This is a genomic window from Streptomyces sp. Wb2n-11 (assembly GCF_001049855.1).
GTDB classification, from domain to species: domain Bacteria; phylum Actinomycetota; class Actinomycetes; order Streptomycetales; family Streptomycetaceae; genus Streptomyces; species Streptomyces altiplanensis.
Map to the genome: position 1 here is coordinate 7478076 of NZ_CVPB01000001.1, position 57671 is coordinate 7535746.

Sequence of the window (57671 nt, forward strand, 5' to 3'; positions counted from 1 at the left end):
GGTCAGCTGTCCGGCGGCCAGCGGCAGCGGGTGGGTATTGCCCGCGCGCTGGCCGGTGACCGCGCCGTGCTCCTGGCGGACGAGCCGACAGGAGCGCTGGATTCGGCCGCTACGAGGGAGATGTTCACACTGCTGCGGAAGTTGTGCGACGAGGGGGTGCTGGCAGTGGTCTGCTCCCATGACACCCGCTGCCGGGAGTTCGCCGACTCGGTTTATGAGGTTGTCGACGGCCGCCTGGAACACCGCTGATGGCGCGGCAGCCGAAGCAGGCCGACAAGGGCAATTCGGTCCTGCCGCAGCCACGGCTCGCGGCACGGCTGGCATGGCGGCTGGGCCGGCGCCAGGGCCAATGGGTCGGTGCCTCTTCAACGGTGTTCGTGGCGGGTCTGTTCACGATGGCCATGTTCATCGCGTTGTCGACGTTGTCACTCTCAGGTGCTCAGGAGGCCGATCGCGGCTTGGGCCGTTTCGACGCTCTCGCGAGCGCTGAGATGACGCTTCCCCCCGGCAGTGAGACGCCGGCCCCGGCCATGGCCGGGGCGGCGCAGCAGGCCGGCGCGCACGAGTCCGCAGCCTTCCTCACCGCGCTCGACGTGCAGCTCGCCGTCACTCCGGCACGGAACGTGACCCTGCTGGAGGGACAGTGGAAGCCCAACCCATACCCAGATGTGTACGAGTTGACGGCCGGGCGCTGGCCGCAACAGCCGGGCGAGATCGTTGTGACCGACCCAGGGGACCTCAGAGCCGCGGCCGGTCAGACGCTCACCGTGCTCGGTGACGTTCGGCTGCGCGTGGTGGGCGTTGCGGACAACCACTACGCGAAAACCTCGGCCCTGCTCGCCGCGCCAGGCACGTGGAGCGGTCTGGACCCGAAAGTCGCTGAGGGCTACCCCTCCCTGGCCGCACAGCCGTACCTGCTGTGGACCGGGGGTCCAGAACAAGCCGTCATGGATGCGGTGACGAAGACGCTCACGTCGTACAGCGATGGCTCCAGCTCACAGGAGGCCAAGGGCGGACCGGAATTTCTGCCCGGCCCGCCGACCCTTCGGGCACAGATGGAGACCAAAGCAGCCGATTACTGGATCGAGAAGTCCCCCGCCGGATACGCCATCCCCGCCGTTCTGGTCCCCATGGGCGCCGTGCTGCTGATGTTCGGGCTCGTCGACCGACGCCTGCGGCGCACCACGGAGACCATGGTCTCCTTGGGCCTGCGACCCGCCACCACGGTAGCGGCCGTGAGCTTCGCCTGCGTGGCATGGTGCCTGGCGGCAGCTACCGCCGGTGCCGCTACCGGAGTCGCCACCGGCTGGGCCCTACGACCTCTCCTGGCGTACCTGCAAGACCGGCCGGTGGGAGATGTCGAAGGAATCACAGACGCTGCTACGCAGCTCCTCGCTCTGGTCGCGGCGACCGGAGTGCTGACCGGCGCGGGACTGCTCCTGGCCCGCCGGACCCGCAGCGAGCAGCCTCACCCCACCACCACGTCACCTGCACACCAGCCGCAGGCGAAGAATCTCCGCAAGAAGAGCGCTGCCACGGTTGTCCGCGATGTCCGCCAGCTGGCCGCGCTGGGTGTCTGGTGCGTCTGCATGGTCTACACGGCGACACGCCTCGACACCCCGTCCGAGGGCATGTTCCTGACCGCCCTGATCACGGCCGCGGTGGTGCTGACGTTGCCGGAGTTCTTCGGACTCGCGACCCGTCTGCTCACGGAACGTGACGCCCGCCGCAGGCTGGCCCGCCGTCAACTGCAGGCCGACCGACGGCGGGCACAGGCCGCCCTCGCCGTCCTCACTGTGATCATCGGCGCCAGCCTGGGCATGCTCGCCCTTCTCGACACCCTGATCCGCAGCAGCGAGAACACCGTGCAACCGGAGGTCCTGCCCGGCCAGGTACTACTGGCGCACCGGGCCAGCAGCGCCTTCGCACCACCCGAGCGGACGCTCACCGTGCTCAAGGAGAGCAAAGTTCTCGAAGGCCTTCCCCAGGTGGAACTCCACCGCCTCTCGAAGGAGTCCGTGGACGAAACCGGCCCCGTCCCCAGCACAACTCGCCAAGGCAACAACGGCGGCATCCTAGCCGTCGACTCACCCGACGACGTCCCCGTCCTGACCGGCCGCCCCCTTACCGCCGACCAGCGCGCGCTGCTCAACCGCGGCGGCCTCCTCGTCTGGGCGGACCGCGACAACGCCCCACCCCCGAAGGACAGCCGACCCGACTTGTGGTGGCTGAGGACGACCGCATCCTCACCGAAACCCCTCCCCTGCCCTCCAAACCACTGGGACTCGCACGCACGGGCTGGCGCGCCGGCACGGACGGAATCCTTCTCGTCGACACCGCCCGCCGCCTCGACCTCCCCATCGCCGTGCGGGGCCCGATCATGGTCGCCGACGCCGACGACGGCCAGGACAAGCGCGTGCAACAGATCCTCCAGGACCACGCGATCGACGCGCGCGCCGCCTACATCTACGTCGAGCCAGAACCACCGGTCCCGGATACAGCGCTCTACGTCTCCGCCGCGGCCTTGGCCCTGCTTGCACTCACCACCGTCCTCACCGCGCTCCGCGGCCAGACCCGAGCACTGAAGACCTACATCGACAGCCTCATCGCGCTCGGCATCCCGCCGTCCTGGGGCCGCCACATCATCCTCTGGCAGTACGCCCTGCTTCTGGGAACCGCCACTCTCCTCGGGCTCTTCATCGCCATCGTCCCGACCGTGGCTCTGGCCACCCGAATCCCCGACTTCCAGCTCAGCATTCCCTGGGGACAGATGAGCCTGCTCCTCGCCACTCTCGCCCTGGCCTCCGTACTCGCCGCAACCCGATCGACGCTCGCTCTACGCCGGTAGGGGCAGCGCCGTCCACCATGGATCGTTCTCAGGGTGAGCGAAGCGACCACCGGCCCGGCGCACCCATGCGGTGGTCACAGCAGTAGCCGGTGCCGCGCCGACGCGGGCCCGGGGCAGCTCGTCCCCCGTGGAACCGTCGCCCTGGTGCGATAGCGCACCAGGACGATCGGGACTGCTGCAGGGTTGGGCGACACCTGACCTGGCTTGCTGAGAGGCGGTCAGGAAAGCAGAAAATTGCTCTGACGAGCAAGAATGGGGATTGCCGAGGTCCTTGTTCCTGCCATCGTCGGAGGCACTTCCCAGGTGAAGAACTCTATCGGGTCCTATCCCCGTGTCCGTGTTCAGGACGATGGCCGCCAGGTCGTGTCCCAGGCCGGGTCGGTTCTCCTCGTCAAAACGGCCTGCAAGACCGGTCTCGACCAGGCGATATCCCGGGCTCTGGCTCCATGGCGCAAGCCGCGGGCCGTCCACGATCCCGGCAAGATCCTCCTGGATGTCGCCCTGGCGGTCGCGCTGGGCGGGGACTGCCCCGCGGACGTCGCGATGCTGCGGGCCGAGCCGGCCGTCTTCGGCCCGGTCGCCTCCGACCCGACCGTCTCCCGCCTGATCGACACCCTCGCCGCCTCCGGCGAGAAGGCCCTGCAGGCCGTCCGGTCCGCACGGGCCGAAGTCCGCAACCGGGTCTGGTCGTTGGCCGGCAGAAACGCCCCGGACACCGACGGCCAGGTCACCGTCGACCTCGACGGCGTTCTTGTGATCGCCCACTCGGACAAGGAGGACGCGGCAGCGACCTGGAAGAAGACCTACGGCCATCACCCGTTCACCGCCTTCGTCGACCACGGCCCGGGCGGAACCGGAGAACCGGTCGCCGCGCTCCTCAGGCCGGGGAACGCAGGCTCGAACACGGCCGCCGACCACATCACCACCGCCCGGCTGGCCCTCGCCCAGCTGCCGAAGCACTACCGGCGAGGGCGGCAGACGCTGATCCGCACGGACTCCGCCGGCGGCACCCGGGAGTTCGTGTCCTGGCTCGCCCGGCGAGGACGGTGGCTGTCCTACTCGGTCGGCATGACGGTCACCGGGCAGGTCCACGAACACGTTCTGAAGACCCCCGCCCAAGCGTGGACCCCGGCCGTCGGGACCGACGGCTCGGTCCGTGACGCTGCCTGGGTCGCCGAACTCACCGGCGGGCTCCTGGACGGCCGGCCGAAAGGCATGCGGCTGATCGTCCGCAAGGAACGGCCTCATCCCGGAACCCAGTTGCGGATCACCGACGCGGACGGCATGCGGATCACCTGCTTCGCGACCCACACCCCCGACCGGCCGATCGCCGACCTCGAACTCCGTCACCGGCTGTGTGCCCGCGCCGAGGATCGCATCCGCGCCGCCCGGGCCACCGGCCTGCGCAACCTGCCCCTGCACTCCACAGCCCAGAACAAGGTCTGGCTGGAGATCGTGCAGACCGCCCTCGATCTCCTGGCCTGGATGCCGATGCTCGCCCTGACCGGCAGGGCCAGACTCTGGGAACCCCGCCGCCTGCGCTTCCGGCTGTTCACCGCGGCCGGACAACTCGTGACCACCGGCCGCCGACGGATCCTCCGCCTCGCCCGGCACTGGCCCTGGACCAGCGAGATCACCGCAGCCCTCGAACGGCTCGCGCTCCTGCCGAACCCCGGCTGACCAGCAGATACCCCGCCCCTACGACGACAGCCCGATACCGGAGCAGTGGAACCCGGCGCCACCCCGAGACGACACTCGGGCCCTCAACCTGCCCGGCCTTCCCCACCCGCAACGAGACGGTCCGCCGACGGAGTCGGCGGACCATCAAGAAAGATCGAGGCTAGTGGGCCAGTCTGGCCAACCGTGTGCTCACCTCGGGAAGAGCGTGGTCGTGGTCGGTGCCGTGACGCCGCATGGCTCCTTCACCGCCTGTCAGCGGCGCGCGGCTGGCATCTCAGGCGATGCCGCTCTGTGGCCACAGCTTCTCGAACTCGGCGACCTGTTCGGAGGTGAACCGGCTGGGGCCCAGGACCCTCACCGGAGTGGTGTCCCAGGGGCGGTTTCCGCTGTGGTTCGGGGTGAGCATCACGCCGACGCCGCACAGCGACTCCGGCCGGCCGGTGCGTTCGCCGACCTGGTGGTGGCGCAGCATGACGTAGCTGCCGAACGACGCTTCCACGTACTTGTCGAACCGTGTCGCGCAGACGAAGAGCATCCGCCGGGCACTGGCCGCCTCTTGGTGGAGCTGGCGGCGTGAGCGCCACATGAGGTGGCCGTCAGGAGCTTGCTCGACGTCGTCGAGCATGTCGAGGAGCAATTGGCCCCATTCCTCGCGCATGCCGACCGGGAGGCGGCCGAGGCCGGCAAGCACTGTGAGCCGGTCGCTCTCGGAGATCGCGTCGCGCAGCATGCCGGTGGCTACGTCTTCGAGCACGTGCCGGATGACCAGATGGGCATTGGTCTGTCCGGCCCCTGCCGGGACCTGGGGAAGCAGAGGCGTGGAGAACCGGCGGCCGCCCGGTCCGACGAGTTCGGTGTCGATGTCCACAGGCGGTGCGGCGGCGTCGGCCGCCGCGAGTTCGTAGTACCGCACCGGCTCGTCGCCAAGCGCGATGGGCGGCTCTCCGGCCGCCCGGAACAGGTAGTCCAGTACCGCGGTGGTGGAGCGTAGCTGGTCGAAGAGGAAGTCCCAGTCCCGGCGGGTCAGGGTCAACGCGGGCATGCCGATCGGCTCGAACGTGGGCACCATCGCGTCCGGGATCTGGCCGTGGTCGAGTAGGGACACGGCCATCCACTCGTACGCGTCCCCCGCCACGGACAGGGTGGTACCCCGTCCGTTGACCATCTCGGCGGCCTGGAGGCGCAGCATGCGCACGGTCCCCTTGGCCTGGCTCATCGCCTTCCTGGTCACCTTCTGGATCCAGGCCCGCTCCGCCACGGCTGGTCTGCTGTGAATTGATGGATCGCTGCGGTGTCGCGGGAGTGGGCCGGAGCCGGCCCGCCGAGGTCTATGGTGATCGGCCCTGCCTCCGGCTGTGCGTATGGATGCAGATCTGGGCACTCACGGGACGGGACATGCTGCGGGCAGCGTCAGCGCTGACGTCGCGTTGTTGCCAACTTCGGCACCGAGAAGGAGGGCGCAGAGGGTTTCGGTGGCGGAGGGCTGGGACTGGGCGGTTGGCTCGAACCAGCCGGGCATGGCGGTCGACGAATGCTGCCTGTCTGTCGGCGTCGTTCGACCTGTGGGCTGCGTGCAGTGCGAGCCAAGTGGTGAGCGCGAGGTCTCGGAGCCACGCTTATGGGCGGGCCTGTGTTTCCGGGGCATCGGACTCGGCCAGGTCCTGGCCGATCACCTCTCGGGCCGCGACACGCTGAGTGTGGGGGCGTCTCATCGGCGGCCGAGAGGGTTTGGCGGTCTGGTGGTACTTCTTCTCAGGTCAGGAAACGCGGTGCCAGAGCCGTGAGGTGGGCATAGGACCGTCACTCCTGCTGTGAATCGTACTGTTCTCGCCATCTGTCGATCAGCGCGGCCATCTCACGCTGCATGAAACCGTAGAAATCCTGCATCTCGTCGAGGCGGCGGCCGACGGCGGATTCCTTGCCGGCGATCTTGATGCCTCCGGCGGCGGCGTCCCACATGCTGGCGAGGAGGGTGTTCTGGTTTCCCATAAGGGTGGCCCAGGCGTGTTCGCGAAAGCGGTAGTGGTCACGGCGGCTGCCGGGAGCCGGTGCACGTTCGATCATGCCGGTGGGGATGAGTTGGTTGACGGCGCCCGAGACGGCGCCCGAGCTGATCTGCAGGGCGTCGCACAGATCGCCCGCGGTCATGGTTTCCTGCCGGCTGAAGAGCAGGGCCGTCATCACGCGGGCCGTGGTCTTCTGCATGCCGCCCTGAGACAGGGTCAGGGCCAGCCTCTCCGCTTGGTCGCGCAGTTGTGCGTCAGTGTCCTCCGGGTCGCCCACGTCTGGCCTCCTCGATGCGGCAGGTCTCCATCATACATATAAACCTTAACGCTCAGAATGTTTATAGATCTCTGAAACTAGGCTATGTTCCGGGCATGGAGAATGTGATTGAGCTCCGGGAGCTCACCAAGACGTACGGCAGCCGCCGCGGCCTGACGGGCCTCAGCCTCGATGTGGTTCAGGGGGAGGTGTTCGGCTTCCTCGGTCCCAACGGTGCGGGCAAGTCCACCACGATCCGCTTGCTCCTCGATCTCATCCGCCCCACCGGGGGCAGCGCCTCCGTTCTGGGGCTCGACCCGAGGAGCGAGGGGGTCGAGCTGAGGCGTCGCGTCGGATACCTGGCGGGCGACTTCGTGTGCGACGGTCGCCAGAACGTTCGTAGTTACCTCCGTTTCCTGGCGCAGCTGCGCGGGGGAGTTCCCCAGGCGCGGATCGATGACCTGGCCGATCGGCTCGGTCTGGATCAGAGCGCGAAGATCAAAAAGCTTTCGAAGGGAAACAGGCAGAAGGTCGGCCTCGTGCAGGCGTTCATGCACGCGCCGGAACTCCTCGTCCTCGACGAGCCCAGTTCCGGTCTCGACCCCCTGGTTCAGCAGACCTTCCTCGACATGGTCGGGGAGGCGGCCGCAGGCGGCCAGACGGTTTTCATGTCGAGCCACATCATGAGCGAAGTGGAGGCCGTCGCGGACCGGGTCGGCATCATTCGGGACGGGCACCTCGTGGCCCTCGACGCCGTGGCGAACCTCCGTACCGGCGTCGTCTGTGACATTCAGGTGACCTTCGGGACGAGCGTTCCGGCGAAGGCGTTCGAGGGCGTGCCAGGCGGCGAACGCCTTCGGCTGGACGAGTCGGGTACGAAGGTCACGGGCCAGGTTTCGGGCAGCCCCGATGCCCTCATCAAGGCGCTCGCCCGCTACACGGTCACCAGTCTGCGCGCGTCGGAGCCCGCTCTCGACGAGCTCTTCCATTCGTACTACGAGGGTGCCGAAGCGGCACCGCGCACCGAGTCTGCGCCCATCGCCTGACCATGCATCAGAACGACGTTGCACTTCGGTATGGAAGGAACCACCCATGAGCACCGCGATCCTCACCAAAACACTGTCGGACAGCCGCCGAGCGCTGATCGGCTGGGCCGTCGGCACGGCCCTGGTCGGCATGGTGTACGCCAGCACCTACCCGACGCAGCGCGAGAACACCGAGACCATTCCCGAGGCTCTCCGCCAGAGCCTCAACGTCGACGGGACTGCGGCCGGCTATCTGCAGGCCACGGTGTTCGGGGTCATCGTCCCCCTGCTTGTGATGATCTACGGCATCACGATGGGAGCCCGCGCCGTGGCCGGCGACGAGGAGTCCGGACAGCTCGACCTGCTGCTCGCCCACCCGATCACCCGGACCCAGCTCGCCCTCCAGCGCTTCGGTGCACTCGTGGCAGGCGCCTTCGGTATTTCGGCCCTGGTCTGGCTCGCTGTCCTCGCTGTCCGCGACAGTGCGGAGCTGACCAGTGTCACACCGGTCGACTTCCTGGCCCAGTGCCTGAACCTGGCACTCCTCGCGATCACCTTCGGGGCGTTGGCCCTCGGTATCGGCGCGGCTGTGGGCCGGCGCGCAGTCGTTCTCGTGGTCGCCGCTGTCGTGGGGGTCCTCGCCTACACGGCCAACACCTTCGCCGTCCAGCTCGGTGCCGAGTGGCTCGTTCGCCTCTCGCCTTTCCACTACTACATCGGCGGCGAACCGCTGAGGAACGGCTTCCAGTGGGGCGACGCGGCCGTTATGGCCGTTGCCTCGCTCGTCTTCGTCGGAGCCGGACTCCTCCGCTTCAACAACCGCGACGTGAACAGCTGACCCACCGAGACACAGGCCGTCCGGCCGTGTTGCTGGGGTCGAGTCTGGGGCAGACCCGGGTGTATCTCCGGACAGGCAGCAGTCAAGCTGCCCATGACGTGCCCGACTCCTCAGGCGAGAAAGGTGATGGGGTGTCCACCATCGACAGCGAGATAGCTCCGCAGCCTAAGGCCTGTCCCGTAACTGCTGGTCACGGGTGAGATGATCTTGGTGTGGCTGGTGTGATCACGGCGTCGGAGCCGTCTTGGATAGCCCCGTTCACCGGGCTGAGCCCGCGCTGTTTCGGGAAGCTGGTGACCGTGCTGCGACGCGAGGGTGCGGATGCGGTCCGCAAGGGCCGGCCGTGGAGCCTTCCGCTGGAGGACCGGGCCCTGCTGGTCGCGGCGTACTGGCGCACCAACCTGACCATGCGCCAGCTCGCCCCGCTGTTCGGGGTCTCCAAGTCGGCGGCCGACCGCATCATCGACCACCTCGGGCCGATGCTCGCGCTCCAGCCCCGCAAGCGGTTCGCCAAGGACACCGTGCTGATCGTGGACGGCACTCTGGTCCCGACCCGGGACCACGCCATCGCCGCGCAGTCGAAGAACTACCGGTACTCCACCAACCATCAGGTCGTCATCGACGCCGACACCCGCCTGGTCGTCGCGGTGGGAAGACCGCTTGCCGGAAACCGCAACGACTGCAAAGCCTGGGAGGAATCCGGCGCCAAGGCGGCCGTCGGCAAGACCCTCACGATCGCCGACGGTGGCTACCCCGGCACCGGACTCGTCATGCCACACCGCCGGCGCAAAGGCGAAGAACTACCGGAGTGGAAGCAGGCGCACAACAAGTCCCACAAGCAGGTCCGCGCCCGCGTCGAGCACGTCTTCGCCCGCATGAAGACCTGGAAGATCCTCCGCGACTGCCGCCTCAAAGGCGACGGAGTCCACCACGCCATGCTCGGCATCGCCCGCCTGCACAACCTCGCTCTCGCCGGGTAGGCCAACGGACCGCACAGCGACCAGCCCTACCCAAGACGACTCGAAGATCATTTACGGGACAACCCTTAACGTGAACGACCCGGCGATCTACGACTGGTACCGCACCATGCGGGACGACCACCCGGTACATCAGGACCCGGCCACGGGCTGGTGGGTGGTGTACCGCTACTCGGACGCACGAAATGTCCTGACGAATCCGGGAACCTTCTCCTCGGAAATGCACAGGATGGGGTTCCCCGAATCGGGCCTGGAGAGCCTTCCGCAGATGGACCCGCCCCGTCACACCCGAGTCCGGAGGATCCTGGGCACCACCTTCACGCCGGGTTCGATCGCTGCCTATGAGCCGCAGATCGTACGGATCACCAACGAAATCCTGGACGGCTTCGGCGACCGGGACCGGATCGATCTCGTGGCGGACCTCGCGTACACCGTCCCTATCGCCGTCATCCTGGAGATCCTCGGTCTGCCGGCCGAGGACCGCCACCGGTTCTACGACTGGGCCCGGAAGGTCATGAGCGTCACGCCGGAGGAGATGGCGCAGGAGGGGTATCTGGAAGCTCTGGGTGAACTCCAGCAGGAAGCCATCGGCTATCTCCGTGAGAAGGTGCGCGAGCGCAAGAACAAGCCAGGCGACGACATGCTGACGCGGCTCGCCAACGCAGAGCTCGACGGCGATCGGCTCACCGAGGACGAGACGGTGAACTTCGCCAACGTGATGTTCGCCGGCGGGCATATCAGCACGACGATGACCGTCGCCAATGCGGTGGACCTGCTGGACCTGAACCCGAAGGCGCAGGCCGAGGTACGGGCCGACCGCAGCCTGATCGGGCAGGCCGTCGAAGAGGTGCTTCGCCACCGGCCACCGATCACGACGGGGCTCAGGGCTTCGACCCGCGAGGTGGAGGTGGCAGGCGTGACCATTCCCGCTAACCAGCACGTCGCCGCCAGCTTCTGTTCGGCCAACCGGGACGAGCGGCAGTTCCCCGACCCGGAGGCGTTCGACATCCACCGCAACAGCGAAGGGCGGCACTTCGGCTTCGGATTCGGCACCCACCACTGCATCGGAAACGCCCTGGGACGCCTGGAGACACGTCTCGTCCTAGGAGTGCTTTTCGACCGTTTCAAGGACATCGGCGTGGATCGCGACGGTGATCTCGCTTGGGCCATCCCCCCCAGATGGTCGGCTTCGACAAGCTTCCGGTTGCCCTGAGCCGGGTCTGACACCCACTTAGGAGTCATCTCATTTGGCTGGCTCGGTAGTCTGCTGGTCATGGTGGGGATCGTTGAGCGGCTGGTGCCGGACGAGTTGTGGGAGTTGTTCCAGCGGGTGGTGCCGGAGGCGCCGTCGCGGCCTCAGGGCGGTGGCCGGCGTCGGCACGGAGACCGGGAAGTGCTGGCCGCGATTGTCTTCGTGGCCACGTCGGGTTGTACCTGGCAGCAGCTGCCTTCGGTGTCGTTCGGCCCGTCCGGAGCGACTGCTCACCGGCGCTTCTCGGAGTGGTCGAAGGCCCGGGTGTGGGTCAAACTCCACCGCCTGGTCCTCGACGAACTCGGTGCCCGCGGCGAGCTGGACTGGTCGCGGTGCGCGATCGACTCGGTGAACATGCGGGCCCTGAAAAGGGGGACCTGACGGGTCCGAACCCTGTCGACCGGGGCAAGTACGGCTCGAAGATCCGCCTGATCACGGAACGGTCGGGTCTGCCCATATCCGTCGGCATTTCCGGAGCCAACCTGCACGACAGCCAGGCCCTGATCCCGCTCGTGAAGGACATCCCGCCGATTTGCTCGCGCCGCGGCCGGCGACGGCGAAAGCCCGGCAAACTCCACGCCGACAAGGGCTACGACTACGCCCACCTGCGGCGATGGTTACGTGAACGCGGCATCACCCACCGCATCGCCCGCAAGGGAGTGGAGTACTCGCAACGACTGGGCCGCCACCGCTGGACCATCGAACGCACCATGTCCTGACTCGCCGGTTGCCGCCGCCTCCACCGACGCTACGAACGCAAGGCCGATCACTTCCCCGCCCTCACGAGCATCGCCTGCACCCTCATCTGCTGTCACAGACTCGCCAAATGAGATGACTTCTTAAGAAATGCTTCCCGTGGCTGAACGCCTATCGACGGATTCCGTCCCGGGGCCGAAAATCGAGGTGAAGGATTCGTCGCGATTCGTTTGCGTGACGACAAATGTGCGTTAATTTCCGCGGAGGGGTCTACCCGGCCGATGCCTCCTGCCCCTATGTTTCCTCCTGTTCGTTCGTCTGCAGGCGATGAGGCCGAAATTGGTCTCCATTCAGGGGGTACGGCGAATGTGGCAGGAATGTGAGTTGCTGGAGCGAGACCGCGAGATCGAGCTGCTGCGGAAATCTCTGGAGCGGGCGAGACGTGGCGTCGGTGGCCTGGTCATGGTCGAGGGCGAGCAAGGCACTGGAAAGTCCAGCCTGTTGCAGCATGCGCGTGCCGAGGCGGATGGGCAGGCCTTTCAGGTGCTGAACGCCCGAGGTAGCGTGCTTGAGCAGGGGTTTTCGTGGGCTGTGGCGCGTCAGCTCTTCGAGCAGCAGGGCGTCGACCGTGCCGGAGAGGCGCTCGAAGAGGTGGACGCGGAAACTCCACCCCTGTCCCTCCCGTCGCAGGTCGACTCGGACGGTGCGACGACGAAAGGAGAGCGCGAAGAAGGGGGAAATGCCCTCTACTCGCTCCTGCAGGGCATGTACGGGATATGCAGAGATGCGTCTCTGAGGAGTCCACTGCTCTTACTTGTCGATGACGCTCAATGGATTGACACGGAGTCGGTAAGATTCATCAACTATCTGGTGAATCGTCTGGAGAATCACAAAATCCTCGTCGTGCTTGCCGTAACCCGCGGGGCGCACGAACCCGTGCAGGATCTGCTCATGGCCGTCTGCGGCTCTCCCGTTGCCGTCCTCACCCGCCTCGCACCGCTGAGCGAGGAGGCGGTACGGCGAAGAATCACCGGGCGTCTCGGCAGCGACGTACACGACGGTGTGCTGCGCGCCTGTTTCGACCTCACAGAAGGCAACCCACTCCATCTGGCTGAGTTGCTGGACCAAATGATCGGCCTGGGGTTGACACCCGACGAGTCTTCGTTACCGGAAATTCTTCTTCTCACCCCCGCGCGCATTTCTTGGCACATGCGCAGCCGCCTCAGGGAGTTGCCACCCGCAGCGGAGGTGCTGGCCAGTGCCATAGCGGTGCTGAACGGTCACGCGGAGCCCCAGCACTGCGCCCAGGTCTCAGGTCTCGACGAGGCCGAAATGTTCGACGCGGCGGGATGTCTCCGGGATGCGGACGTGCTCCGGCCCGGAATGCCGTACCGGTTTCGGCGCGCAGCGATGAGGCAGGTGGTGTACAGCCACATGTCGCCACGGGACCGCGGCAGCGCCCATCGGAGGTCCGCACGGTCGCTCCAGACCGCAGGGGCACAGGTGAGCGAGGTGGCCGAACACCTGGTTCGCACCGACCCGGCGGGCGATCCCTGGGCCGTGACCGTGCTGCGTTCGGCCTCCCGCGGTGCGATGCTCGGAGGTGATCCGCGTGCGGCGATCCGCTATCTCCGGCACGCTCTCGCCGAACCACTCTCCGAGCAGCCGCAGCCGGCGATTCTGGCGCAACTCGGCTCCGCCGAGCTACGAGCGCACAGGCCGTCGGCGGTGGACCGATTGGTGGAAGCTCAGTGCAAGGCCGAGGAGTGGGAGTCCGGGAGTGCGGTCCGGGCCGACCTGGGGGTGGCGCTGGCCGCCTCCGCCCGCTACGAGGAGGCACTGGCCGTCCTTTGCCAGGACCAGAACAGTGCTTCCGGGCAGGTGCGCTCCCTCGCCTCGGTACTTTCCAGACTGATACCGGGGGAGTTGCGGCGGCGGGACACACCTGCGGTTGTGCCGGGCACCAGAACCCTGCGCTCGCACGCCGCTGCCGAGGCCCTGTCCCGAGGATTGCACGTACGGCGTGTCCGTGGGCTGGCCGCTGCGGCATTGGCGGACGGCGACCTTGCAACGGATCACGACACCGAGCTGACCTCGGCCTCCATCGCAGCCTGGACTTTGGCGCAGTGTGACGACCTGGGTGCTGCGGAGCAGGCTCTGGACGAGCACACGCGCCGAGCCGCCGCATGCGGCCAACTGCTGACCGTGGACACCGCCCAGAGCCTGCGGGCGCGTGTTCTGTACGACACCGGTCGCCTCGGAGAAGCGGAACGGACGGCGCGCGTCGTACTCAGGCACCAGAGCGCGACGTCGCTGCGCCCCGCGTGCGTGCCGTTGGCGGCGGCCGTGCTCGTCCACTGCCTCATCGATACGGGGCGGCCGGAGGAGGCGGCGGATTTCCTGGACCGAACCGGACTGGCAGGACAACTGCCCGAGGCCGCCATGTTCGTGCCGCTCAGGGTGGCCCGGGGGCGGCTGTCGATTCGGCTCGCACGCTTCGGCGCAGGACTGGCGGAGATTAGCGACTGCCGGGATCTAGCAGCCCGGCAGGGATGGTGGTACCCGTCCGCGATCGGTGAATATCTCTCGGACGCCGTCCGTGCGTTGGTCCGGTCCGGCGAGTCCGCCGCGGCAGCCGAACTCGCCCTCGGTGAACTGGAGCGGGCTCGTGCCTTCGGCGCGGCACGTCCACTGGCCGTGGCTCTGCGCACCTACGGGGAACTCAAGGGTGGTGCCGAAGGGCTCGTTCTGGTGGAAGAAGCGCACAGGCTGCTCGACGGGCTGCCGGACGCGGTGGAGCGGGCCCGCACTCTGGTGGCGCTGGGATCGATGCTGCGGCGAGCGGGACAACGGAGCGCGGCACGCCGGAGGCTCGACGCCGGCCGGGAGTTGGCCCAGAAGATCGGAGCGGCCGCGCTGGAGGCGGAGGCCCGGTCGGAGCTCCGCCTCGCCGGGGCGCGTCCGACACGATCGGGGAGCTCTGCTGCGGTGCCGCTGACCCCGGCCGAGGAACGTGTGGCGAAGAAAGCGGCGACGGGTCTCAGCAACCGGGAGATCGCGCAGGCGCTGTTCGTCACCGTGAAGACCGTCGAATGGCACCTGAGCCAGACCTACGCCAAGCTCGGAATCGGCAAACGCTCCGAGTTGTCCGACGCACTGAGCGGCGGTATCTGCATCGAGGATTCCCCGCGGAGGGCCTGAGCGCCTTCCCCTCGAGGGGACTGGGGTTTCTGCTGGGGGTTCTCCTGGGGCGGGCGCCCACCCTTCTCGGCCAAGCTTGCTGCTAGTTCACCGGGGTGGCCGCTCGTCGGATCACTCCGGATACCTCTTCCCTCAACGGAAAGGTGGGATCAGTGAGCATTTCCGCCGATAAGCGGTACGACACCCTGACCGGGGCTGAGCGGTCCTTCGTGGACGGGGTGGCGCGGCACTACCACGAAGCACATGGCGTGACGTGGGAGAAGGGGCGCGTGATGGCTTGGATGATCATCAGCGACCCCATCGAGCAGACGCTGCCCCAGATCTCCGCAGCGGTCGACGCGACCGTCGACCAGATCGAGCAGCTGATCGAACAGCTCGTGCTGGCCGGCCTGTACCAGCGAATCGAAACGCAGGGTATGGAGACCCGCTACCGGCTTGTCGATGACGGGTACCCGAAAGCCGTGTCCGACACGTTCGCGAGCTGGCCGGAGTACCGCCGCATCTTTCAGTACGGACTGGAAGCGCTGGCGGACGCGAGCGACGAGCGTCGGCGGCGTATCGCCGAGATCGAGGAGCTTTTCGGGTACATCGTCGGCGATCTCGCCGACATGTCGAAGCGCTGGGACGAGTACAGCCGGAACGTTTCCGCTTGATCCCCTTTTCCGTCGATCCGCGCACTGAGGAGAAGAAGCCATGGCCACCGAGATCTTCCCCATCACTCTGACGGAGGGGGAGCGAACCTTCGTGGAGAAGGTCGCTCAGTACTACTTCGAGAACGACGGCATGCCTCATGAACGGGGTCGCGTCGTCGGCTACATGATGATCTGTGAGCCGGCCGTCCAGACCGCCGACGACATCGCGAAGGATCTCGGCGTGCCCCGTGCGGCGATCGACCGCATCGTGGACCAGCTCACGCCCGAGAACGACCCGGTGAGTGTCTTCGAGCGCAGTGGCGCCCTCAGCGAGAACTACACGCTGCAGCTGCGGGAGAACAGCTGGGCACCGAAGGTGCGCGGCATCTTCTCCGAGTTCCCCGACTTCCACCGCATCGCTGCGGCCGGACTGGCGGCGCTCCAAGCCGACGGCGCCTCCGAAGAGCGGCTGCGCCGCCTCGCGAACATGGAGCGTTTCCTCGGCTTCGTCAGCGCCGAGATGCCCGCCATCCTGGAGCGCTACGAGAAGCGCACGGGCGCAACAGCCGGTTGACCTGCTCCACATCCGTCCGTCGAAGGCGAGGAGACAAGGGTGACCGTGGGGGCCGGACATGTCGATGAGACCCGTGCCGGGCTGCCGTTCATCGCTCCGGAGGCGCTGGGCAGCGCGGACTTCACCGCCGACCACAACGTGCGTTACGCCTATGTGGCCGGCTCCATGTACAAGGCGGTCGCATCGGAGGACATGGTCGTCCGGATGGGCCGGGCGGGGCTCCTGTCGTACTTCGGCGCAGGAGGGCTGAGCCCCGACCGGATCGTCGCGGCGATCGACCGCTTCCGTCGAGAGCTCGGGGACGGTCCGTACGGGCTCAATCTCCTCGCGAGCCTGGAGAATCCGGCGAAGGAGAAGGAACAGGTCGACCTGCTTCTCCAGCATCGAGTACGCCGGGTGGAGGCGGCGTCCTTTCTCCGCCCGACACCGAGCCTGGTGCGGTACCGGCTGAGCGGTCTGCGCGTGGGCCGCGACGGCGCCGTGGTCATTCCCAACCGGGTCATGGCCAAGGTGTCCCGCCCCGAAGTCGCGGAGTGCTTCCTTCGGCCCGCACCGCGCGTCCTCGTGGACGCCCTCGTGGACGCGGGACGGATCACGCCGGAGGAAGCCGCTCTCGCCGACCGCGTGCCGTTGGCAGACGATCTTGTAGCGGAGGCAGATTCGGGCGGTCACACCGACCAGCGGCAACTCGTGATCCTTCTTCCGGAGATCATCCGCCAGAGGGACCGGGTCGCCCGCGACGTTCCCGCCGCCGCCAGGATCCGGGTCGGAGCGGCAGGGGCATCGGTGTTCCGGAGGCGGCGGCGGCCGCGTTCGTGCTGGGCGCGGACTTCGTCCTGACCGGAAGCATCAACCAGTGCACGGTGGAATGCGGCACCAGCGAGCGCGTCAAGGACATGTTGCAGGAGGCAGAGGCGCATGATATGGCGATCGTGCCCGCCGGCGACATGCTGGAGACCGGGGCGCGCGCCCAGGTCCTGCGGCGCGGCCTGTTCTACCCGGCCCGCGCGAACAAGCTGTACGAGCTCTACCGCCGCCACGGCTCACTGGAGGAACTGGACCGGCGCACTGCCGACCAGCTGCAGCGGCGCTACTTCAGGCGGAGCTTCGAGGACGTCTGGGAGGAGACGCGCGCCTACTACCGGCGAGCGAACCCGGAAGCCCTCGCACTGGCCGAGAGCGATCCCAAACACAAGATGCTGCTGGTGTTCAAGGCCTACTTCGTGCAGTCCATCCGCCTCGCTATGAGTGGTTCGGAGGAGCACCAGGTCGACTACCAGATCAACTGCGGACCGGCTCTCGGTGCCTTCAACTCATTCGTGCGGGGAACGGAGCGCGAGAGCTGGCGCAATCGCCACGTCGACGACATAGGAGAGATGATCATGCGGGGAGCCGCCGACATTCTGACCGACCGGTTCGGTGTTATGGCGGCGTCATCGCGCCGGAGCAGGGAGGCGCGGCCGTGACGCTCGTCCACCTCTTCGCCGGCCAAGGCTCCCAGCGCGTGGGGATGGGCCGGGAACTGTTCCGGACCTATCCCAACCTGGTTCGTCAGGCGGACTCCCTGCTCGGATACTCGGTGGCCGAACTCTGTCTCGACGGCCCGGCGGACCGCCTTGCCGACACCCGCTACACCCAGTGTGCCGTCTATGTGGTGGACGCCCTCGCCTACGTCGATTCCGTGCGGACCAGTGGGCGGATACCCGAGGTCATGGCTGGCCACAGCCTCGGCGAGTACGCCGCGCTCTTCGCGGCGGGAGTCTTCGACTTTCGGACCGGGCTGGAGATCGTGGCCAAGCGCGCCGCGCTGATGGCCGATACGGAGCCCGGTGCGATGTCCGCTGTGATCGGACTCGACGAGGAAAGGGTCCGCTCCCTGCTCGACACTTCCGGGCTTCCGGTCGACGTAGCCAACCTCAACGCACCGGACCAGATCGTCATCTCCGGCCCGGTAGCAGCGGTCGAGACGGTGTCGTCTCTCATTCGCGAACACTCCCAGGCCGTGGTGCCACTCAAGGTGAGCGGTGCGTTCCACTCCCGCTGCATGGAGCCCGCCGCCCGGAAGTTCGATCGGTTCCTCAGCGGCTATGTGCTGGCACGCCCGAAGATTCCTGTCATCGCGAACACCACGGGCCGCGTCTATGGCGAGGACATCGCCGGCACCCTGTGTCGGCAGTTGACCTCGTCCGTCCGCTGGACCGAGACGGTTGTTCATCTGCTGGGTCTGCCCGAACCGGATCTCCGGGAGATTGGCCCCGGAAGCACACTGACCGGCCTGACCAAGCACATCCAGGCGTCCCTGCGCGAAGCGGCGGTCGGGGCGTAGGGCCCTCGTCCGGATCAGGCCGGCTCAGGGTGCCGGACCTCGCGAGCCCTGCACGGTCCTGACGAAAGGCCCAGGTGTCCCACCGATCAAGCCGGGCCCGCCGGGCCGGGCACCCCACCTCGCGGCACTGCGGAGAGGAACAACGGCGAAAATGGATCCCAAGTCCGCTACTGGCAGTCTGCATGTCACCCACGACGAGGTTCTCAGCTTCGCCGAGGCCACTGGGGACGCCAGCCCGCTGCACGTGGACGCGTCGTACGCGCGGTGCACTCCTTTCGGTGAACCCGTTGCACACGGACTGCTCTGCCTGCTGAAGGTGCTCGCGGAGGCCCCGCCGTTGACCGGGAGAACGCTGGCCGCCCTGCGGGCCCGTTTCGTGGGACCGGTGCTTCCGGGGCAGAGCTACGTCTGGGAGGTCGAGACGGCGGCCCCGGAGGGCGAGGACGGTGCTATCGGCCTGAGCATCCGGGTGGTCGACGGACGCAGGACCCTCATCGAGGGCGAGGCCGACTTCGTCCGTGGAGAGCTTCGGGCCGCCCCCCCGAAAGCCGCACGCCCCAAGGCAGCGACCGAGTCCGCGGTGACTCCGTTCGAAGAGCTCGCGGTGGGCGCGGTCCACGGCGGCGCCTACCGGCCCGACTGGCAGGCACTCCGCTCGTTGGGGGCGGAGCTGTGCCTCCCCGATCACGGTGTCGGAGTGGAGCACCTTGCCGTACTGGGCTGGTCCAGTCATCTCGCCGGGATGGAGGCGCCCGGACGCGCCGCGATGATCAGCGGCTACGAGATGACCTGCGACGACGCTGCCGGTCGCAAGGGCTTCACGGGCCGGGCGGAGATCACGGACGTCGACGAACGTTTCCGTACGGTCCGGCTGGCGGGAGAAGTCCTCGTCGGCAGGCTCGAGGCGCACGTGAGGCTCCGAACCGTCGTGCGCCGTGAGGCTGTCCCCCGTCCACCGGCGAACTGAGATCGCTGCTGGCAGACGTGGTGACCGGCCGGCAGCTCTCGGGACGTTCGGCCTTCGTCACCGGCGGTAGCCGCGGTCTCGGGGCGGCCCTGGTCCAGGCGCTGGCCATCGCCGGCTGCACGGTGCACGCGGCCTTCCACCACAGCAGGGCCGAGGCCGAGGCTCTGGTCGCAGCCCTGGGGCGGGACGGCAGCAGGGTCCGCCTTCATCGGGGCGATGTGGCCGATGAGCGTTGGTGCGCCGAGACACGGAAGGCCATCGAGGCCGAGTACGGCCCGGTGGACCTGCTCTTTTTGAACGCGGGGCCCGCGGCGCAGGCATGGGACCTCCATACGGCCGCTGTGCCCAGGGCTGTCGACCATGTCCGCCGTGCGGTGCAGCTGGCCCAGGCTCCGCTCGCCGCTTTCGCGGACGGCCTTGCGGCCCGCGGCGGACGTGTGGTGGCCATCTCCTCCGCGTACGTTACGGTGCCGCACCGTGGCCTGTCGCACTACATCGCCGCGAAGCACGCGGTGGAGGGCCTGGTGCGGGCGAGCGCGGTGGAGTACCCGGGCACGGCTGTGTCCATCGTCAGACCAGCCCGGCTGGCCACCACTTTTGCGGACAGCGTCGCCAGCGCGCACGATGCTCTGCCCGTCGAGCCGGTGGCGGCGGCGATCGTGCGCCATGCCGCGCAGAGCGAACCGGGTTCCGTGGAGGTACTGGAGGACTTCGCCGCAACGGGTCGCCGCCCGGCGGAGGATCCCGCCGGGGCAACCGGTGCGATGACGCCGTTAGGTGTGCTGGCAGTGGCCGGAACTTTCACCACCGACCCACTGCGCGCGGTACTTGCTCACTGGAGCGACCGGTTGGGGCTGGACCTCGATGTTCGTCTCACTCCTTACAACCAGGTATTCCAGGAGCTCCTCGACCCGACGAGTACCTTCGCCTCCAACCGGCGCGGCTGCAACCTCGCCCTGGTGCGTCTGGAGGACTGGCCGTCCGGCCCGGACAGGCGCCGCACCCTGGACGATTTCGTGACGGCCGCCGTCGAGGCGGCCGGGCGGGGTTCGGTGCCTCTGGTGGTCGCGCTGTGCCCGGCCTCTCCCGCTGCCCAGGCGCGAAGTGGTCCGGAACTCGAGGCGGCCGAAAGCCACTTGCGTGCCGCCCTCGAAGGGACGACAGGGCTTCACGTCTTGGGGAGCGCGGACTGGAGCGGCGTGTACCCCGTTCCGAAGCACCATGACGCCGCACGTGAGGAGCATGCGCACATCCCCTACACGCCGACTGCCTGTGCAGCGTTGGGCACGGCCGTGATGCGCAAGATCCACTCTCTGCTCGCTCCCCCTTTCAAAGTGCTGGTACTGGACTGCGACAACACGCTCTGGAGCGGAGTGTGCGGCGAGGAGGGCCCTCTGGGCGTCGGTATGGGCCCGGGGCGCCGACGGCTCCAGGAGTGGGCGGTGGAGCTGCACGACCGGGGCGTGCTGCTCTGCCTGGCGAGCAAGAACGAGGAGGAGGATGTCGACGCGGTGTTCCGGCAGCGGCCCGATATGCCGCTGAAACCGGAGCATGTCGCCGCACGTCGGGTGAACTGGGATCCCAAGCCCAAGAATCTCGTGGCCCTCGCCCAGGAACTCGGGCTCGGCCTCGGCAGCATGGTCTTCCTGGACGACAATCCCGTGGAGACAGCTGCAGTCCGGGCCGCCCATCCAGAGGTGCTCGCCCTGACACTGCCGCAGAACGAGGCGGACCTCCCGAACTTCCTGGACCGGGTCTGGGCCTTCGACCGCGACGACGTCACCGCCGAGGACCGGCAGCGCACCGCCATGTACCGGCTGGGACGCAGACGTGAGGCGCTGCGCCACTCGTCGGGGACGCTGGCGGAGTTCGTCGCCGGACTGGATCTGCGGATCGACACGCACGAGGTACGTGAGGACGAACTCGCGCGGGTCGCTCAGCTCACCCAGCGCACGAACCAGTTCAACCTCAACACGGTCCGCCGGTCCGAACCCGAACTGCGGGCGCTGCTGAAGGAGGGGGCCCGCTGCTGGGTGGCCGAGGTCAGCGACCGGTTCGGGGACTACGGGCTCGTCGGCGCGGCTGTCACCCGAGTGGACACGGAGGCTGTGGTCCTCGACTCCTTCCTGATGAGCTGCCGCGTACTCGGGCGCGGTGTCGAGCACGCCTTCCTCGCCGCCGTCGCGACCGCGGAATCCGGTGAAGGCGCTCCCGTGACGATGGAGGCCGTGCAGCGGCCGACAGCCAAGAACCGTCCCGCCCGTCTCTTCTTCGACAGCGCGATGGGACCGGGCACACGCCACCCGGAGTCCGGAGACGGAGCGGTCATCCACCGGACGCCCCTGGAAGAGCTCGCGCGGCTGGTATTCCGCCCCGACGGTGGTGAGGGAAGCGGCGACGGCCACGACGCCACCGACCCCGGTTCGGCGGATCCGATGCGGGCGGAGTCCCCACTGCAGCTCGGCGCTCCGGAGCGCGTCGCGGCCCTGACTGCGCTCGCCACCGACCTCACGGATGCCCAGGAACTGCACCGAGCCGTCAACGGAGTCCCCGTTTCCGCTGGGCCGACAAAGGCGGGTGACGGCGGCTCGACGCTCGACGTCGTACGCGACGTGCTCGCCGGACTGCTTGCGGTGCCGAACTCCGAGTTGCGCCACGACACCACCCTCGACTCACTGCGGCTGGAGTCGTTGCAGATCGTCGACGCCACCGTGGCTCTGGAGGAGAGGTACGGCCGACTGCCGAGGACCCTCTTCTTCGAGCACCGGACCCTGGGTTCCCTCGCCGCCGCCGTCAAGCCCGCACCTTCGGACGCTGTCCCCGCCCTGTCACCCGTGCGGGCCGACATGCCCGTCGACAGGCCCGCACCGCAGACGCCGGCGGAGACTCGTCCTGATGACGACAGCGTCGCCGTGGTCGGGATCGCGGGACGCTACCCCGGCGCGGAGGACATCACTCAGCTCTGGCGCAACCTCGTGGAGGGCGCCGAATCGGTGGGAGACGTGTCCGAGCGCTGGGACCGGACGGACGTGACCGATCCGAACGGCGGGCCCGACAGGACCTACTCGTCCGCGGGCGGGCTCATCGAGGGTGTCGACGAGTTCGACTCCCTGTTCTTCAACATCGCGCCCAGCGAGGCGGAGACGATGGACCCGCAGCAGCGGATCTTCCTCCAAGTCGCCTACCACGCCCTGGAGGACGCCGGGCACACCGCGGCGAGCCTCGGGCCTGACGTCGGGGTCTACGTCGCCTCCATGGGGCCCGACTACGCCGTGCTCAGCGCCAACGCCGCGCTCGCCGGTCTCAGCCGGTACCCGAACACCGACCTGTACCAGATCGCCAACCGGGTGTCCTACTTCCTCGATCTCACGGGACCTAGCATCGCGGTCGACACGGCTTGTTCCGGCTCCGGCGTCGCGCTGACGCTCGCGTGCGACGCGCTACGCTCCGGCAGTGCGACCGCCGCGATCGCCGGTGGAGTCAACCTGATCCTGCACCCCGCACGCCGCATCCAGTACGCGCAGCTGGGCATGGTCTCCCGCTCAGGCCGATGCCGGCCCTTCGGAGCAGGCGCCGACGGTATGGTCACCAGCGAGGGTGTCGGCGCGGTGGTCCTGCGCCCACTGCGAGCGGCGCTGGCCGACGGCGATCACATCTACGGCGTCATCAGGTCCGTGGGAACCAACAGCGGCGGCCGGACGAACGGGTTCACCGTTCCCAGCCCGGAAGCCCAGGCGTCCCTCATCACCGACACCCTCCGGCGGGCGGACATCGATCCCGCGACGGTCGGATATGTCGAGGCACACGGAACGGGCACGCCGCTCGGCGACCCCATCGAGATCCGCGGTCTCACCAAGGGGTTCGGAGCGAACCTGCCGAGCATGGCCACCCCGATCGGAAGCATCAAGGGAAACATCGGCCACACGGAGGCCACGGCAGCCGTAGCCGGGCTCACCAAGGTGCTGCTGCAACTGAAGCACCGCACACTCGTGCCGTCCCTCCACGCTGCCGAGCTCAATCCCGACATCGACTTCGCCGACACGCCGTTCCTGGTGCAGCAGACCGCGGCCGAGTGGAAGGCCGGACCGCACGCCGGACCGCGCCGCGCGGCGCTCAGCTCCTTCGGCGCCGGTGGAGTGAACGTCCACATGGTCGTGGAGGAGGCACCGTCACCCGACCGTACCGGCGTCGCGTCCGAGGCCGGCAACGAACTTTTGGTGCTTTCCGCACACGACGACGAGCAGCTTCGCCTGATGACCGGTCGCCTGGCCTCCTGGCTGCGAGGCCCCGGCGAGCACGTGCCGCTCGCGAATGTCGCCCACACCCTGCGTCTGGGCCGTGCCGAGTTGAGCATGCGCCTCGCGATGACGACCGGCGACCGGCAGACGCTGCTGACCACTCTCGACCGTCTCGCGGAGCCGGGCCGCCCGCTCGCCGATGCAGCGCGGGACGTCGGCGTGAGCCATGGCCGCGTCGGCGCTGACGGGGGCCTCGCGGACGTCTTCGATGGCACCAGCCGCATGGCGGAGGTGCTGCGGACCATGGGAGGACGCGGTGACCTCGCCCGGCTCGGCCGACTGTGGTGCGAGGGGGCAGCCGTCGACTGGAAGGACGCCCTGCCCGAAAGCGGACGGCGTCGGGTCCCGCTGCCCGGCTACCCGTTCCGGCGAACACGCCACTGGTTGCGAACGCCGCCGACGACGGCGAGCTCGGACCCGGCCTCACCGGACATCACCGGGTCAGTGACGTACCACGTCCCGGAGTGGGTAACGGAACCCGCTGTCCCGCCCTCCACCCCGGAGGGTGTCGCGGTGGTGGTCATCGGCGGCGACCCGGCGTGGGGCGAGGCAGCCGACCGGATGGTGGCCGATGTTGCGGATGTCCCCGCGATCCAGGACGACGGCCGGCACCTGGTCGTCGTGGACCGGCGGGGCGTCGATGTCCCACGTCCTTCGAACGAACGAGGAGCGGCACGCGAGACCGAGGCTCTGCGCACCTTGGTCCGGCTGGCCGACGACGGACGCCGGGTGACCTGCGTCCAGGTGTCCCGTGCCAGCGAGCAGGACCCGCTCGGCGCTGTCGTCCCCGGCTTCGGAAGGGCACTGGCCCAGGAGGTACCGGGCTTCAGAGCGGTGCGGGTCGAGATCGTCGAAGGTACGGAGGAGCCGGAGCCGGCCCGCGTGCTCGCCGAGGTCGCGCACGGATCGACCGAGGTGCGTTTCCACGGTGCGCACCGGCAGGTACGGCGGTGGGAGCCGGTGCCCGTTCAGCTCGGGGGCCGCTCCGTCTTCGTGCGGGGCGGCCACTACCTCATCACCGGAGGGAGCGGCGGCATCGCCGCTCTGCTGACCGCCCATCTCGCCGAACGGCATGGAGCATCGGTGACCCTGGTGGGGCGCTCGGCTCCGACGACAGGCACGGAGCAGTTGCGTGACCGGGTACGTGCATGCGGCGGAGATCTCCTGTACCTGCGGGCCGACGTCACCGACGCTTCCGAGGTGGTGAAGGCGCTCGACTCCGCCCGTGAGCACCACGGGCCCCTCCGCGGGGTGATCCATGCGGCGGGCGTCCTGCTCGATGGGCCCGCGCGCGGTAGGACGGACGCGGAGACAGCGGCCGTACTCGCTCCCAAGGTCACGGGCACGACCGTGCTCGACGCGGCGACCGCTGACGACGAGCTGGACTTCTTCCTGGCCATGTCCTCGTTCGTCGGCACCTTCGGCAACGCGGGGCAGGCCGCCTACTGCGCGGGCAACCGGTTCCTCGACGCGTTCGCCGAACACCGCACGGAGCGTGTGGAAAGAGGCGAACGGCACGGCCGTTCGATCTCGGCCGTGTGGCCACTGTGGGAGGAGGGCGGCATGGAGATGCCGCCCGCAGTCCGTCGGCTGACCGCCACGACGGTCGGTCTGACCGCGATCGCCACACCGGCGGCCCTGCGAGCCCTCGAGGACGCCCTGCGCCTGGGCCGCCCCACGGTGCTGATCGGCTGTGGTGACCAGCAGCGCATCGGTTCCGCGCTCAAGGCGCTGGAGCCGACCGCTGCCGCCGTCGGCCGGAGCACCGGCCCCGTCCTGGAAGCGAAGGACCCCGGCGCGGACGTGCGCGCCCGGCTGTGTGACCGGCTCCGCCGCGAAGCGGCCGACCTGGCGGGGATCCCGTACGCACAGGTGGACACGGCATCCGAGTTCGGTGACTACGGCTTCAACTCCATGCTGTTCACCGACTTCACGAACCGGCTCAACGAGCAGTTCCAGTTGACTCTCACGCCCGTGGTCTTCTATCAGGCGCCCACGATCGATGCGCTGGTGACGGAACTGCTCAGCCGTTACCGGGACCGGGTGGCGGAGTCCGTGCCCCTGAGCGGAGCGCCCGCAGGGAGCCGCGCGACCAACGGCAGCACACGGTCCCTGCTCCGGCACGGCAGGTCGGAAGCCGACGGGGTGCGGTCCTCGGCGGTCGCGGTGATCGGGATGTCCGGCCGGTTCCCGGGCGCCGCGGACCTCGACAGCTACTGGGCCCAGCTCATGGCCGGTCGTGACCTGGTCTCCAAGGCCTCTCCGGGGCGGTTCGGCGACCTGCGCCCCATGGGCGGGTTTCTTGACGACGTCCTGGCCTTCGACGCCGGGTTCTTCGGCATCTCCCCACGCGAAGCGCGGTTGATGGACCCCCAGCAGCGCTTGTTCCTGGAGGAGGCGTGGCACGCCCTGGAGGACGCGGGCTACGCCCCCCGCGCCCTGGCGGGCAGCAGAACCGGTGTGTTCGTGGGAGCGACCCTCTCCGACTACACGGAGCTGCTGTCCCGGCACGCCGAGCCCGTGGCGGCCCACAGTGTCACCGGGCACGTCCAGAGCATCATCGCCAACCGCCTTTCCCATGTGCTGGATCTCCATGGCCCCAGTGAGGTGCTCGACACAGCGTGTTCCAGCTCGCTGACCGCGCTTCACCGGGCGCTGAGCGCACTCCGAGCCGGGGAGTGCGAGCTCGCGGTGGCCGGCGGAGTCAACGTGCTGTTCTCTCCTCAGTGGTTCGCGTCGCTCGAAGCGGCGGGCATGCTCTCGGCCAGCGGCCGCTGCTGGACCTTCGACGAAAGGGCCGACGGGTTCGTCCGCGGTGAGGGCGTAGGCGTCGTGGTCCTCAAACCGCTGGACATGGCGCTCCGGGACGGGGACGACATCCGCGCGGTCATCAGAGGCAGTGCCGTCAACCACGGTGGCAGGGCGCATTCTCTGACCGCCCCCAATCCGGAGGCCCAGGCCGACGTGATCGCCACGGCCTTGGACCGGTCGGGCGTCACCCCCCGATCCGTGTCGTACATCGAGACCCACGGCACAGGCACGAAACTCGGCGACCCGATCGAGGTCGCCGGGCTGACCAAGGCGTTCGCCGGGCTCGACGCTGTCCCCGACGCTCCCTGGTGCCATCTGGGAGCGGTGAAGGGGAACGTGGGCCACCTGGAGTCCGCCGCCGGCATGGCAGGTCTCCTCAAGGTTCTCCTGGCATTGCGCCACCGCACTCTCCCTCCGAACGCGGTGGGGGAGCGGCCCAACCACCATCTGGACCTCGCGGGCGGACCGTTCCGGGTGCTCACGGAAGCCCACGCATGGCGTCCGGTGGACGACACGGGGGCCCAGCTGCCGCTCCGGGCCGGAGTGAGCGCCTTCGGGTTCGGTGGGGCCAACGCGCACGTGGTCGTCGAGGAGCCGCCTTCGCGCCCGCATCCCGAGGCCGACGCCGGCCCCCACGACCAAGACGGTGCCGAGCACCTGATCGTGCTCTCCGCTACCGATACCGACCGTCTCGGCGAGTACGTACGGCGACTGCGATCCTCCGTCGCACGTACCGGTCACTCCCTGGCCGATCTCGCCCACACCTCCCGGACGGCCCGCGGCGCGTTGCCGGTCCGGCTCGCCGCCGTGGCTTCCGACCGGCATCAGCTGCTGGGACAACTGGACGCCTATCTCGCGGGGGACACGGCGCACGGCCTGTACACCGGCAGTGACGGGAAGCGGAGTGCTCCGGGAACCTGCGCGGTACATCGGGACGCGCTGGCCTGGGTGGCCGGCGGGCTCGTCGGCGCCGCGGCCGATCCGGCCCGGCGCCGGGTTGCCTTCCCGGTCTACCCCTTCGACCACTCGACCACGTACGGACCGGCGCCGGACGGAGAGGACGACATGACGCCCGCGACGGCTTCGTCAGCGGACCGGGCGGCGTACGTGCCCCGCCTGATGGCCCGGCAGTGGATGTCGGCACCCGCCACCCCCGCGCCGCTCGACGGGCGCCCTCTCTGTCTGCTTCTGGTCGGCCACGAGGCTGGAGTCTCCTTCACCGAGGACCTCGCCGGCTTCGATCATGTGCGATGGGTGGTCGTCCGCGAACCTTCCGTGCTACCGCCCCTGGTACCTCACCAGTACGAGATGGAGTTCGGGGAGTACGAGGCGGGTCTTCGGATCGCGGACGACATCCTGTCGTGCCACGGTCCACTGCACAGCGTGATCGACCTGGCCGACGTGTCAGGTGCGGCTCTGCCGAACCGTGAGAACGGACGCGTCGGGCTGCTCCAGAGACTCCTGGCGGACGATCGTGTCGGTGAACCGCGCCTGGTTCATGTGCGGCGGCAGGTCGGGGCCGGGACGCGACACCAGCTCCCGGACGCAGGGGTGGGAGGAGCCAGGTTCGCCGCTCTGGCAAGGGCGATCGGAGCCGAGTACGGTGCCGTCCGCACGGTCACGGTCGAAGCCGACGACAGCCTCGACGGCCTGGAGAGCCTCCTCGGCCTGGCACTCCGCGAGGTCGTGACCGCCGGTGAGGAACCTGAGATCCGCTTCCACAACGGTGTTCGCGAGGTGCCTCGGTTCACGCCGATCGAGGTTCCCCCGTCCGGCGGGACCGACACGCTGGGCACGTTCGTCATCTCCGCCGAGAGGCCCTACGTCATCACGGGAGGCACCGGGGGCCTCGGTCTGGCCGTGGCCGAGCTCCTCGTTGAACGGGGTGCGCGCAAGCTGGTCCTCGCCGGACGCAGGGAACTGCCTCCTCGGCACCGCTGGACCGGCGCGCCCCCGGACGCCTGGTGGGCGGACCGGGTCGCGGCGATCCAGCGCCTGGAGAGCGCGGGCGCCGAGGTCCTGCTCCACAGTGGCCCGCTCACCGACCCCGCGGCGGTGGACAGTTTCTTGGCAGACGTACGCGGTCGGTTCGGCCGGCCGGCAGGCGTGCTCCACTGCGCCGGCTCGGTGGCGCCCACACCCGCCTTCGTGCGGAAGCCGCTGCACGAGATCCTGGCGTGCTGGGAACCGAAGGGGGCCGGTCTGGTAGAGCTCGACCGTGCGCTGGCCGAGGACGAACCGGACTTCGTCGTGCTGTATTCGTCGCTCTCCGCTGTCATCCCCTCGTTGGCCGTCGGCCTGAGCGACTATGCCAGCGCCAATGCCGCGCTCGACGCCTACGCGGCCTACGCGGCGCGCCGTGAAATCGCGCGGGGGACGCGTACCCGCTGGCTCGCCATCGACTGGGGCAGCTGGGCGGGAGCAGGAATGGGCGAGGTCACCAGCCCCCGCTACCGCGAACTCGGACTCTCCGCGCTGACCCGGGACCAGGGCCTCGCCCTGCTCGACTCGGCGCTCTCCACGACCGGACACACCAGCCTCGTCGCCGTAGCGGCCCGAGCGGAGGCGACTGATTTGCTGTCAGCGGCCAGTGGCGGGCGACCCGCTCCGTCCGACACCCTCACGGGGGAGGGCCTGCGGGCCTCCGGCGACGTCTCGGCGCATCCCGGAGAGCTGAGGAGCAGCTGCGCGAGCCACATCACCGACGTGCTCGCGGAAACGCTGCTGCTCGACCGCGGCAGGATCCGGCCGGACGCCGCATTCGCGGATCTCGGCGTCGACTCCATCCTGATCGCCGGCATCGTCAGTGCTCTGGAGCCGCTGGCCGGAACGCCGTTGGAGCCGTCCGTCGTCCTTGAACACCCCAGCGTCTCGCGGCTGGCCGACCACCTGTGCGAGCGGTACCCCGAAGGCATCGCCCGCTGGGCCCGCACCGCGTCGGGTACGCCCGACACCGCGTCGGGTACGCCCGACACCGCGTCGGGTACGCCCGACACCGCGTCGGGTACGCCCGACACCGCGTCGGGTACGCCCGACACCGCGTCGGGTACGCCCGACACCGCGTCGGCCGTACCCCCGGTCGGCGCCCCGGCGGGCACCGCGCCGACGGCCATGCCGCTCGCGGTCATCGGCATGGCCGGCCGCTTCCCGGGCGCTGCCACGACGGCGGACTTCTGGGACCTGTTGCGCCAGGGTCGCTCCGGTGTACGCGAGGTTCCCCGATCGCGCTGGGACGTAGCCACTCTGTACTCACCGGAGCATCGCGACGGCCGAAGCATTAGCAAGTGGGGCGGTTTCCTGGAAGGCATCGAGGACTTCGACGCCGGCTACTTCGGGATACCGGAGAAGGACGCGGCCCATGTCGATCCGTTGACGCGACTGTTCCTGGAGGTGGCCGAGGAGACGTTCGCGGACGCGGGATACCGGAGCGACGAACTGGCCGGCAGGCGCGTCGGAGTATTCGTCGGGTCGGGCACGAGTTCCTACGGCTCACGGATCGTGGTTCCCCACAGAGCTACGGCCACCGGGCTCAACCAGAACTTCATCGGCGCCCACCTGGCCCACTTCCGAGATCTGCGGGGCCCCAACCTGGTCGTCGACACCGCTTGCTCCTCCTCGCTCACCAGCCTTCATCTGGCCCGGCAGGCACTGCAACTGGGCGAGTGCGAGATGGCTCTCGTGGGCGGTGCTGACCTGATCCTCGACGAGACCGCCTACCTGTCGCTCAGCGCGTCGCGCGCGCTGTCCCCGGACGGCGCCTGCCGGGTCTTCGATGCCGGGGCCAACGGCTTCGTGCCGGGGGAGGGTGCGGGGGCCGTGCTGGTCAAGCCCCTGGACCGGGCGCTGTCGGACGGTGACCGGATTCTGGCTGTCGTCGAAGCCACGGCCATGAACAACGACGGCCGCACCATGGGACTGACGACGCCGAACCCCGAGGCGCAGCAGGCAGTGGTCCGTGACGCGCTCGCCAAGGCGGGGGCGGACGCCGCGAGTGTGTCGTACGTGGAGGCACACGGCACCGGCACCATGATCGGTGACCCGATCGAGCTGAAAGCGCTCACCGGCGTATTCGGCGAGTTCACGACGGAGCGGGGGTTCTGCGGCGTCGGCAGTGTGAAGTCGAACGTGGGCCACCTGCTGATGGCCGCAGGAATGGCGAGTCTGCACAAGGTCGTGCTCTCCGTCGTGCACCGGGCCCTGCCACCGACCCTGCACTGCGAACGGCCGAACCCCCGGTTCGCCTTCGACGCGTCCCCCTTCCGTCTGCAGACGGAACTGGGGAGTGGCACCCCCGTCACGGGATCAGGCGCGCAGGCATCAGCGCCTTCGGCTTCGGCGGCACCAACTGCCATGCCCTGGTGCGTGAACTGACGCAGAGCGAAAGCAGCGCTCACACGGTGACGCGTGAGCCCCTGCCCGCCCCGGTGTTCCGCCGGAGGCGCCATTGGGTCGAACGGCCTACGGGCACGAGCCCCCAGCCCGCACACCGGCCCCGTCCTTTGCTTCAGCTGGAGGAACTGATCTAGCCATGGCGGACATACGAAGCTCGGACCGTTCCGAGGACATCCTGCGCTCTCTCGCCGACCGTCGGGCGGCCACGACCGTCACCGCCGCGGACGACGCGGTACGCGATCACCTCGTGCACGACGTGCCCGTGTTGCCCGGCGTGTTCCTCCTCGACCTGGTGCTGCGCGTGGTGCGTCAGTCGGGTGTGGATCCGGCCCGTGTGGAACTGCGGCGGATCACCTTCCTCGCCCCGGTTCTTGGAACCGGGGCCGGACGCCGGATCGAGGTACGGATCGGCCGGACCGACGAAGGCGCGGCCCTGCCCGTCACCGTCCGAAGCCGTCCCCTCGGCCCGGGTGAGGAATGGGAGACCAACTGCCGTGCGGAGCTCCATCCGGCCGACCCGGACCTGCTGGAACGGAGCATCGACCCCGGCCGTGTCACGTCCCGGGCCACCCGCGTGGTCGGAGTCGACGAGCTCTACGGTTTCGCACGCCAACTCGACATCGTGCACCGGGGCTTTATGAAGGCATCCGGTGTCGTGCACGTGGGCAGGGACCACGCGCTGGCGGAGATGCGGCTCGCCGCCGAGGCGGGTCCCTACCTGAGCCAGTTCCACGCCCACCCGGCCGTGCTCGACTTCGCCACCCTGGTTCCCCTGTTGCTCTTCCAGGAGACTCAACGCTCAGCCGCCGACCACGCCTTCATCCCTCTGTACGTGGACTCCTTCCACGCCACGGGCGGAATCGGCCCCGAAAACCTCGTCCACGTTCCCGGCCCGGTCGGCGGGCGGCTCGACGCGGACCTGTTCGAGGCCGACCTGGAGATCTGCTCGCCCGACGGCCGGATCGTCGCACGGCTGGGTGGCTTCCGAGCCAAGCGCGTCCGTTCCGCAGACCTGATCACCGGCCGGCGCGGACCGGTCGTGGGGAGTCGCCCCGGCGTCGAGCCGGTACGGGCCCCGGAATCCGCCGGGCACTCGTCCCCCGACAGCCGCGCGACGGGCCTGCGGGAGACCATCGCCATGCTCGTGGCGGCGAAGCTCGGTCGTGACGCGGACGACGTCGACCCCGAACTGGGCTTCTACGACCTCGGCCTGACCTCGCTGGACCTGCTGGACATCGCCGGCTCCTTGGAGGACGGCCTGGGCACGCAGCTCTACCCGACCCTGCTGTTCGAGTACCCGACCGTCAGCGCGCTCGTGGACCACCTGCGGGGGGCGGGCACGAAACGGTCGTGGGGGAGGCGTGGGCATCCGCGCCGGCCACCAGCGCGGTCCCGGACCGGGCGACGCCCGCCCCGTCCGTCCCGTGGGCGGCGGACGTGTCGGCGCACCCGGACGGCGGGCCCCTCGCCGTTGTGGGCCTGGCGGGCCGGTACCCGGGTGCCGCAACCGCCGAGGACCTGTGGGGCGTACTGCGCGAGGGCGCCGATCATGTCACCGGGATTCCGGCCGACCGCTGGGACCACACCCCCTACTTCGACGAGCGGGGGAAGACCCCGGGGCGCGGCTACGGCAAGTGGGGCGCCTTCTGCGACGGCGCAGCCGACTTCGACGCCCCGTTCTTCCACCTCGCAGACGCATCGGCCGCGGCGATGGACCCGCACGAGCGTCTGTTCCTCCAGACGGCCTGGGAGGCGCTGGAGGACGCCGGGCACACTCCGGAGAGCCTGGCGGCGCAGACCGACGCCGCGGTCGGGGTGTTCGCCGGCGCTATGTGGAACGACTACCAGTTGAACGGTCTCGACCGGCTGCGGCAGGGTGGCTCCGAGGTCGTCGGCTCCTGGTCGTCCGCGCTCACCAACCGGGTCTCCTACACCTTCGACTTCAAGGGTCCCAGCCTGACCGTGGACACCGCCTGCTCGGCCGCGCTCACGGCGCTGCACCTCGCGATCGCCAGCATCCGGCGGGGCGAATGCCGGGCGGCCGTCGTGGGAGGGGTCAACCTCTCCCTCCATCCGTACAAGTACCTCCGCCTCGGCGACCTCGGACTGCTTTCCCCCACCGGCCGGTGCAGGCCGTTCGGCAAGGGTGCCGACGGTTACGTGCCCGGGGAGGGCGTGGGAGCCGTCGTCATCCGCCCGCTCGCCGACGCGCTCGCCTCCGGAGACCACGTCCACGGTCTGATCCGCGGCTCCGCCCTCAGGCACAGCGGCCGGACCGGGGGATACGCGGTGCCCAGCCCCGATGCCCAGGCCCGCGTCGTCTCGGCGGCACTGGCCGACGCCGGCGTACAGGCCGGCACCATCGGCTACGTGGAGGCACACGCCAGCAGCACCGCGCTGGGCGACCGGATCGAGGTCGAAGCACTCACCTCCGTGTACGGGCAGCAGCACGGCGTCGAACCCGGCTCGTGTGCCATCGGTTCGGTGAAGGGCGGCATCGGCCACCTGGAAGCCGCCGCGGGAATGGCCGGGCTGACCAAACTGCTGCTGGCCCTGAGGCACCGGACGCTCCTCGCGAGCCCCGACATCGGTGAGCCGAATCCGGACATCCAGTTCGAGAAGACCCCGTTCTACCTTCCGGAGCGACACGAGCCCTGGCCTGCCCCGGTCGATCCCGCGACCGGGGCCACCGTGCCGCGGCGCGCCGCGCTGAGCGCCTTCGGCGCGGGTGGAGCCAACGTTCACGTCATCATCGAGGAATTCGAGCAGGCATCTGCGGCCGGTGCCCCGAGCATTCGGTCGCCGCGCGCCGTGCCCCTGTCGGCGCAGACCGAAGAACAGGTGCGGCAACAGGCGGGGAGGCTCGCGACACACCTGCGCTCGCGACCCGACCTCGGGCTGGACGAGGTGGCCCACACCCTGCGGACCGGCCGTCGGCCGATGGAACACCGGTTCGCCGTCGTCGTGTCGGACTGCGGCGAACTGGCCGAGGCACTGGAGGACTTCGCTCAGGGCCGCCGCCTCCGGCCGGCGGCCCGCACCGGCCGCGTGCGGTCCGGGGGGAGCACTCCTTCCGTCCCTTCCGGCGCACTGGACGAAGCCACACTGGCGGAGCGATGGACCTCCGGCGCCACGATGGGCTGGCCGGTCATCGACGGAGCCGTTCGAGTACCGCTGCCCACCTACCCGTTCGCCCGCAGAAGGTACTGGATCGGGGGCGCGGACCTGCAGGCTCCACCGGCCCCCGCCCTCCCCGCCGCACCCTCGGCACTTCCGTCCGACGCGATGCTCTACGCTCCCGGTGGCTGCCCGCCGCGCTTCCCACCGACACCCCCGGCCCCTTCGCCGACGCCGTGGTCCTCGCCTTCGACACGGACGACACACGCATCGCCGGACTGCGGTCGTTGTGCGGCCGGGTGGTGCAGGTACGGCCCGGCATGGCCTACGCGCGCGTCGCTCGGGACACCTACGAGATCCAGCCGGGCGACGAGGAGCACTACCGAGCCCTCGCATCCGAACTGCGTGCGGAGGGCAGCGAGCCCGCGGCGGCCCTGCACCTGTGGGCGTTGGGGGCACCGGCGGCTTCCCGGACGGAGGATGTCGGCGGACTCCTCTCCGTACTGCGCCTCTGCCGCGCCTGGGCACTCGGCCGCACCGGCCCGCTGGCCATGGTCTACGGCTACGCGTGCGAGGAGGAGAGCCCCGCGAACGCGGCGGTCGGCGGGTTCGCCCGCAGCGTCCGCCTGGAGCAGCCCAAGCTCGCGCTGAAGACGGTGGGCTTCGACACCGGCCGGGCGAGCGCCGCCACCGTGCTCGCGGAGGCGGCCGACGCGCTTGCCGACAGCGCCGCCGGCCCGGCTTGGACCGGCGTCGAATCGCGCCACACCGCAGAGGGCCGTACGGTCCTCGGCTTCGTCCCGATGTCCTCAGCCCTTCCGGATGACCGGGATACGGGGCACCTGCCCCTCGCCCGGCCCGGTGGCACCTACCTGATCAGCGGGGGCGCGGGGGCTCTCGGCCTGCACACCGCACGGCTTCTGGCGCGGACGGCGGAAGTGTCCATTGCCCTGATCGGGCGGTCGGCCGCCGGAGCGGACACCGACGCCGCGGTGGCGGAGCTGAAGGTGCTCGGAGCCCGCGCGCTCTACGTGAGTGCCGACCTCACCGACCGGGACGCCACCGTCGAGGCCGTCCGCACGGTCACCGAACGCCTCGGCGCTCTGACCGGCGTCATCCACGCGGCGGGGGTCGTGGACGACGCCCTGCTCGTCAACAAGGCGACCACTTCCCTCGTGAAGGTGCTCGACCCCAAGGTGCGGGGCACGGTCCATCTTGATGCCGCGACCAGCGATCAGCGACTCGACTACTTCCTTCTCTACTCCTCCGTCGCCGCGGTCCTCGGCAACGCCGGCGCCACGGACTACGCCGCGGCCAACCGGTATCTGGACTCCTTCGCGGCATGGCGTGACCGGCTCCGGCACACGGGCCGCCGCTCGGGGCGCACCCTCGCCGTCAACTGGCCGCTGTGGCGCGACGGCGGGATGCACATCGACCCCGTGGTCCGGGACCGCGTGCTGGCCCGCACCGGCTCACGCCCGCTGGAGACGGAGGAAGGGCTGGCGGCCCTGAAGAGAGCCCTCGCGTCCGACGAGACCCAGGTCGTCGTACTCTGCGGCGAGCGGAACCGGCTGGAGAGGCACCTGGGCGTCATCACACCGCCCGAGGGCCCGCCGGAGCCGACCGGAGCCGACCGGAGCGACGAACCGGCCGCGGCGGCGATGGCGTACGTCGGCGAGCTGGTGGCAGACCTGCTCCGTGAGGCCGGCGCGGCGCCTGCCGGTGGCCATCTCGCCGACACCGGGTTCATGGAGCTCGGCCTGTCGTCCGTTCAGATCGTCGATCTGGTGCAGCGACTCTCCGATCAGCTCTCCGTCGACATCCAACCGACCGTGCTGTTCCGGCACACAGACGTCCGCAGCCTCGCGCGGTACCTGGCCGACGAGCACCCCGGAGCCGTGGCGGATCTCCTCGCCGCGGGGACTGGCGCACAGGAGGCGACGGAGCGTCAGGCCGATGGCCGGCCCCCCTTGGTCACACGTCCCGTCCCGGGGCCGGGCGATCAGCCGATAGCGATCATCGGCATGGCCGGACGCTTTCCCGGCTCCGTCGGCACATCGGAACTCTGGACGCATCTCGTGCGGGGACACGACCTGGTGACCGAGGTCCCCGCCGACCGCTGGGACCACCGGCTCTACCACGACCCGACAGGCACCCGCCCCTCCGGCACCGACTGCGGCCACGGAGCCTTCCTCGACGACGTCGCGCGCTTCGACGCCCGTTTCTTCGGGGTGCCGCGTGCCGAGGCCGAAGGCATGGACCCGCAGTCCCGGCTTCTGCTGGAGGTCCTGTACGAGGCGGCGGAGGACGCGGGGGTCGCGGGTGTCCTGCGGGGGTCCGCCACCGGCATGTTCGTCGGCCGGTGCTTCAGCGACTACGACCAGGAGATGGCCGCTCGCGGCCGGTTGCCAGGGGCCCACGACGTCACCGGGACCTCGGTCTCCATGGCCGCCAACCGGGCTTCGTACGCCTTTGATCTCACCGGCCCCAGTATGGTCGTCGACACTGCCTGCTCCTCGTCCCTGTACGCGTTGCACCTCGCGGTGAACGCGTTGCGTCGCGGTGAGTGCGAGATGGCCTACGCCGCCGGCACCAATCTGATTCTCAGCCCGCAGCACTACCTCCGTAGTTCCGCACTGGGCGCGCTGTCCCCTTCGGGACGCTGCCACACGTTCGACGCGCGCGCCGACGGATACGTGCCGGGGGAGGCGGTAACCGCGGTGATGCTCAAACCGCTCGACCGGGCGATCGCGGACGGTGACCCCGTGCACGCGGTGATCAGGGCCGTGGCCGTCAACCACGGCGGCAGCGCCGCGTCCGTCACCGCTCCTCATCCCGCCCGGCAGGCCGCTCTGCTGCTCAGCGCCTGGAAAGAGGCGGGAATCGCCCCGGAGACCCTCACCTACTTGGAGGCCCACGGCACCGGAACCAGTCTCGGAGACCCCGTGGAGGTCGAGGCCGCCGCAGCGGCCCTGCGCCAGCACACCGGCAGGACGGGCTTCTGCGCGCTCGGATCGGCCAAGGCGCATCTGGGCCATACGGAAGGAGCCGCCGGTCTCGTTGGGGTGGTGAAGACCGTGCTGTCCATGCGGCACGGCGTCATCCCCGCCATGCCGTCCTTCGAGACCCCCAACCCGTACTGCAACCTGGACGACAGTCCGCTGTTCATCAACACCCAAGCCATGACGTGGGAGCCGGCAGCTGGTGCGCCGCGCCGGGCGGGGGTGAGTTCCTTCGGCTTCGGCGGCGCCTACGCACACGCGGTGATCGAGGAGCCGCCCGCCCGGAACGTGCCCGGGCCGAGCCGCGGGCCCCTGCTGTTTCCGTTCTCGGCACGGGACGAGCGGGCTCTGCGCGAACTCGTCCGCAGACACCGGGACTTCCTCGCTGATCACCCCGGCATACGGGCGGACCGGGTCGCCGTCACGCTGTGCCGCGGTCGCGAGGAGATGGAATGCCGCATCGCGGCGCTCGCGGACTCGCTGCCGGTCCTGCTGCAACGACTGGACGCGTATCTCGATACCGAGACCTCGACGCGGCGTCTTTACGACGACGACCTCGTGCGCTCTCGTCACCCCGAGTTGGCGGAGGCGGCGCGACAGTGGACCGACGGGCTGTCGGCACTGCCTTTGACGCCGGGTGCGGACGACCTGCCTCGTCTCTCCCTGCCCACTTATCCCTTCACGGGAGAGCGGTACTGGTTCGAAGAGGATCCAGCCCCGGGTCCGCACGCCGACGCCGATCGGCCCGGGCCGTCCGGAGACGACGGCGCCGCTCCTGTGGTGAGCGCGGCCCGGGACTTCGTCCTCCGCAGCGGTTTCTCCGGAGACCGTGCGTCCCGGGGCATGGACCGTCTCGATGATCTCCTGCGGTCGTGGAGCCGTCATCTCCTGAGTGAGGGCCCCCAGGGCAGCGCGCCCACGGCGGCACGCCTGCGGGAACGGCTCGGGGACGAAGAGCGGTACGGAAGGCTGGCCGACGCTCTGGCGTCCATGATCGGTCGAGCTCCGTCCCGCCCGGGACCCCGGTACGGGACACCTGAGGAGACGGACAGGCTGCACGCCGAGGCCGCCTCCCTCGCGGCCGACCATCCCGAACTGAAGCCCTGGGTCGACCTGGTGACCGTGTGTGTCCCCCGGCTCCCCGAGATGCTCACCGGCGAGACGGACCCGCTGGACGTCTTCTTCGCGGATGACAACCCGGATCTGCTGCTGAGGATCTACGACGGCAACGCGGTCGCCGACCACCACAACGAGATCGTCGCCCGGATCGTGTCAGGTCAGGCACGCGCGCTGCGCGAGGGCCGGGCCGGGCAGCCGGTCCGGCTGCTGGAGATCGGTGGTGGCACCGGTGGCACCACACGGCGCCTCCTCGACGAGCTGGGCGACCTGGGAGCCGCGGTGCGCTACACCTTCACCGACGTCTCTCCGGGGTTTCTGCCCGCGGCCCGAGGTCGGTTCGCCGGGACGCCGGTCACCTTCGAGTGCCGTGTACTCGATTTGGACAGCGACCCCGAATCACAGGGATTCGAGCCGGGAAGCATGGACATCGTGATCGCGGCCAACTCGGTGCACGCGACCAGGGACATGGCCGGGAGCTTGGCCCGTATCCGACGTCTGCTCGCCCCGGGCGGGATCGTCGTGCTGGAGGAGCTGGTCCGCAACCGGGACTGCATGACGGCGATGATCGGAGCACTGCCCGGCTACTGGTCCAGCGTCGATCCGGAGGTCAGGCTTCCGCACTCCCCGTTCCTGGACGTCGCCGGATGGCGCCGGGCCATGGCTGAACAGGGCTTCGGACGCACCTGGGCTCTGGGCTCGCCCGACCTCGACGAGTCCGCGTTCGACAACGCCGTCCTGATCGGCGAGGTCCGAACGGACCTTCCACACGGAGATCTCGCCACGACTGCGGCCGCGGCATCGGCGCAGGCTGTCGGGAAACGGTCCTCCGGTGTCGTCCGGCCGGTCGGCACACCGAAGACGATGCCTTCGGCCGATGCCCCGCCGGTCACCGAGGACTCCTCGGCCACAACCGGTGCCACCGCGGTCCGCGTCCGACTGCGGGGGATCTTCGCCCGCTTCTTCGGCAGGGCCGAGGAGGACGTCGATTCCGCCGTACCCTTCGACGACTACGGCATGGACTCCCTCAGCGCCATCCAGCTGGTGCGCATGCTCGAACCCGAGTTCGGCAAGCTTCCCAAGGTCCTGCTGTACGAGCACTCGTCGATCGACTCCCTCGCGGAGTACCTGTCCGTTCACGCTCCCGGCCCGAACCCGCGGGCCGAGCCCGGGGAGAACGCCCGCCCGGCCGGCACCGACTCGCCGGTCCGACAGCCCGCACAGTCGGAACGGCCGGTACCGACCGCGGCCACCTCGCCGCCTTCCCCGTCGACCGATCCGATCGCCATCGTGGGAATGGCGGGACGCTTCGCCGAGTCCCCTGATCTGACGGCCTGGTGGCGGAACCTCCGGGACGGGGTCCATCTCGTGTCGGAGATTCCGGCGGAGCGCTTCGACTGGCGGGAGTTCTTCGGCGACCCGCACCGCGAGGAGGGGAAGGTGAACAGCCGCTGGGGCTCCTTCATCGACGGCGTCGACCGGTTCGACGCGGAGTTCTTCGGCATGACGCCGCTGGAGGCCGAGCTGATGGACCCGCAGCAGCGGATCATGCTGGAGACGGCGTGGAAGGCCGTGGAGGACTCCGGCCACCGGCCGTCGGAGGTCCGCGGGAGCCGCACAGGGGTCTTCGTGGGGGCCACTTCGCGCGACTACGACTGGCAGTTGCAGCGCGCCGGCAGGCACCGCGAGGGCCACGTCGTGAGCGGCAGTGGTCACTGCCTTATAGCCAACCGCGTGTCGTACCAGCTCGACCTCCGCGGACCGAGCGAGGCCGTGGACACCGCCTGCTCCAGTTCCCTGACCGCACTGCACCGCGGAGTGCGCGCCGTACAGACCGGAGAGTGCGATGCGGCGATCGTCGGAGGCGTGCACCTCTTCCTCACCCCGGACCTGTTCGTCGCGCTCGGCCAGCTGGGGATCCTCTCGCCGGACGGCCGGTGCGCGGCCTTCGACCGCCGGGCCAACGGCATGGTCCGGGGCGAGGGAGCCGTCGCGGTCGTGATCAAACCCCTGTCCAAGGCGCTCGCGGACGGTGACACGGTCTACGCGCTGGTGCGGGGCAGCGGTGTCTCCCACGGAGGCGGAGACCGTAAGGACTCCTTGATGATGCCCAGCCCAACGGCACAGGCCGACCTGATCGCATCCGTCTACCGAGGGGCGGGGATCGACCCGCGCTCGATCAGCTACATCGAGGCTCATGGCACCGGCACCGAGGTCGGCGATCCGATCGAAGTCCGCGGACTGCGCAAGGCGTTCGCCGAGGTGACCGGTGCCGCGGAGACCGGCGCGGTGCGCCCGTGGTGCGCGCTGGGAACGGTCAAGTCGAACGTGGGGCACACCGAGGCCGCAGCTGGTCTCACCGGAGTGGTCAAGACCGTCCTCGCGATGCGGAACGAAATGTTGCCGCCGACGCTCCACTTCACCGAGGCCAATCCCCTGCTCGACCTGGAGGGGAGCCCCTTCAGCGTCGTGGACCGGCTGACGCCGTGGGAGGCATCGGAGGCCCCGCGCCGCGCCGGCGTGAGCGCCTTCGGACTGGGTGGGACCAACGCCCACGTACTCCTGGAGGATCATCCGCAGCAGAGCCGGCCCACCGTCGCGGAAACCGGGCGGCAGCACGTCGTTCCTCTGTCGGCGCGCACCGGTGAGCGCCTCTCGGCGTATGTGCGGAACCTGCACGACTTCCTCCGGGACCGGCAGGCGGACGGGCCGGCTCCGCTCCTGCTGGAGGACATCGCCTACACGCTGACCGTGGGGCGGGACTCCATGGGCCGGCGTCTGGCGCTCGTCGCCTCCACCACGGAGGAACTCCTTACTCTGCTGCGGGCACACCTCGATGGCGTGGCCGACGCGGGCATCATCACCGGTCCACCCGAGGATTCCGGCCCGGCCAAGAGCGCGGCTGCGGAGCCGGCGACGGAATCCGAACCGCACGCGGACGCGCGACGGTGGGTGGCCGACGGAACGCCGTTGCGGCCGCTGCCGGGTCGTCGCGTTCCGCTTCCGACGTATCCGTTCGCGGCGCAGCGGCACTGGGTGGACGCACCGGATTCGCGGGTGGTCGCCGAGCCGTGCACCGACATCGCGCCGAAGCCGGACGAAGTGCCCCTGCCCGAGGTACTCCGGGCGCTCAGCGAGGGCCGCATCTCCGTCGAGCAGGCCGAACAGTCCATGGAAGGTGTGTTGTGAAGCAGCAGGAGTCCAGGCGGCGCATCCTCGAACAGGTCCGGAGCGGCGAACTGTCCGTGGCTGAGGCCACGGCCCTCATCGGCCCCGGAGCCGATCGTGAGCGCGGCGACCTCAGGTGCTTCAGCCCGGGATGGGAGCTGGGAGAGCCGCTCGCACCGCTCCGCTCGATCGCGGGGGGCTCCACGGTGGTGGTCGTCGACCACACCGATGGCGAGCCTCCGGCGGTGTCCCCACCGCCCGGAGCGGTCGTGGTCCACGCGACGAGGGAGGAAGGCTTTCACCGCGAAAGCGGGTCCCTCTACCGCGTGGGCGTGCTCGACGACGCGGGCTGGAGCCGCCTCTGGCGCGAGTCGGTCGCGCGGGGAACCACTCCCGAGCGCGTCGTGATCGTCACGGGCGCCGGGCCCGACCGCTGTCTGGACGTCGTGTATCCGGTACTGCGGACCCTCATCCGGGAACGGGTGGGCGAACAGCTCGCGTTGGCGTGCGTCGCTGTTGGTCGGGACCGTGACCTGTCCGCCGACGCGCTCGGCGGCCTGTGCGGCATCGCGGCCCTGGAGGACCGGCGGTTGCACATGGTCTCGCTCGCGGCGGTCCCGTCGGCCGATGCCGTACTCCTCGCGCTGTCGGAACTGGAACGCTCCGACCAGCCCTTGGCGCAGGTGCGCCACGATTCCGACGGGCGCTGGGTGCGTGTCATGCCGCCCGTCGAGCTGCCGTGGCGCAAGGAGCCCGAATTCCCGGATCAGGGCGTCTACCTGGTGTCCGGTGGCGCGGGCGGTATCGGGCTGACCCTCGCCGGACTGCTCGCGGAGCGATCTCGCGCCCGATTCGTCCTCTTGGGCCGCTCGGAGCCCGACACTCCTGCACGCGACGCGTTCACCCGGATCGAGCGGGCCGGCGGCAGGGTCAGGTACGTTCGCGGTGACGTCACAAAGCTGGAGGACGTCCGGGGCGCCGTGGCGGCGGCCCGCTCCGAGTTCGGACCGCTCACCGGAGTCCTGCACCTGGCTGGCGTCAACGAGGACGCCTTCATTGCCAACAAGTCGCCCGGGGCCCATCAGCGCGTCCTGGCCCCGAAGATTCTCGGGGCCCGGAATCTGGACGAGGCCACCCGCGACGAGTCCCTGCGGCTCTTCGTGGTCTTCTCCTCGATGGCCGCCTACGTCGGTCACCCGGGCCAGGGGGACTACGCCGCGGCGGGGCGGGCGCTCGGCGCATTCGCCACGCGTCGTGGGGCGCAGGTCTCCGCCGGGCGGCGGACGGGCACCACGGTCTCCATCGGCTGGCCGCTGTGGAGCGGTGGCGGAATGCGCCTGAGCGAGAACGACGAGCGTGCGGTAGGGCTCCTGCAGGGTATGACCGCCATGCCGCCGCACACCGGACTCGCCGCGATGGCGGCGGCACTGAAGGCCGGGGCACCTGAATTGGTCGTGCTGTACGGAGACACCGCCCGCATCGACCGGTTCGTCGAGAGTCGTCTCGACACCGGCACCCGGGAGGCGGAGGTCGCACCCGAACCGGCAGCGGTTGTCGACGACCGTGATCTGGTCCCGGCGGCTCAGACGTATCTGCTGGAGCTGCTGACCGGGATGACGCGTATGCGTCCGGGACAGCTCCGGTCGGATCAGGAGTTCTCCGCGCTCGGCATCGACTCGGTGATGGTCAAACGTCTTTCCGTGGCGCTGGAGGACTTCCTGGGCCTCCCTATGCCGGTGACCCTGTTGTTCGAGCACCGCACCGTGGAGGAGCTGGCCCGGCAGCTCGCGACGTCCTTCGAAGAGCCCCTGCGGGCCGCTCTGGGGAGGACGTCCGAGCCGACGCACACGGTGCGGATCCCGGACGCCACCTCGGTGCCGGCCGTCGAAGCGGAGACACACACGGACCTCGACGACGCCGTCGCGGTCGTGGGCATCGCAGGCCGGTACCCGAGGGCGGCCGACCTCGACGAGTTGTGGGACGCGCTGAGCACCGGCCGGGACTGCACGGGCGAGATCCCGGCGGACCGATGGGACAAGGACCGTTGGTTCGACGGGGGTGACCGGCGGCCCGGCTCCAGCTACGGCCGCTGGGGAGGTTTTCTCTCCCACGTCACACGGTTCGATTCGCTCTTCTTCTCCATCGCGCCCCGCGAGGCCGAGCGGATGGACCCGGCCGAACGCCTGTTCCTGGAGGTCGCCTGGTCCGCCCTGGAGGATGCCGGCTATTCGCGTGCTCGGCTGCACCGCCACACCCGCACCGAGGAAGGGCATGCTGTCGGCGTCTTCGTCGGCACCACGGGAATGGCCTACGGCCTGGTGGGCGCGGAGCAGTGGGGGAGGGACAACCCTGTTTCCGCGTATTCCATGGAGTTCTCACTCGCCAATCGGCTCTCCTACTTCCTGGACGCCCACGGTCCCAGCATGTCCGTCGACACGGCGTGCTCAGGGTCCTTGACTGCTCTCCACCTCGCCTGTGAGAGCCTGCGCCACGGAGATTCCCGGATGGCCATCGCCGGCGGCGCGTACCTGAATCTGCATCCCACGAAGTTCGCCATGCTCTCCGAGCAGCGGATGATGTCGCCGGACGGTGTCTGCAGGCCGTTCGGCGAAGGCGGCAACGGGTTCGTTCCCGGAGAGGGCGTCGGGGCCGTTGTACTCAAACCGTTGAAAGCCGCGCTCGCCGACGGCGATCACGTGCACGCCGTCATCCGTGCCACGTCCATCGGCCACGGCGGAAAGACCAACGGCTACACCGTGCCCTCTCCGAAGGCGCACGCGGCGGTCGTGCGGTCGGCGCTCCGCCGGGCCGGTATCGACCCGCGTACGATCGGCTACGTCGAAGCGCATGGCACGGGGACCGAACTCGGGGACCCTATCGAGATCGAGGGTCTGTCCCGTGCCTTCGCGGAGCACACCGAGGACCGGCGTTTCTGCTCCATCGGCTCGGTGAAGAGCAACATCGGCCACGCGGAGGCGGCCGCGGGAATCGCCGGGCTCACGAAGGTGCTGCTGCAGATGCGACACCGGACTCTGGTACCCACCCTGCACAGCGATCCGCCCAACGCGAAGATCGATTTCGAGGCGACTCCGTTCCGGCTCCAGCGCTCCCTGGAACCGTGGCAGCCCGGGCCCGGAGGTTCGCCCCGCCGAGCCGCTCTCAGCTCGTTCGGGGCCGGCGGAGCCAACGCGCACGCGATTATCGAGGAGTACGAGCCGGCACAACGGTCCGACGGGGGTCACAGCCCTGACGGCGAGGAGCTGGTCCTGCTCTCCGCCCGTACGCCCGACCGCCTGGTGGCAGTGGCGGAACGTCTCGCGGAAGCGCTGTCGCTTCCCGGGCGTCCTGGATCCCTCCGGGACATCGCCCACACCCTGCGTGTGGGACGTGAGCACCTCGAACACCGCATGGCCCTCGTGGTCGGCTCGGTCGGCGAACTCTCCCGGCGCCTGGGCAGTTACGCCCGCGAGCGGACAGGCGAGCTGACCGGACACGTGGGCGAAGCCCGCATCGGCACACCGGCCGAGGGGATCGGAGAGCCGGCCACCGCACGCGGGCGGCGGGAGCTCGCGGAGCTCTGGGTGCGGGGAGCCGACATCGACAGGGCGCCGGACGCAGACACCTCCCCCGAGCCGCGCATCGTGCCGCTCCCTGCCTATCCCTTCGCCGGCCCCGCCCACTGGCCGGATGTCCTCCCGCCCGACGCCGTTCGGGCGGACCGCGCGGGGCAGCACGAGGGTCCGCCGCTCACACCGGTAGGGAAGACCGAGCAGGCAACCGGGTTCCGGGTGGGCCTGCAGACCTCCGACCCCGTCGTCGCCGACCATGTCATCGACGGACGGCCGATCCTCGCCGGAGTCGTCCACCTCGAACTGGTGCGGGCGGCGGCGAACAGGCTGACCGGACGCCGCGTCGGCGCTCTCACCGACGTGCGCTGGCGCGTTCCCCTCGATCTTGGTCTCGGTGCTCCGGTCGTCCGGCTCCGCGAGGAGGGGGACGACGTCGCCGCCCGGATCGTCATGGACGGACCGGACGGAGAGGTGGTGCACTCGACGTTCACCGCAGTACTGGAGGAAGGCACTTCCACCGAGCGGCTCGACCTCGGCGCACTCCGCGCGCGGTGTGCGCGTTCGGAGAGCGGCGCTTCCTTCTACGACCGGGCGATGGCTCAGGGCCTGTCCTTCGGCCCGTCCTACCGGCTCGTGCGCCATATGTGGTGCGGCGACGGTGAAGCGCTGTCCGAACTGGCCGAACCCCCCGGCGGTGGGACCGGATGGTGGCTCGAACCGGGAGCGACCGACGCGGCCCTGCACACGCTGCACGGCGCCGTGCCGACGGGGGACGAACCTGCTACTTTGCCGGTATCCGCCGAGCGGGTGGAACTGCTGTCCCCCTCAGGCCGGGCACGATTCGCCCACGCGCGACTGGTGTCCGCCGACCCGGACAGCGGGACGGTCCGTTGCGACGTCGTCCTGTACGACGAGAGCTGCCGCCCGCTCGTGAGGTTCGCCGGTCTCACCGCCGTACGCCCCCAACGACCGGCCCCCGTTCCGGCCTTCCGCCCCGTGTGGCGGCTGGAAACACAGGAGCCGCACGAGGAGCGTCCGTCCGGACCCGCCCTCGTGTTCTCCACGAGCCGGGACCACGGTCTCGGCGAGGCCATCGTCCACCGGACGGGCGCCGGCTCCCGCCTGGTGGACATCGACGGACTCGATACCGCCGAAGCGTTCGCGCAGGTGCTCCGCGGGCGGCCGGAGGCCGGCGAGATCTACTTCCTGGGAGGCGTGGAGGAGCGGCGCTACTCGCCCACCGACCTCGACCACCTCGAACTCTCCCAGCGACGAGGCTGCCTGGCGCTGTTCCATCTGGCGCAGGCGCTTGCCGGGTTCCGTCCTCCCACCATGCGGTTGACCGTTCTCACCAACGACACGCAGCAGGTGGACGAGCGGGTACCGGCCGCCCATCCGTTCGCGGCGTCGCTGCACGGCATGACCCGGACGCTCGCCCGGGAACTGTCGTTTCTCCGGGTGGTCTGCGTGGACCTCTCGGGGACGGAACTGACCCGATGCGCCGCCTCGGGTGCGTGGGACACCCTGCTGGCACGGGTCGCCGCTGAGCCCTCCGGTACGCCGCACAGGGAAGTGGCCCTGCGTGAAGGGGCCCGCATGGTCAAGCGGCTGGAACCCGCCACACTCCCCGAACCGGACCCGGCCGGCCTGCCGCTGCGGAGAGGCGGGCGCTACCTCCTCGTGGGCGGAGCAGGCGGCCTGGGGAAAGCCGTCGGCACCTATCTGGCGCAGAACCACGACGCCCGGCTCCTCGTCGTGGGCAGGCGCCCCGAAGCGGAGCTGCCCACCGGTCTGCTGGACGACCTGCGCCGAGCGGGGGCGGAGGTCGACTACATGTCTGCGGACGTGACGGACCCCGTGGCGATGCGAGCCGCGGTAGCCCGCATGTGGGAGCGGTTCGGCGGGGTCGACGGCGTGATCCACACCGCCTTCGTCCTGGCGGACCGCACCATCGCCCGGGCCGACGACACGTCCTTCCGTGCCGCGCTGGACCCCAAGACGAAGGGGACCGTGGCTCTCTGCGACGCCCTGGGAGCCGAGCCGCTCGACTTCCTGGCTCTCTTCTCCTCCGCCATCGCGTACACCGGTAATCCGGGACAGTCCAACTACGCGGCCGGGTCCACCTTCCAGGACGCCTACGGGCTGTACCTGGCCACCGGCCTGCACTGGCCGGTCACCGTCTTCGACTGGGGGTTCTGGGGCGACCACGGGGCTGTCGCGACCGATGAGCACCGTAGGAGACTCGCCGACTGGGGCGTCCAGCCGCTCTCGGCCGACGAAGGGGTACGCGTCTTCCGGCAGGCGCTGGCCGCTCGCGTTCCACAGGTGGCTCCGTTGAAGGTGTCGGAGGGGCTGGCCGACGTCACCCCGGTGACCCGGGACCGTTCCCACACGGCCGAACCGTCGGCGGACCCCTCCCTGCTCGACGGAGTCGCGAAGGCGGTCCGGACCGCCGTACGCGACCGTGGAGAGCCCTTTGCCGCGGACTACCTGGACGCCGTGGACGACTACGGTCGGCGGCTGGTGCTGAAAGCCCTGACAACCATGGGTGTTCCCGGGCGACCGGGCGCGGCGGACTCCGCCGCGGCGCTGAAGTCCCGGCTCGGTGTCGTACCGGAGCAGTCCCGGCTCTTCGGCGCGCTGCTCGCGGGCCTCATAGACAAGGGCTCTCTCCAGGGCGGTGCCTCACGTGTCGAGGTCCCCGGCCGACCGGCGGGGCAGCTCACCACCACCGACCTGCGGACCGGCCTGCTGGGACGCTTCACGCATCTCGGACCGACCCTGGACCTCATGGAGGAATGCGCGGCGGCCCTGCCGCAGGTGCTCACCGGTGCCCGCCGCGGGCTGGAGATCCTCTTCCCCGGTGGCTCCGACCGACGTCTCGCGGCCCTGTACCACGACGATCCACGCACGCGGCACTTCAACACCCTGTGCACGGTGGCGATCGAGGAAGCCGTCCGCGCGCGTCTGGCGGAAGCGGACTCCCGGCCGACGAGCGGCCCCTCGCCAGCGCGGACCCCGGACCGCTTGCGCGTCCTGGAGATCGGCGCGGGCACGGGCGGCACGACCCGCCCCCTGCTCGACGCGCTCGACCGGTTCGCGGACCGCATCCAGTACGACATCACCGATATCTCGCCGTCACTGGTCGGTGCGGCGAAAGAGCGGTTCGGCGGAGGCCGCCCCTATACCGCGTTCCGGGCCCTCGACATCTCCGCGGACCCGGCCGACCAGGAATTCGGCGCGGACCGCTACGATCTCGTCCTCGCCACCAACGTCCTGCACGCGACGGCCGACGTCCGTGCCACCCTGCGCCATGTGAGCGCCCTGATGAAGCCGGGCGCGCTCCTCGTCATCAACGAGGCGACACGGGTTCTCGACAGCATCACCCCAGTCTTCGGCCTCACCGACGGCTGGTGGCTCTCCCAGGACGAGGACCTGAGGCTCCCCCACTCCCCGCTGCTCTCCCCGGGCACCTGGTCGGCCCTGTTGATCGACGCGGGCATGAGAGGAGTGCGGCGCTTCGGCATCGAGGGATGGACCGCGGATCAGGCCGGCCAGCAGTTGATCATCGCCGAGCGCGGTGACTGGAGAGCGGCCCCCCGGTCGCCGTCGGCCCCGGACCATAACCCGACAACGCGGGACGCCCGGGCGCCAGAGGCCGTGGAGAGCGCGCCGCGACAAGCAAGTCGAGGCGGAGCGCTGTTCGACCGCACCGTCGCGTATCTCATGGATCTGTACGCGGGACTCCTGAAGCTCGGAACGCACGAACTGGACCCGACGACCCCGCTCCTGGCCTACGGAACGGATTCCCTCACGACGATGGAGGCAGTGGACCTCCTGGAGCGGCGCATCGGATCAGTGCCACAGGAGATCCTGACGGCCGGCGAGTCCGTGGAGGGCATCGCGCACGGGTTGGTCGACCGCTGCGGGCCGCAACTGGCCGCAGCCCTCCTCCCTGTCGACGGGGCCGCGGAGGCTTCGCCGACCGGAACGCCGACCGCGGACTCCACGGCCTCCCCGGCAGCCTCGGAGGCCGTGGAGTCCGGCAGCGACACGGACGACCCGTCACCACATATCTCCCGCGTCGCCGTCGGGCCGGATCACGGCCGGGCCGAGCCCGTCGCCATCGTCGGCCTGGCCGGACGCTATCCCGGCGCCACGAATCCCGACGGCCTCTGGGAGGGGTTGCTCGCCGCACGCAGTGCCATCGGGGAAGTCCCTCCGGCACGATGGCGACTGGCCGACCACGACGACCCGACCGGCACCGTCCCGGGGCGCAGCTACCACCGCTGGGGAGCGTTCCTCGACGACATCGACCGCTTCGATCCCCTGCTGTTCCGGATCTCACCCAGAGAAGCGGAACGCATGGATCCGGCGGAACGGCTGTTCCTGGAGACCGCCTGGGAGGCGATGGAGGACGCGGCGTGGCCACCGTCGCGTCTACGGGCGGCCGACCCCGCCGGCCGCCCCCGGGTCGGCGTGTTCGTCGGGATGATGCACCACGGCCAGTACCAACTGCTGGCGACCGAGCAATGGGGGCGCGGCCACCGCGTCCAGGCCGCTTCCTCCACCTGGTCCATCGCCAACCGGGTCTCGCACACCTTCGGGTTCGCCGGACCCAGCATGGCCGTGGACACCGCATGCTCCTCCTCACTGACCGCGCTGCATCTGGCGGCCGGAAGCGTACGCCGGGGTGAGTGCAGCGCCGCTCTAGTCGGCGGGGTCAACCTCATCCTGCATCCGAGTCATCATCTGCACCTCTCGACGGCCAAGATGCTGTCCCGCGAGGGCCGCAGCCGAGCCTTCGACACCGCGGCCGACGGCATGGTGACCGGTGAGGGGGTCGGGGCGGTGGTCCTCAAGCGCCTGACCGACGCCCTGCGGGACGGCGACAGGATCTACGCGTGCGTCCTTGGGTCATCCGTCAACTCCGATGGAACCACGGACGGTTACGCCGTCCCCAGCGCCGAAGCGCAGGTCGAGCTGATCGAGGATGCCCTGCGGGCGGCCGACGCCGAACCCGGGTCCGTGCAGTACGTCGAAGCGCAGGCCACCGGCTCGCCGGCGGGCGACCCGGTGGAACTGGCCGCACTGCGCTGCGCCTACCGGGCGGGCGGCACCGGAACACCGCTGATGATCGGCTCCGTCAAACCCAACATCGGACACCTCGAAGCGGCGTCCGGAATGGCACAGCTGACCAAGGTCCTGCTCCAATTGCGCCACGAGGTCCTGGTGCCCACCCTCGGCGCCGACGGCCCCCTCACCGCCGACGGATTCCACGTGCCCCGGGCGCCGACGCCATGGCCGAGCCCACCCACCGGGTCCCCGCGCCGGGCGGCCGTCAGTTCCTTCGGAGCCGGCGGCGCGAACGCGCACCTCATCCTGGAGGAGGCCCCCGCCGCCCCGCACCCGGAAGTACGGTCCGACGAGCGGGAGTCCACGGTTCTGCTTCTCTCGGCCCGGCGCACGGATCAGCTCGCAGAACACGCGCGCCGCCTGCGTGACTACCTGGTGGGGCCGGGAGCCCACCTGTCCGTCACGGACGTCGCCCACACCCTGCGAGTGGGCCGTGAACCGCTTCCCGCGCGGCTCGCCGCTCCGGTACGCACGCTCGCCGACGTCATCGATGTACTCGACGCCTACGTCGAGAAGCGCTCGGACGGCCGCCTGCTGACGAGCCCGCGCGCTGCGATCCATGACGACGCGCGCGTGCCCGGCTCCCCGGCGGCCGCGCCGCCCACTGAGCCCACCGAGGCGGCCCGGGCCTGGATCGAGGGCCGGGCGGTCGACTGGAGTTCACCGACGACCGGCCGGGGCCGTGTCGTCTCGCTTCCCTCCTATCCCTTCGCGGAGAACCGGTACTGGCTGGACCTGCCCGCGCAGGCCCCCACCGCTGACGGGCCGCCGAGCCACCACGAGGAGCCTCACGTGACCGAGCAGACCCCGACCACGGCGGCGCACTCCGCCCCGATGGGCAACGACCGGCGGCCCACCGCGACCTTGGAAGTCCAGGAGAGTGTGATCGCGTCGATCTGCGCGTTGTTGGGGGTATCGCCTGCCGATGTCGATCTGGAGGACCATCTCAGTGATTTCGGCTTCGACTCGGTCACCATGGTGCAGCTGGCCGACCGCCTGGGCGCGGAGTTCGCCCTCGACCTCAGCCCCGCCGTCCTCTACGGCTGCCGTGATGTGTCCGCCGTGATCGCTCACCTGGCTGGCGCGCGCACGGAGCTGCCCGACCGGGGCGCGGCGGTCGACACCGCGTCCCCGGCCACCCCCCTCGGGCGCGGCTCGACGCCGTCGCCCCCGGTGCGGGCCGCGGCCGAGCCGCGGGAACAGCTCCGGCCTGTCCGTACGCCCATGGCCCCTTCCGGGGCCGAGCCGGTAGCCGTCGTCGGGTGGCGGGAGCCTTCCCCGGCTCACCGGACCTGGAAGAGTTCTGGAACCATCTCGCCGCCGGTCACGACCTCATCCGGAAGGCGCCGTCCGACCGCTTCGGGGCGGAGCGGGGCGGGCCCGAACGAATGGGTGGCTTCCTGGACGGCATCGACCGCTTCGACGCGGAGTTTTTCCAGATCACACCACGCGAAGCTCGCGTCATGGATCCACAGCACCGCTTGTTTCTGCAGACGGTGTGGGCCGCGATCGAGGAGGCCGGATACGATCCGGCGGACCTCGCAGGCACCGCGTGCGGTCTCTACGTCGGAGTGGCCTCCTCCGAGTACGGTGAGCTGGCACGTGAGCGTGGCGTCGACATCGACGGTCAGCTCATCACCGGAACGACCACAGTGTCCTGGCCAACCGCGTCTCGTTCCTGCTGGACCTGCGCGGCCCCAGTGAGCCGGTGGATACCGCCTGCTCCAGTTCGCTCGTGGCCGTGCACCGCGCGGTCCGCGCCATCCAGTCGGGCGAGTGCGACGTGGCCATCGCCGGCGGCGTCAACGTCATCCTGTCTCCCACAGGCTTCGACGCCTTCACCAGTTCGGGGATGCTGGCGGCCGACGGCCGCTGCAAGACGTTCGACCACCGGGCGGACGGCTACGCACGAGGGGAGGGGGTGGGGCCGTCCTGCTCAAGCCGCTGGACCGTGCCCGGGCCGACGGTGACCACGTCCACGGGCTGATCACCGGAAGTGCCACCAACCACGGCGGTCGTGCCGCGTCCCTGACCGCGCCGAACCCGGCCGCGCAGGCCGAGGTGATCACCCGGGCACAGGAGAGGGCCGGGGTCTCACCGGAGCAGATCAGCTACGTGGAGGCGCACGGCACCGGGACGGCCTTGGGTGATCCGATCGAAGTGGCCGGGCTGCGAACGGCGTTCGAACGGCCGGGGACGGGCGGCGCGGCAGCGGGACAGTACTGCGGTCTGGGTACGGTGAAGACCAACGTGGGGCACCTGGAGACAGCGGCGGGAATCGCGGGCTGATCAAAGTCCTGCTCTCCTTCCGGCACGGAATCCTTCCGCCCACGCTTCACGTGGAGCGGCTCAACCCCCGTATAGAGCTGATCGGCTCACCGTTCCACCTCGTGACCTCCGTCCGGCCCTGGCATCAGCCACTCGATCCGTCCACGGGCAGCCGCTGCCCCGCCGGGCCGGCGTCAGTTCCTTCGGCTTCGGCGGAATGAACGCCCACCTCGTGGTCGAGGAGCCGCCCTCGTCGCTGCCGGCGGAGACCGAGGACCGGGCTCGACGACACCTGTTCGTCCTGAGCGCGCGCGACCAGGAGCGGCTCGACCTCAGTGTCCAACGCCTCCTCGACCATCTCGACCGCCTCCACATGAGCGGACCGGCCCGTGAGTCCGCCGCGGACATCGCGTACACGCTGCAAGTGGGTCGGCGGCCGCATGCGGCCCGGCTCGCCGTCGTGGCCCGAACTCTGGACGAGCTGAACGAAGTCCTGCGGTGCCATCTCGACGGAGGCGCGGACGAGCGGCTGTTCACCGGAGGCCGGGCCGGAGGGGCGGCGCCCGCCGAGTGGGACGCGCAGGACGTCGAGTCGGCATGGTCCCGCGCCCACGGTGGCGATCCGCGGCGGCTCGCGGTGTTGTGGGTGAACGGCACCGGGATCGACTTCAGTGACCTGCACCCCGCCGGTGCCCGCAAGCGGGTGACCCTGCCGTCCTACCCCTTCGCGCCCACGAGCCACTGGCTGCCCGAGGCTGCCCCCGTACGGCAGGCACTCCCCGTCGCACCTCCCACTCCGGAGACCTCCGCGCCGGCGGTTGCCACAAATATCGCTTCCCGGAACGGGGCGACCGGAACCCGCCCCGGCGCACCCCCGTCGGCCCGAGTCGGCGCGCCCGCCCCTCAACAGACGAAGGCGGAACCGGACCGGTCGGCCAGCCTGCAGCTGCACGTCCGTGAGGCGGTCGCCAACGGCATAGGCATCCCTGCTTCGGAAGTCGACCCGAACGCGAGTTCAGTTCCTACGGTGTCGACTCGATCGGGGCTATGCGCATCATGCAGAACATCCAGACGCGCTACGGCGATCACATCCCCATGGCGGCGATTCTGGAGCATCCCAGCGTCGATCGGCTGGTGAGCCACCTGGGCAAGAGCTACGTCCTGCCCGACGAGGTGCCGGTGACGGATACCCCTCCGGCGGTGGAAGTTCCCGGGGCGCCGAGTGCGGAACCGACCAACTGGGTCTCCTTCGCCGAAGCGGAATCGGGCGTCCCGGCCTACTGCCTGTTCGGCGACACCGGCGAGCTGAGCTGGCTGCTGCACCTGTCCGGCGACCTCGCGGGAGAAGGCTCCGTGTTCGGCCTGGAGGCGCCCGGCTTCGGCCGGGACGCCGAGCCGTCGGGAGGGATCGAGGAACTGGCCCGTGTGTGCGCCGACGCCGTGCTGGCCCGTCATGGTGAGGGGCCCTGTCGCCTCGTCGGCCAAGGAATTGCCGGGCTGATCGCCGCCGAGACGGCCAGACTGCTGCTGGACGGCGGCGTCGAAGTCACGGAGCTGCTGCTTCTCGGGACGCCGGAACCCGGGCTCGCGCCCGGGACGGAGACGTCGGCGGCCTCGGTCGCCGAGGTCACCGGAACGCTCGCGGCGACGTGGGGGATGGACAGCCGGCCCACCATGGTCGTCCCATCGCTGCCGGAGGACGCGGAGGCACAGGTCGACGCCGCAGTGCGGCTGCTGGAACCGAGCGCACCCATGCCCGCACACAAGCTGCGCCGCTGGTTGCTGAACGCCACTCGCTGGCGCAGGGCGTTGGTCGCCGCCGCCGCGATGTACCGGGCGCGGCCGGTGACCGGAGTCGGAACGGCCTGCGTGGTCCGCGCCGTGCGGGGCGTCGACGGCAGGCTCGGTGACTTCGATCGGTGGATCGCCCCGCCTCCCGTCGTCCACGAACTCGACCGTGAGCCATGGAGCCTCGCGGGTGCGGCGGCGGCTCGCGAGATCGCCCGGGCCCGCGCGGGCGGCCCGGCCCCGGTGGTGTCGGGTCGGCCGTCGCCGATCGTGCCCATCAACCGGTACGGCAGCGGAGTTCGGTCCATCTGGGCGCACAACCTGTACGGCGAGGTGAGCTACGCGATCTACCTCTCCCGTCATCTCGGCGCCCACACCCCCGTCATCGGTCTGGAGCAGCTCGGTGTCGGCTCCCTCGACACCCGGCCTCGTGCGTACGCGTCGGTCAAGGACATGGCGGCCCACTACGTGTCCGAGCTGCGGGAGCAATTCCCCGGTGAGTCCTACCTCCTGGGCGGCTGCTCCTTCGGCGGAGTCCTCGCCTACGAGATGGCTCACCAGTTGCTGAGCGCCGGGGAAGAGGTGTCGCACCTGATCGCCATCGACCCGATCATGCCGGGCACCGAGGCGTGGACAGCGTGGACTGGGGAACGGTCACCGCCGTGGAGGCGGAAGCCTTCTCCCTGGTCATGCTCGGGAACGCCATGTGCCAGCGGTGGGGCGTGTCCGAGCAGATCGGTCTGTCCGACCTCGGCGGCCTCGACCTGGACGAACAGCTCGGACGGGTGGCCCGCCATATCCACCGGCACTCTTCCGTGCGCCCCGACCAGGAAGTGATCAAGAGGCAGATCCTGGTGCGGCACGAGGTGATGCTCCGCAACGGAGACCTTCTCCAGGACTACCGACCCGAGCCTCTGATCACACCGGTGGCGACGACCCTCTTCCACGCCACTCAGGGCTTTCTGGCCGCCGGAAACGACAACGGGCTGCCCGCCGTGCCACGGACGAGCGGCGACACCTCCAACGGTTTCGCCGCGTTCGTCGGCGACAGGATCACCGTTCACGAGATGAGGGCCGACCACCACACCATCGCCCACAACGCCAACCTGGCCCGGATCGCGCGCACGGTCTCCCCGCTGCTGGAAGCGCGGGGACTCCCGGTGGGTATGTTCCCGGCCTCGCTCTACCCCGCGCACCGGCGCGGCACCAAGTGAGGACACCCATGGACCTGAGCGTCTACTTCTTCTCGGCGAACGACCGCTACGACTTTGGCGAGCGCTACCGCTTCATCCTCGACGTCGCCCGCTTCATCGACAAGAGAGGCTTCACAGCGATCTGGACCCCTGAGCGGCACTTCCAGGAATTCGGAGGCAGCTTCCCGAACCCGGCGGTCCTGTCCGCCGCGCTCGCGGTGGCGACGGAGCACATCGGCATCAGGGCGGGGAGCGTGGTGCTGCCGCACCACCACCCCGTACGGGTGGTGGAGGAGTGGTCACTGGTCGACCATCTGTCCGACGGACGGGCCGGTGTGTGCGTGGCGACCGGTTGGCACCAGGGCGATTTCGTCTTCTATCCCGAACGGTACGAGAACCGCCGGGAGGACACCCTCGGCCAGATCGAAACCCTCAGAAGGCTCTGGAGGGGGGAGTCGGCTCGTTTCCCGGGGCCTGGGGGGCGCGAACTGGAGGTGCGTACGTTCCCTCGTCCCCGTCAGCCGGAACTTCCGCTCTGGCTCGTCCACACCTCGAATCCCCGGACATGGCTCGAAGCCGGTACCCGGGGCCTGAACGTGCTCTCTCTGCTGACCAGTTGGGAGAAGCTTGAGGAGAACATCGCCGCCTACCGCGTTGCACGCGAAGAAGCGGGCCACGATCCGCTCGCGGGAATCGTCACCATCGGCATGCACACCTACGTCGGCGACGACGAGGGCCAGGTGTGGGAACTCGTGCGAGAGCCCGTGAAGCAATACCTCGCGTCCTTCATGAGTCAGCAGCGCAACGACGAAAAGGCCGGCGGGACATCACGGGGCACCGACGCCGCGGAGCAGGACAAGCTGGCCGAGCTGATGGCCGAGGACTACTACCGACGGCGATCGCTGCTCGGCGCACCGGACAAGTGCGCCGCCATCATCGACCGGCTCCGTGCCGCGGGAGTCGACGAGGTCGCCTGTCTCGTGGACTTCGGCCTGCCCTTCCCGACGGTTCTCGCGGCGCTGCCGGCCCTCGACGAGCTGCGCCGCCGCTGCTCGCCGGAGGTGGCCTCCGAGCGGCCGACCGCGGTCTCACGCCTGGCCTCCGCCAGTGGCGCCGACATGAGTTGGTACTACGACCGCGACTGAAAGAGAAAGTCCGCGTCCGGGTCACGGCCGCCGTGCCCCCTAAGACTGGAGAGTTCATGTCAACGACCCCTGAATCCAACAACGACGGCGTCGCGGAACTCTACGACGAGTTCAGCGAGTTCCACGCCCGCGTTAACGACAGTAACCTGCACCTCGGTTACTGGGAGGACGAGCGTGACACGTCATCGTTCCAGGAGGCCACCGCACGCCTCACCGGTCTCATGATCAACCGCCTCGCGCCGGAAAGCGGTCAGCGCGTACTGGACATCGGCTGCGGCATCGGCCAGCCCGCGTTCACGCTGGCTGACGAGTGCGAGGTGGACATAGTCGGTATCACCGTCAGCCCGCGCCAGGTCGAGCACGCCACTGCGAGGGCACGCGAACTCGACGTCGGCCACCGTGTGCGGTTCGAGCGCGCCGACGCGCAGCACCTTCCGTACGAAGACTGCTCGTTCGACGGGGCCTGGCTCTTCGAATCGCTGATCCACATGCCGGACAAGCCGCGTGCGTTACGGGAAGCGGCGCGGGTGCTGCGCCCTGGGGCACGGCTGGCTGTGGCGGACATGTTCCACGAGCCGGGTAAGGACTGGTCCACCATCCATCCGCTGGTCACCGCCGTCGAACTCGCGGCCTATACGCCGATGCTGGAGGGGGAGGGCTTCAGGGTGGTGGAGATCGAAGACGTGACCCCCCATATTTTCGTGCCCGACAGCGTCCGCGTCGCGCTGCGGACCAAAATGTTGGAGCACCGTGAGGAGTGGGTGCGGATCGCGGGCGAGACTGTCGTCGAGGCGATGCTCGACCCGGAGGTGAACACGTTCTACACCCCGGGTCTCGGGTATGTCCTGATCACGGCGGAGCGCCGCTGAAGCACGGTGGGGGGCGGCACGCTGCGACGATGGCCGCCCCCCCCTGCTCAGGGGACGAGCGAGACGAGCAACTCGTCCGACAGCAGGCGCAGGAGCCGGTCGCGCTCGGGCTGGAGGAAGAAGTGGCCGCCCGGGAACAGCGTCGTCGAGCACCCTGCCGTGGTCTGCTCGCTCCAGGCTGCCAGGGTGTCGGCGGACGTCTCAGGGTCGTCCTCCCCGCCGAAGGCGAGTATCGGACAGTTCAGGAGGCGTCCCGCCTTGTGCCGATAGGTCTCCAGCATAGTGGTGTCAGCTCGGAGAATGGGCAGATACAGGGCTCGCATCTGCGGGTCCGCGCGGATCACCGGTGGAATCGCTCCGAACCGCCGGTCCAGTGTTTCCAGATACTCGTCGTCCGGCAATCGGTGCATCGTCCCGCCATGGCGGGAGAGCTGAGGCGCGACGCGCGCCGATACGGCGAGCAGAACAGGGTCGATCCCCCACCCTTGGCGCAGTGAGTGCGCGATCTCGAACGCGAGCAA

At 69.7% G+C, this 57671-nt stretch carries 26 protein-coding genes and 5 pseudogenes (2 of these 31 cut by a window edge); 28 read left to right on the forward strand and 3 right to left on the reverse strand.

Translation table 11 applies throughout. The annotated features are described in order from the left end of the window. The 4 genes from BN1555_RS34065 to BN1555_RS34080 all read left to right on the forward strand — a co-directional run. A protein-coding gene (locus tag BN1555_RS34065; RefSeq protein WP_255306324.1) for an ABC transporter ATP-binding protein crosses the window boundary here: on the forward strand, positions 1-249 show its final stretch. 432 nt of this gene lie to the left of the window's left edge; the window shows 249 of its 681 coding nt (coding positions 433-681); the start codon falls outside the window, past its left edge; its stop codon occupies positions 247-249. Beyond that, entirely contained in the window at positions 249-2585 is a 2337-nt protein-coding gene (locus tag BN1555_RS34070; RefSeq protein ID WP_093802995.1) for a hypothetical protein, read from the forward strand. Before BN1555_RS34065 ends, BN1555_RS34070 begins: the two co-directional genes overlap by 1 nt. After that, positions 2525-2848 (forward strand): hypothetical protein, encoded by a 324-nt coding sequence (locus BN1555_RS34075; protein ID WP_093802996.1) that lies wholly within the window; start codon positions 2525-2527, stop codon positions 2846-2848. The genes BN1555_RS34070 and BN1555_RS34075 overlap by 61 nt, the downstream gene beginning before the upstream one ends. A gap of 303 nt (positions 2849-3151) precedes the next feature. Then, complete coding sequence (locus BN1555_RS34080) at positions 3152-4528, forward strand: IS1380 family transposase (protein WP_093803855.1); 1377 nt, start codon at positions 3152-3154, stop codon at positions 4526-4528. 274 nt (positions 4529-4802) lie between these two features. Here the strand turns inward: BN1555_RS34080 and BN1555_RS34085 are convergent, their stop codons facing one another. Beyond that, entirely contained in the window at positions 4803-5786 is a 984-nt protein-coding gene (locus BN1555_RS34085; RefSeq protein ID WP_141662936.1) for a hypothetical protein, read from the reverse strand. Between the two features lie 542 nt (positions 5787-6328). Beyond that, positions 6329-6811 (reverse strand): GbsR/MarR family transcriptional regulator, encoded by a 483-nt coding sequence (locus BN1555_RS34090; RefSeq protein WP_255306325.1) that lies wholly within the window; start codon positions 6809-6811, stop codon positions 6329-6331. A 95-nt stretch (positions 6812-6906) separates the two neighbouring features. On the opposite strand from BN1555_RS34090, the gene BN1555_RS34095 reads away from it, so the two are divergent. The 24 genes and pseudogenes from BN1555_RS34095 to BN1555_RS34205 all read left to right on the forward strand — a co-directional run bounded on the left by BN1555_RS34095 (position 6907) and on the right by BN1555_RS34205 (position 57150). After that, positions 6907-7836 carry an ABC transporter ATP-binding protein gene (locus BN1555_RS34095; RefSeq protein WP_093802999.1) on the forward strand — a complete coding sequence of 310 codons (930 nt, stop codon included), beginning with the start codon at positions 6907-6909 and terminating at the stop codon, positions 7834-7836. 46 nt (positions 7837-7882) lie between these two features. Beyond that, a complete protein-coding gene (locus BN1555_RS34100) occupies positions 7883-8653 on the forward strand; it encodes an ABC transporter permease subunit (protein ID WP_093803000.1) in 771 nt (256 codons plus the stop codon). 212 nt (positions 8654-8865) lie between these two features. Beyond that, on the forward strand, positions 8866-9633 hold the full coding sequence (locus BN1555_RS34105) for a transposase (RefSeq protein ID WP_093796984.1): 768 nt from the start codon (positions 8866-8868) through the stop codon (positions 9631-9633). Positions 9634-9703: 70 nt separating this feature from the next. Next, positions 9704-10843 carry a cytochrome P450 gene (locus BN1555_RS34110; RefSeq protein ID WP_093803001.1) on the forward strand — a complete coding sequence of 380 codons (1140 nt, stop codon included), beginning with the start codon at positions 9704-9706 and terminating at the stop codon, positions 10841-10843. 60 nt (positions 10844-10903) lie between these two features. Next, positions 10904-11712 (forward strand): annotated as a pseudogene (locus BN1555_RS34115) (IS5 family transposase). Between the two features lie 250 nt (positions 11713-11962). After that, the gene (locus BN1555_RS34120; RefSeq protein ID WP_176710236.1) at positions 11963-14779 is read left to right on the forward strand and encodes a helix-turn-helix transcriptional regulator; all 2817 of its coding nucleotides are present in this window, start codon (positions 11963-11965) and stop codon (positions 14777-14779) included. A gap of 152 nt (positions 14780-14931) precedes the next feature. Further along, positions 14932-15432 (forward strand): hypothetical protein, encoded by a 501-nt coding sequence (locus BN1555_RS34125; protein ID WP_093803003.1) that lies wholly within the window; start codon positions 14932-14934, stop codon positions 15430-15432. A gap of 40 nt (positions 15433-15472) precedes the next feature. Beyond that, positions 15473-15985, forward strand: coding sequence for a hypothetical protein (locus tag BN1555_RS34130; RefSeq protein WP_093803004.1), 513 nt, complete (start codon positions 15473-15475; stop codon positions 15983-15985). A gap of 39 nt (positions 15986-16024) precedes the next feature. Then, positions 16025-16825, forward strand: a complete 801-nt coding sequence (locus tag BN1555_RS39725; RefSeq protein ID WP_218058224.1) for a beta/alpha barrel domain-containing protein — start codon at positions 16025-16027, stop codon at positions 16823-16825. Beyond that, entirely contained in the window at positions 16801-17451 is a 651-nt protein-coding gene (locus BN1555_RS39730) for a beta/alpha barrel domain-containing protein (RefSeq protein WP_218058225.1), read from the forward strand. Before BN1555_RS39725 ends, BN1555_RS39730 begins: the two co-directional genes overlap by 25 nt. Beyond that, a complete protein-coding gene (gene fabD / locus BN1555_RS34140) occupies positions 17448-18311 on the forward strand; it encodes an ACP S-malonyltransferase (protein WP_255306326.1) in 864 nt (287 codons plus the stop codon). Before BN1555_RS39730 ends, fabD begins: the two co-directional genes overlap by 4 nt. A gap of 151 nt (positions 18312-18462) precedes the next feature. After that, positions 18463-19278 (forward strand): MaoC family dehydratase, encoded by an 816-nt coding sequence (locus BN1555_RS34145; protein WP_093803006.1) that lies wholly within the window; start codon positions 18463-18465, stop codon positions 19276-19278. A 17-nt stretch (positions 19279-19295) separates the two neighbouring features. Further along, positions 19296-30758 (forward strand): SDR family NAD(P)-dependent oxidoreductase, encoded by an 11463-nt coding sequence (locus BN1555_RS34150; protein WP_093803007.1) that lies wholly within the window; start codon positions 19296-19298, stop codon positions 30756-30758. A gap of 157 nt (positions 30759-30915) precedes the next feature. Then, positions 30916-32094, forward strand: a pseudogene (locus BN1555_RS34155) (phosphopantetheine-binding protein); the annotation flags it as partial. Between the two features lie 158 nt (positions 32095-32252). Then, positions 32253-33722: pseudogene (locus tag BN1555_RS40995) on the forward strand (beta-ketoacyl synthase N-terminal-like domain-containing protein); the annotation flags it as partial. A 173-nt stretch (positions 33723-33895) separates the two neighbouring features. Continuing rightward, positions 33896-41203 carry an SDR family NAD(P)-dependent oxidoreductase gene (locus BN1555_RS34165; protein ID WP_093803010.1) on the forward strand — a complete coding sequence of 2436 codons (7308 nt, stop codon included), beginning with the start codon at positions 33896-33898 and terminating at the stop codon, positions 41201-41203. 698 nt (positions 41204-41901) lie between these two features. Beyond that, positions 41902-50952: pseudogene (locus tag BN1555_RS34170) on the forward strand (SDR family NAD(P)-dependent oxidoreductase); the annotation flags it as partial. A 197-nt stretch (positions 50953-51149) separates the two neighbouring features. Beyond that, positions 51150-51874, forward strand: a pseudogene (locus tag BN1555_RS41780) (polyketide synthase). A gap of 41 nt (positions 51875-51915) precedes the next feature. Continuing rightward, positions 51916-52176, forward strand: coding sequence for a hypothetical protein (locus tag BN1555_RS39350; protein WP_255306479.1), 261 nt, complete (start codon positions 51916-51918; stop codon positions 52174-52176). A 154-nt stretch (positions 52177-52330) separates the two neighbouring features. Beyond that, the gene (locus BN1555_RS34185) at positions 52331-53293 is read left to right on the forward strand and encodes a CurL C-terminal domain-containing protein (protein ID WP_255306480.1); all 963 of its coding nucleotides are present in this window, start codon (positions 52331-52333) and stop codon (positions 53291-53293) included. Further along, the gene (locus BN1555_RS34190) at positions 53203-54780 is read left to right on the forward strand and encodes a thioesterase domain-containing protein (RefSeq protein ID WP_093803015.1); all 1578 of its coding nucleotides are present in this window, start codon (positions 53203-53205) and stop codon (positions 54778-54780) included. Before BN1555_RS34185 ends, BN1555_RS34190 begins: the two co-directional genes overlap by 91 nt. Next, entirely contained in the window at positions 54759-55157 is a 399-nt protein-coding gene (locus BN1555_RS34195; RefSeq protein ID WP_141662938.1) for a hypothetical protein, read from the forward strand. The genes BN1555_RS34190 and BN1555_RS34195 overlap by 22 nt, the downstream gene beginning before the upstream one ends. Positions 55158-55165: 8 nt before the next feature. Continuing rightward, positions 55166-56281 carry a MupA/Atu3671 family FMN-dependent luciferase-like monooxygenase gene (locus BN1555_RS34200; RefSeq protein WP_093803018.1) on the forward strand — a complete coding sequence of 372 codons (1116 nt, stop codon included), beginning with the start codon at positions 55166-55168 and terminating at the stop codon, positions 56279-56281. 56 nt (positions 56282-56337) lie between these two features. After that, positions 56338-57150 (forward strand): SAM-dependent methyltransferase, encoded by an 813-nt coding sequence (locus tag BN1555_RS34205; protein ID WP_093803019.1) that lies wholly within the window; start codon positions 56338-56340, stop codon positions 57148-57150. Between the two features lie 47 nt (positions 57151-57197). On the opposite strand, the gene BN1555_RS34210 is transcribed toward BN1555_RS34205, so the two are convergent. Further along, a protein-coding gene (locus BN1555_RS34210; RefSeq protein WP_093803021.1) for a thioesterase II family protein crosses the window boundary here: on the reverse strand, positions 57198-57671 show its 3' portion. It continues 276 nt past the right edge of the window; 474 of the gene's 750 nt are visible here — the last part of the coding sequence; the start codon falls outside the window, past its right edge; the stop codon is at positions 57198-57200.

Excerpts from the sequence above, each read along its gene's own strand:
- BN1555_RS34070 (WP_093802995.1), top strand. The coding sequence starts at position 249 with ATGGCGCGGCAGCCGAAGCAGGCCGACAAGGGCAATTCGGTCCTGCCG.
- BN1555_RS34095 (WP_093802999.1), top strand. The coding sequence starts at position 6,907 with ATGGAGAATGTGATTGAGCTCCGGGAGCTCACCAAGACGTACGGCAGC.
- BN1555_RS34100 (WP_093803000.1), top strand. The coding sequence starts at position 7,883 with ATGAGCACCGCGATCCTCACCAAAACACTGTCGGACAGCCGCCGAGCG.
- BN1555_RS34130 (WP_093803004.1), top strand. The coding sequence starts at position 15,473 with ATGGCCACCGAGATCTTCCCCATCACTCTGACGGAGGGGGAGCGAACC.
- BN1555_RS34145 (WP_093803006.1), top strand. The coding sequence starts at position 18,463 with ATGGATCCCAAGTCCGCTACTGGCAGTCTGCATGTCACCCACGACGAG.
- BN1555_RS34165 (WP_093803010.1), top strand. The coding sequence starts at position 33,896 with ATGGACCTCCGGCGCCACGATGGGCTGGCCGGTCATCGACGGAGCCGT.
- BN1555_RS34190 (WP_093803015.1), top strand. The coding sequence starts at position 53,203 with ATGCGCATCATGCAGAACATCCAGACGCGCTACGGCGATCACATCCCC.
- BN1555_RS34200 (WP_093803018.1), top strand. The coding sequence starts at position 55,166 with ATGGACCTGAGCGTCTACTTCTTCTCGGCGAACGACCGCTACGACTTT.
- BN1555_RS34205 (WP_093803019.1), top strand. The coding sequence starts at position 56,338 with ATGTCAACGACCCCTGAATCCAACAACGACGGCGTCGCGGAACTCTAC.